At 70.4% G+C, this 55,419-nt stretch carries 58 protein-coding genes (2 of these 58 only partly in view); 23 read left to right on the forward strand and 35 right to left on the reverse strand.

The window, feature by feature from the left end; genetic code table 11:
• Window positions 1–207 carry the 3' end of a glycosyl hydrolase family 18 protein gene (locus DMC61_RS06940; RefSeq protein WP_125687704.1) on the forward strand. 2,172 nt of this gene lie to the left of the window's left edge, so only the last 207 of its 2,379 coding nucleotides appear in the window; its start codon lies off the left edge, out of view; its stop codon occupies window positions 205–207.
• Between the two features lie 116 nt (window positions 208–323).
• Here the strand turns inward: DMC61_RS06940 and DMC61_RS06945 are convergent, their stop codons facing one another.
• From DMC61_RS06945 to DMC61_RS06995, 11 genes are all read right to left on the reverse strand, one after another.
• Window positions 324–902 (reverse strand): acireductone dioxygenase, encoded by a 579-nt coding sequence (locus tag DMC61_RS06945; protein ID WP_125687706.1) that lies wholly within the window; start codon window positions 900–902, stop codon window positions 324–326.
• On the reverse strand, window positions 899–1,531 hold the full coding sequence (gene mtnB / locus DMC61_RS06950; protein ID WP_125687708.1) for a methylthioribulose 1-phosphate dehydratase: 633 nt from the start codon (window positions 1,529–1,531) through the stop codon (window positions 899–901). The genes DMC61_RS06945 and mtnB overlap by 4 nt, the downstream gene beginning before the upstream one ends.
• On the reverse strand, window positions 1,528–2,244 hold the full coding sequence (gene mtnC, locus DMC61_RS06955; protein WP_125687710.1) for an acireductone synthase: 717 nt from the start codon (window positions 2,242–2,244) through the stop codon (window positions 1,528–1,530). The genes mtnB and mtnC overlap by 4 nt, the downstream gene beginning before the upstream one ends.
• Window positions 2,241–3,251 carry a methylthioribose-1-phosphate isomerase gene (locus DMC61_RS06960; protein ID WP_125688133.1) on the reverse strand — a complete coding sequence of 337 codons (1,011 nt, stop codon included), beginning with the start codon at window positions 3,249–3,251 and terminating at the stop codon, window positions 2,241–2,243. Before DMC61_RS06960 ends, mtnC begins: the two co-directional genes overlap by 4 nt.
• Complete coding sequence (locus DMC61_RS06965; RefSeq protein WP_125687712.1) at window positions 3,251–4,381, reverse strand: acyl-CoA dehydrogenase family protein; 1,131 nt, start codon at window positions 4,379–4,381, stop codon at window positions 3,251–3,253. Before DMC61_RS06965 ends, DMC61_RS06960 begins: the two co-directional genes overlap by 1 nt.
• On the reverse strand, window positions 4,378–5,106 hold the full coding sequence (locus DMC61_RS06970) for a nucleoside phosphorylase (RefSeq protein ID WP_125687714.1): 729 nt from the start codon (window positions 5,104–5,106) through the stop codon (window positions 4,378–4,380). Before DMC61_RS06970 ends, DMC61_RS06965 begins: the two co-directional genes overlap by 4 nt.
• Entirely contained in the window at window positions 5,103–5,960 is an 858-nt protein-coding gene (locus DMC61_RS06975) for an ABC transporter permease (RefSeq protein ID WP_125687716.1), read from the reverse strand. The genes DMC61_RS06970 and DMC61_RS06975 overlap by 4 nt, the downstream gene beginning before the upstream one ends.
• On the reverse strand, window positions 5,957–6,955 hold the full coding sequence (locus DMC61_RS06980) for an ABC transporter permease (RefSeq protein ID WP_125687718.1): 999 nt from the start codon (window positions 6,953–6,955) through the stop codon (window positions 5,957–5,959). Before DMC61_RS06980 ends, DMC61_RS06975 begins: the two co-directional genes overlap by 4 nt.
• Window positions 6,952–8,469, reverse strand: a complete 1,518-nt coding sequence (locus DMC61_RS06985; RefSeq protein WP_233594722.1) for an ABC transporter ATP-binding protein — start codon at window positions 8,467–8,469, stop codon at window positions 6,952–6,954. The genes DMC61_RS06980 and DMC61_RS06985 overlap by 4 nt, the downstream gene beginning before the upstream one ends.
• Window positions 8,450–9,487, reverse strand: coding sequence for a BMP family ABC transporter substrate-binding protein (locus DMC61_RS06990; RefSeq protein WP_233594723.1), 1,038 nt, complete (start codon window positions 9,485–9,487; stop codon window positions 8,450–8,452). The genes DMC61_RS06985 and DMC61_RS06990 overlap by 20 nt, the downstream gene beginning before the upstream one ends.
• 68 nt (window positions 9,488–9,555) lie before the next feature.
• Window positions 9,556–11,124 (reverse strand): metallophosphoesterase family protein, encoded by a 1,569-nt coding sequence (locus DMC61_RS06995; RefSeq protein ID WP_125687720.1) that lies wholly within the window; start codon window positions 11,122–11,124, stop codon window positions 9,556–9,558.
• 286 nt (window positions 11,125–11,410) lie between these two features.
• Here DMC61_RS06995 and DMC61_RS07000 point away from each other — a divergent pair, with 286 nt between their 5' ends.
• On the forward strand, window positions 11,411–12,664 hold the full coding sequence (locus DMC61_RS07000) for an HNH endonuclease signature motif containing protein (protein WP_125687722.1): 1,254 nt from the start codon (window positions 11,411–11,413) through the stop codon (window positions 12,662–12,664).
• A 170-nt stretch (window positions 12,665–12,834) separates the two neighbouring features.
• A complete protein-coding gene (locus DMC61_RS07005) occupies window positions 12,835–13,431 on the forward strand; it encodes a hypothetical protein (RefSeq protein WP_370456391.1) in 597 nt (198 codons plus the stop codon).
• A gap of 44 nt (window positions 13,432–13,475) precedes the next feature.
• Here the strand turns inward: DMC61_RS07005 and DMC61_RS07010 are convergent, their stop codons facing one another.
• From DMC61_RS07010 to DMC61_RS41920, 10 genes are all read right to left on the reverse strand, one after another.
• Window positions 13,476–14,843, reverse strand: a complete 1,368-nt coding sequence (locus tag DMC61_RS07010; RefSeq protein ID WP_125687724.1) for a replication-associated recombination protein A — start codon at window positions 14,841–14,843, stop codon at window positions 13,476–13,478.
• Between the two features lie 43 nt (window positions 14,844–14,886).
• On the reverse strand, window positions 14,887–15,735 hold the full coding sequence (locus DMC61_RS07015; protein ID WP_125687726.1) for an SGNH/GDSL hydrolase family protein: 849 nt from the start codon (window positions 15,733–15,735) through the stop codon (window positions 14,887–14,889).
• Between the two features lie 75 nt (window positions 15,736–15,810).
• The gene (locus tag DMC61_RS07020; protein ID WP_043848017.1) at window positions 15,811–16,998 is read right to left on the reverse strand and encodes a phosphotransferase; all 1,188 of its coding nucleotides are present in this window, start codon (window positions 16,996–16,998) and stop codon (window positions 15,811–15,813) included.
• 79 nt (window positions 16,999–17,077) lie between these two features.
• Complete coding sequence (locus DMC61_RS07025) at window positions 17,078–18,019, reverse strand: DUF389 domain-containing protein (protein ID WP_125687728.1); 942 nt, start codon at window positions 18,017–18,019, stop codon at window positions 17,078–17,080.
• Window positions 18,019–19,791, reverse strand: coding sequence for an aspartate--tRNA ligase (gene aspS, locus DMC61_RS07030; RefSeq protein ID WP_125687730.1), 1,773 nt, complete (start codon window positions 19,789–19,791; stop codon window positions 18,019–18,021). Before aspS ends, DMC61_RS07025 begins: the two co-directional genes overlap by 1 nt.
• 101 nt (window positions 19,792–19,892) lie before the next feature.
• A complete protein-coding gene (merB, locus tag DMC61_RS07035; protein ID WP_063274234.1) occupies window positions 19,893–20,468 on the reverse strand; it encodes an organomercurial lyase in 576 nt (191 codons plus the stop codon).
• A gap of 124 nt (window positions 20,469–20,592) precedes the next feature.
• The gene (locus DMC61_RS07040; RefSeq protein WP_199749922.1) at window positions 20,593–22,500 is read right to left on the reverse strand and encodes an intein-containing Rv2578c family radical SAM protein; all 1,908 of its coding nucleotides are present in this window, start codon (window positions 22,498–22,500) and stop codon (window positions 20,593–20,595) included.
• Between the two features lie 131 nt (window positions 22,501–22,631).
• Window positions 22,632–23,579 carry a sucrase ferredoxin gene (locus DMC61_RS07045; RefSeq protein WP_125687732.1) on the reverse strand — a complete coding sequence of 316 codons (948 nt, stop codon included), beginning with the start codon at window positions 23,577–23,579 and terminating at the stop codon, window positions 22,632–22,634.
• A gap of 85 nt (window positions 23,580–23,664) precedes the next feature.
• Window positions 23,665–24,846, reverse strand: coding sequence for a cupin domain-containing protein (locus DMC61_RS07050; RefSeq protein WP_125687734.1), 1,182 nt, complete (start codon window positions 24,844–24,846; stop codon window positions 23,665–23,667).
• Window positions 24,847–24,978 carry a hypothetical protein gene (locus DMC61_RS41920; protein ID WP_005157133.1) on the reverse strand — a complete coding sequence of 44 codons (132 nt, stop codon included), beginning with the start codon at window positions 24,976–24,978 and terminating at the stop codon, window positions 24,847–24,849. It abuts the gene before it with no gap.
• 171 nt (window positions 24,979–25,149) lie between these two features.
• Here DMC61_RS41920 and crcB (DMC61_RS07055) point away from each other — a divergent pair, with 171 nt between their 5' ends.
• Together crcB (DMC61_RS07055) and crcB (DMC61_RS07060) are read left to right on the forward strand one after the other, a co-directional pair.
• Window positions 25,150–25,560 carry a fluoride efflux transporter CrcB gene (gene crcB / locus DMC61_RS07055; RefSeq protein WP_125687736.1) on the forward strand — a complete coding sequence of 137 codons (411 nt, stop codon included), beginning with the start codon at window positions 25,150–25,152 and terminating at the stop codon, window positions 25,558–25,560.
• Window positions 25,557–25,931, forward strand: a complete 375-nt coding sequence (crcB, locus tag DMC61_RS07060) for a fluoride efflux transporter CrcB (protein ID WP_125687738.1) — start codon at window positions 25,557–25,559, stop codon at window positions 25,929–25,931. Before crcB (DMC61_RS07055) ends, crcB (DMC61_RS07060) begins: the two co-directional genes overlap by 4 nt.
• A 1-nt stretch (window position 25,932) precedes the next feature.
• Here crcB (DMC61_RS07060) and DMC61_RS07065 read toward each other — a convergent pair whose 3' ends face one another.
• The gene (locus DMC61_RS07065; RefSeq protein WP_016333033.1) at window positions 25,933–26,358 is read right to left on the reverse strand and encodes a MarR family winged helix-turn-helix transcriptional regulator; all 426 of its coding nucleotides are present in this window, start codon (window positions 26,356–26,358) and stop codon (window positions 25,933–25,935) included.
• Window positions 26,359–26,444: 86 nt separating this feature from the next.
• On the opposite strand from DMC61_RS07065, the gene DMC61_RS07070 reads away from it, so the two are divergent.
• Window positions 26,445–27,521 (forward strand): NAD(P)/FAD-dependent oxidoreductase, encoded by a 1,077-nt coding sequence (locus tag DMC61_RS07070; protein WP_125687740.1) that lies wholly within the window; start codon window positions 26,445–26,447, stop codon window positions 27,519–27,521.
• A gap of 69 nt (window positions 27,522–27,590) precedes the next feature.
• Here the strand turns inward: DMC61_RS07070 and DMC61_RS07075 are convergent, their stop codons facing one another.
• From DMC61_RS07075 to DMC61_RS07085, 3 genes are read right to left on the reverse strand one after another with little or no spacing between them, the layout of a single operon-like run.
• Entirely contained in the window at window positions 27,591–28,541 is a 951-nt protein-coding gene (locus DMC61_RS07075) for an LLM class F420-dependent oxidoreductase (protein WP_125687742.1), read from the reverse strand.
• Window positions 28,538–30,652, reverse strand: a complete 2,115-nt coding sequence (locus DMC61_RS07080) for a prolyl oligopeptidase family serine peptidase (RefSeq protein WP_125687744.1) — start codon at window positions 30,650–30,652, stop codon at window positions 28,538–28,540. The genes DMC61_RS07075 and DMC61_RS07080 overlap by 4 nt, the downstream gene beginning before the upstream one ends.
• Before the next feature lie 20 nt (window positions 30,653–30,672).
• Window positions 30,673–31,527, reverse strand: a complete 855-nt coding sequence (locus tag DMC61_RS07085) for a PPK2 family polyphosphate kinase (RefSeq protein WP_125687746.1) — start codon at window positions 31,525–31,527, stop codon at window positions 30,673–30,675.
• 156 nt (window positions 31,528–31,683) lie between these two features.
• Here DMC61_RS07085 and rocD point away from each other — a divergent pair, with 156 nt between their 5' ends.
• Together rocD and DMC61_RS07095 are read left to right on the forward strand one after the other, a co-directional pair.
• On the forward strand, window positions 31,684–32,886 hold the full coding sequence (rocD, locus tag DMC61_RS07090; RefSeq protein WP_125687748.1) for an ornithine--oxo-acid transaminase: 1,203 nt from the start codon (window positions 31,684–31,686) through the stop codon (window positions 32,884–32,886).
• A gap of 31 nt (window positions 32,887–32,917) precedes the next feature.
• Window positions 32,918–34,279 (forward strand): DUF2252 domain-containing protein, encoded by a 1,362-nt coding sequence (locus DMC61_RS07095; protein ID WP_125687750.1) that lies wholly within the window; start codon window positions 32,918–32,920, stop codon window positions 34,277–34,279.
• Between the two features lie 326 nt (window positions 34,280–34,605).
• Here DMC61_RS07095 and DMC61_RS07105 read toward each other — a convergent pair whose 3' ends face one another.
• The gene (locus DMC61_RS07105; protein ID WP_125687754.1) at window positions 34,606–35,481 is read right to left on the reverse strand and encodes an FAD-dependent oxidoreductase; all 876 of its coding nucleotides are present in this window, start codon (window positions 35,479–35,481) and stop codon (window positions 34,606–34,608) included.
• 70 nt (window positions 35,482–35,551) lie between these two features.
• Between DMC61_RS07105 and DMC61_RS07110 the strand changes: the two genes are divergently transcribed.
• Window positions 35,552–36,160: a phosphatase PAP2 family protein gene (locus DMC61_RS07110; RefSeq protein WP_125687756.1), complete on the forward strand. Its 609-nt coding sequence runs from the start codon at window positions 35,552–35,554 to the stop codon at window positions 36,158–36,160.
• Here the strand turns inward: DMC61_RS07110 and zapE are convergent.
• Window positions 36,114–37,148, reverse strand: coding sequence for a cell division protein ZapE (gene zapE, locus DMC61_RS07115; RefSeq protein WP_016333024.1), 1,035 nt, complete (start codon window positions 37,146–37,148; stop codon window positions 36,114–36,116). The genes DMC61_RS07110 and zapE overlap by 47 nt on opposite strands.
• Before the next feature lie 98 nt (window positions 37,149–37,246).
• Between zapE and DMC61_RS07120 the strand changes: the two genes are divergently transcribed.
• From DMC61_RS07120 to DMC61_RS07165, 10 genes are all read left to right on the forward strand, one after another.
• Complete coding sequence (locus DMC61_RS07120; protein ID WP_125687758.1) at window positions 37,247–37,993, forward strand: pyrimidine reductase family protein; 747 nt, start codon at window positions 37,247–37,249, stop codon at window positions 37,991–37,993.
• Entirely contained in the window at window positions 37,990–38,547 is a 558-nt protein-coding gene (locus DMC61_RS07125; protein WP_125687760.1) for an RNA polymerase sigma factor, read from the forward strand. The genes DMC61_RS07120 and DMC61_RS07125 overlap by 4 nt, the downstream gene beginning before the upstream one ends.
• Complete coding sequence (locus DMC61_RS07130; protein ID WP_125687762.1) at window positions 38,547–38,972, forward strand: hypothetical protein; 426 nt, start codon at window positions 38,547–38,549, stop codon at window positions 38,970–38,972. The genes DMC61_RS07125 and DMC61_RS07130 overlap by 1 nt, the downstream gene beginning before the upstream one ends.
• A 135-nt stretch (window positions 38,973–39,107) precedes the next feature.
• Window positions 39,108–39,569, forward strand: a complete 462-nt coding sequence (locus tag DMC61_RS07135; protein ID WP_016333020.1) for an Asp23/Gls24 family envelope stress response protein — start codon at window positions 39,108–39,110, stop codon at window positions 39,567–39,569.
• Window positions 39,569–39,745, forward strand: coding sequence for a hypothetical protein (locus DMC61_RS07140; protein ID WP_005157087.1), 177 nt, complete (start codon window positions 39,569–39,571; stop codon window positions 39,743–39,745). Before DMC61_RS07135 ends, DMC61_RS07140 begins: the two co-directional genes overlap by 1 nt.
• The gene (locus DMC61_RS07145) at window positions 39,742–40,098 is read left to right on the forward strand and encodes an Asp23/Gls24 family envelope stress response protein (RefSeq protein ID WP_125687764.1); all 357 of its coding nucleotides are present in this window, start codon (window positions 39,742–39,744) and stop codon (window positions 40,096–40,098) included. Before DMC61_RS07140 ends, DMC61_RS07145 begins: the two co-directional genes overlap by 4 nt.
• Window positions 40,099–40,111: 13 nt before the next feature.
• The gene (locus tag DMC61_RS07150) at window positions 40,112–40,648 is read left to right on the forward strand and encodes a DUF6286 domain-containing protein (protein WP_125687766.1); all 537 of its coding nucleotides are present in this window, start codon (window positions 40,112–40,114) and stop codon (window positions 40,646–40,648) included.
• Window positions 40,645–41,232 carry an alkaline shock response membrane anchor protein AmaP gene (gene amaP, locus DMC61_RS07155; protein WP_125687768.1) on the forward strand — a complete coding sequence of 196 codons (588 nt, stop codon included), beginning with the start codon at window positions 40,645–40,647 and terminating at the stop codon, window positions 41,230–41,232. Before DMC61_RS07150 ends, amaP begins: the two co-directional genes overlap by 4 nt.
• Before the next feature lie 28 nt (window positions 41,233–41,260).
• Entirely contained in the window at window positions 41,261–42,340 is a 1,080-nt protein-coding gene (locus DMC61_RS07160) for an ATP-dependent DNA ligase (protein ID WP_125687770.1), read from the forward strand.
• Window positions 42,341–42,412: 72 nt separating this feature from the next.
• Window positions 42,413–43,969 (forward strand): alpha/beta hydrolase, encoded by a 1,557-nt coding sequence (locus DMC61_RS07165; RefSeq protein WP_233594724.1) that lies wholly within the window; start codon window positions 42,413–42,415, stop codon window positions 43,967–43,969.
• Window positions 43,970–44,164: 195 nt separating this feature from the next.
• On the opposite strand, the gene DMC61_RS07170 is transcribed toward DMC61_RS07165, so the two are convergent.
• On the reverse strand, window positions 44,165–44,407 hold the full coding sequence (locus tag DMC61_RS07170; RefSeq protein WP_016333014.1) for a DUF2630 family protein: 243 nt from the start codon (window positions 44,405–44,407) through the stop codon (window positions 44,165–44,167).
• A gap of 90 nt (window positions 44,408–44,497) precedes the next feature.
• Here DMC61_RS07170 and trxA point away from each other — a divergent pair, with 90 nt between their 5' ends.
• Window positions 44,498–44,854 (forward strand): thioredoxin, encoded by a 357-nt coding sequence (gene trxA / locus DMC61_RS07175; RefSeq protein ID WP_007033511.1) that lies wholly within the window; start codon window positions 44,498–44,500, stop codon window positions 44,852–44,854.
• Window positions 44,855–44,941: 87 nt separating this feature from the next.
• Here trxA and DMC61_RS07180 read toward each other — a convergent pair whose 3' ends face one another.
• Window positions 44,942–45,871 (reverse strand): proline dehydrogenase family protein, encoded by a 930-nt coding sequence (locus DMC61_RS07180; RefSeq protein WP_072027892.1) that lies wholly within the window; start codon window positions 45,869–45,871, stop codon window positions 44,942–44,944.
• A gap of 16 nt (window positions 45,872–45,887) precedes the next feature.
• On the reverse strand, window positions 45,888–47,516 hold the full coding sequence (pruA, locus tag DMC61_RS07185; protein ID WP_016333011.1) for an L-glutamate gamma-semialdehyde dehydrogenase: 1,629 nt from the start codon (window positions 47,514–47,516) through the stop codon (window positions 45,888–45,890).
• Between the two features lie 206 nt (window positions 47,517–47,722).
• Here pruA and DMC61_RS07190 point away from each other — a divergent pair, with 206 nt between their 5' ends.
• Window positions 47,723–49,237, forward strand: a complete 1,515-nt coding sequence (locus DMC61_RS07190) for a CdaR family transcriptional regulator (protein ID WP_016333010.1) — start codon at window positions 47,723–47,725, stop codon at window positions 49,235–49,237.
• 82 nt (window positions 49,238–49,319) lie between these two features.
• Here DMC61_RS07190 and DMC61_RS07195 read toward each other — a convergent pair whose 3' ends face one another.
• From DMC61_RS07195 to DMC61_RS07215, 5 genes are all read right to left on the reverse strand, one after another.
• On the reverse strand, window positions 49,320–49,556 hold the full coding sequence (locus DMC61_RS07195; protein ID WP_125687774.1) for a S1 RNA-binding domain-containing protein: 237 nt from the start codon (window positions 49,554–49,556) through the stop codon (window positions 49,320–49,322).
• Between the two features lie 152 nt (window positions 49,557–49,708).
• Complete coding sequence (locus tag DMC61_RS07200; protein ID WP_125687776.1) at window positions 49,709–50,749, reverse strand: LLM class flavin-dependent oxidoreductase; 1,041 nt, start codon at window positions 50,747–50,749, stop codon at window positions 49,709–49,711.
• A gap of 7 nt (window positions 50,750–50,756) precedes the next feature.
• Window positions 50,757–51,149 carry a DUF6221 family protein gene (locus DMC61_RS07205; protein ID WP_016333007.1) on the reverse strand — a complete coding sequence of 131 codons (393 nt, stop codon included), beginning with the start codon at window positions 51,147–51,149 and terminating at the stop codon, window positions 50,757–50,759.
• 224 nt (window positions 51,150–51,373) lie between these two features.
• Window positions 51,374–52,393, reverse strand: a complete 1,020-nt coding sequence (locus DMC61_RS07210) for a DNA polymerase domain-containing protein (protein WP_125687778.1) — start codon at window positions 52,391–52,393, stop codon at window positions 51,374–51,376.
• Between the two features lie 19 nt (window positions 52,394–52,412).
• Entirely contained in the window at window positions 52,413–52,970 is a 558-nt protein-coding gene (locus DMC61_RS07215) for a GNAT family N-acetyltransferase (protein ID WP_125687780.1), read from the reverse strand.
• A 24-nt stretch (window positions 52,971–52,994) separates the two neighbouring features.
• Here DMC61_RS07215 and DMC61_RS07220 point away from each other — a divergent pair, with 24 nt between their 5' ends.
• A complete protein-coding gene (locus DMC61_RS07220; RefSeq protein WP_125687782.1) occupies window positions 52,995–53,681 on the forward strand; it encodes a TVP38/TMEM64 family protein in 687 nt (228 codons plus the stop codon).
• 166 nt (window positions 53,682–53,847) lie between these two features.
• Window positions 53,848–55,419, forward strand: partial view of a serine/threonine-protein kinase gene (locus tag DMC61_RS07225; RefSeq protein WP_233594734.1) — the 5' portion only. 30 nt of this gene lie beyond the right edge of the window; the window shows 1,572 of its 1,602 coding nt (coding positions 1–1,572); the start codon lies at window positions 53,848–53,850; the stop codon falls past the right edge of the window.

Raw genomic sequence — 55,419 nt, forward strand, 5'->3', positions numbered from 1 at the left:
ACCAGCCCGACGACCACGACCCGGACGACCACCACCACGCCGACGACGACCACCTCGGTGCCGTCGGATGCCTGGAAGCCGGGTGTCGACTACGCCACCGGCGCCAGGGTGACCTACAACGGCACGGCGTACGTGTGCCGGCAGGGCCACCGGTCGCTGGCCGGCTGGGAGCCGCCGAACGTGCCCGCCCTCTGGGCACCGGCCTGATCGACCCCGGCGGCGCGCGCTAGGAACGGTCCTTTCCTTGCGAAATTTGCAAGGAAAGGACCGTTCCTGGCATGCGGCACGTCATGAAAGGGCCGTTCAGGACATCCGGGAAGCGCTCAGTAACGCCCGGCGGTCAACTCGTCGAACCCCGGGAAATCCCCCGCCAGCGTCGCGCCGGTGAAGTTGCCGACCCACCCGCCGTCGTCGTGGAAGAACCGGACGGACACGTAGTCGGGCCGCGTCCCCATGTCGAACCAGTGCGTGGTGTTCGCGGGCACGCTCAGCAGGTCCCCCGCCTCGCACAGCACCGCGTACACCTTGCTCCCGACGTGCAGATAGAACACGCCGGACCCCCGCGCGAAGAAGCGGTCTTCGTCGTCGTCGTGGGTGTGCTCGGCGAGAAACTTCTGCCGGGCTTCGGCGGCCGTGGCCGCCCAGCCGGGTTCGTCGGACGGGGTCATGCGGACGGCGTCCACGAACGTGTAGCCCTCGGCCGCCGAGACCTTGGCGATCGGCTCCTCGTAGGCGGCCAGCACCTGCTCGGGCGTCACTTCGCGCGGCAGGTCCTCGACGAGGTCCCATCGTTCGAACCGGACGCCGAGCCGCCCCAGTTCGCCGGTGATCACGGCCGGATCCTCGGTCCTGAGCGCGATCTCGCCGGGCCGGTCGTCCGGCCATACGGTCAGCAGGGTCATCGCACTCCCCTTTCCTCTCCCACGAGTCTTGTCTCTACCCGGAACCGGAGCAACCACTCCAAACATTCCAGGCGATGACGCGCGTGGCGCAGGTCATCGCCCCAGACGTAGATCCCGTGCCGCGCGACGATCACCGCCGGGGTGTCCGCCCGGAACCCCGCCTCGAACGCGTCACCGAGGACACGCATGTCCTGGCCGTTGGCGATCACCGGGATGGTCACCACGTCGTCGTGCGCGGCGCGGCCGAAACCCTTGAGCATCTCCAGGTCCCGCAGTTCCACGCCGTCCGGCCAGTGCTCGGCGGCCACCACCGGCGCGAGCGCGTGCACGTGGATCGCCGCGCCCGCGCCCGACACCGCCGCGATCCGGGCGTGCAGTCCCGCCTCGGCCGAGGGCACCTTGTCCGGATGCGGCTGGTCCGCGACGGCCAGCCCGTCCGCGCCGACAACGACGACGTCGTCGCTGGTCAGCTCGCCTTTGTCCCGGCCGCTGACGGTGACCGCGACCCGCAGCGGATCGCGCCCGAGCACCACCGAGAGGTTGCCGGACGTGCCCCGCATCCAGCCCAGCCCGGCGAACCGGGCGGACTCCTCGGCGAGCGCGCGTCCGGCCAGTTCCAGCACACTCATCGAGGGACTACCTTGATCTCGTCGAACGTCCGGATCGTCCGGTGCGTCCCGAAATCCGCGTCACCGAACGGTTCACCCTCGCGGGCGAGCCCGACGGTCTGCCAGCCGTCGGCCGCCGCGCCGTCGAGTTCGGCCGGGACGTCGGAGAAGAACACGATGTCGCCCGGCTCGGCCTTCAGCGCGGAGGCGATCGCGCGGTACGACGGCGCCTCGCGCTTCGGCCCGGCGTTGACGGTGTCGAAATGCTTCTCGAACAGGCCGGTGACGTCGCCGTCGGTGGTCCGCGAGAACGACGCGATCTGCCCCGCGACCGAACCGGACGAGAACACCGCGAGCCGCAGCCCGGACTCGTGCCACGACCGCAGGGCCGGGGCGACGTCGCCGAAGAACTCCGTCGTGAGGTCGCCCTCGGCGTACCCGCGCTGCCAGATGAGGCCCTGCAACGTCTTCAGCGGCGCGATCTTCTGGTCCGCGTCCATCCAGCCGTGCAGCACCCGCACGACGTCCACAGTGGACGCGTCCGCCGCGAGCCCGCCGAGTTCCTTGATCCTGGCGACGGCGTCGACGACCTCCGGGTCTTCCGGGTGCTCGTCGATCCACGGGCCCAGCCGCGGGCGTGCGTAGTCGTAGAGGGTCACATGCACGTAGCTGGTGGCGGTCAGCGTGCCCTCGATGTCGAGGACCACCCATCGGGCGGTCAGCGTTGCGGTCACTGGTTCGCTTCCCCTTCTGCGTAGTACTCGCGGAGCCGTCCGGGTTCGAAGGCCCCGCGGTCGGTCACCACCGTGGTCACGAAACGCGGTGGTGTCACGTCGAAAGCCGGATAGTGCCCACGGGCGCGCTCGCCGGCGACGCGGTGCCCGAGCGCGCTCAGCACCTCGTCTCCGTCGCGGTATTCGATCGGCACGTCGGCGCCGGTCGGCGCGGCTTGGTCGGGCGCCTGGACCATGGCGTGGAACGGCACGCCGAACGCGTCCGCCGCCACCGCGAGTCCCAGCGTACCGATCTTGTTGACGACGTGACCGTCCATGGTGACGCGGTCGGCCGCGGTCACCAGCGCGCCGACCTCACCCGAGGCCAGCACCGCGGCACCCATGCCGTCGGTGATCAGCCGGGTGTCGGCACCCATCTCGGCGAGCGTCTCGGCGGTCAGCCGCGCGCCCTGCAGGTACGGCCGGGTTTCCGTGCAGAAGAAGGAGAACTCCTTGCCGTGGCGTCGCGCGGCGAGCACGAATTCGACGAGGTACAGATCCGCCCAGCAGTGCGTCAGCACGGTCGCCCCGGCCGGCACCAACGCGGCGGTGTGTTCGCCGAGCGCGCGGCTCCGCGACCGGTACAGCTCGTCACCCGCTCGCGCCCCGGCCGTCGCGGCCTCGACGAGGTCGCCCGCCGCTTTGTCCACTTCGGACAGCACGGCGGCGACGGCCTTGCGCAGATGGTTGTTCGTCTTGCGGGTCGCGACGATCCGCTCCCCCGCCCGCCGCAGGTACGCCCGCGGGTCCGCGTGCCCGGACGCCTCACGGGCGGCGAGCACCATCGCGCCCAACGCGGCGAAATACGGCCCAGAAGACTGTGTGACCATGTCTTCGATGGCGACCGCGACCTCTTCCGAGGTCCGGCAGAGCACCCATTCCCGCTCGAACGGGAAGACCCGGCGGTCGAGGATGTGCACGCCTTCGTCGTCGAGGCGGACGCTTTCGGCGAGGATCGGCGGCGTCATCAGCTGTACCCCGAGAGGCACGGCGGGATCCCGTTGAGGAAGTGGTCGCCGACCTCGCGTGCCTTGTACGTCACCGGATCGTGCAGGGTCAGCGTGCGGGCGTTGCGCCAGAAGCGGTCGAAGCCGTACTTCGTCGCCGTGGCCCGCGCGCCGGTGAACTCGAAGACCTTGCTCGTGGTTTCGACGGCCGCCCGGCTCGCCACGATCTTCGCCGACGAGATGGCGATCGCCGCTTCGGCACGCTCGGCGGGGGTCAGGTCGAAGCCGCGTTCGTCGGCCTCGCCGAGCGCGGAAACCGCCGCGTCGACGGCGAATCCGGCCGCTCGCGCCGTCGCGACCAGCTCGCCGTAGCCCGCCAGCGTGTACGGATCCTGGGCCGCTTTGTCCACATCGGACAGTGTCCATGGCCGGGCGGACTCCCGCGTGTAGACCGCCGCCGCGTCGAGCGCGCCGAACGCGAGGCCGACGTACACCTGCGCCAACATGAGCTGGAACCCGATCGCGGCCAGGGAGATCCGGGGCACCTTCGGATCGGACTGGTCCTCCGGCTGGGCGCCGAGCACGTCGTCGTGTGCGACGCGGACGGCCTCGAACCGCACCGCGCCGCTCGCGGTGAGCCGCTGACCGATGTTGTCCCAGTCACCGGGGAAGGTGATCCCCTCGGCCCGCGCGTCGACGACGAAGGTCAGCTTCTCGCCGTTGTCGGTCCTGGTCGCGCTGACCACCAGGCGGTCGGCGACGGCCGCGCCGGTCGCGAAGGTCTTGGTGCCCTCGACGGTGAACCCGCCGTCCGCCGGGGTCAGGAGCAGGGCGGCGTCGAGCGGGTTGCTCACGCCGGCCCAGAACCAGCCCGGTTCGCTCGCCGCGCGCGGCCCGAACAGGCCGGTACGCCACAGCTGCAGGTAGTGGTAGCCGAGCAGATGGCCGACCGACGCGTCCGCGGCGGAGACGATGCGGGTGGCCTCGTTCGCGGCCGCCCAGCCCGCGGTGTCGAGCAAGGGCAGCAGCCCGGACTCGCGCAGCAACGCGACCTCGGCGACGGGGAGCCGTCCGGCCAGATCACGCTCGGCGGCGTCCGCCGCCAAGGTGCCCGCCAGCTCGTGAGCCGCCTTGCGCCACACTTCGGTCATTCCGCCCCTTCCACGTCGATGAGAGCGTCGAGGGCCACGCGCGTAGCCCTCGCCACCCCCTCGGCCACGACGTCGCGATGCGGGTCGTAGGCCGACGGGTCGGGGTGCTCGGGCCGCGCGTCGCCGTCGATCACGAGCACACCACCGGCCCGCAGGCCGCGCAATGCCGCGAACACCAGCAACGTGGAGAGTTCCATCTCAATGGCGATCACCCGCGCGGCCAGGTACTCGGCCATCGGGAGGGTGAGCACCAGCGGGCTGAACGCGGCCCGCGTCCACACCACGCCCCGGTGCGCCTCCGGTGCCACGCGGCTCAGCGCCACGACGAGCTCCGGGGTGGCGAACGCCGGGTACTCCGGATGGATGAGCTGCTGGGTGACGCCGTCGTCGCGGACCGCCGCCTCCGCGATGACGAGGTCGCCATCGGTGATCCCCTCGGCCAGCGAACCGGCGGTACCGAGCCGCAGGAACGTGCGGACGCCCGCTTCGGCCAGCTCGCCGAACTGGCACAACGCGCCGGGACCGCCGACGCCGTGCGACGACACGGCGACCGGGACGCCCTTCCACGTGCCGGTGTAGCTGCGGTACTCACGGTTCTGGCCGACGAGGACGGCATCCGTCAGCGACCCGGCCACCGCGGTCGCGCGGTCGGGATCGCCCACGACGAGGGCGCGTGGCGGCAGTCCGTGCCGGGGGATCTTGGTGATGGGCAGGACGTCGCTCACGCGGGCTGTCCCTTCTTGCGCTTGAAATTGGACAGGAACAGCGCCACGAGCGTGACGACATACGGAGCGGCGTCGGTGGCCTGCTGCGGCAACCCGATGCCCTGGAGCCGGAAACCGAACGCCTCGGCCAGGCCGAACAACAGCGCCGCGAGCAGCACGCCGAACGGATGCGCGCGGCCCAGCATCACCGCCACGACGGCGATCCAGCCGCGGCCGGCGGTCATGTTCTCGGCGAAGAGCGTCACCGAGCCCAGCGCCAGTTGCGCGCCGCCGAGACCGCACAGTGCTCCCCCGGCGAGGATCACGCCATAGCGGTACTTGGTGACGTTGACGCCGAGGCTGGACGCCGCCTCCGGGCGCTCCCCGACCCCGCGCAGCCGCAGCCCCCACGGATGCCGGTAGAGCAGCACCGCGAGCGCGGGCACGGCCAGCCAGGAGAGGTAGACCAGCAGCGACTGCCCCGGGATCGGGCCGAACTCGCCCAGCCCTTGCAGCGACGGGTCGCTGAAGGAGCCTTCGGTGCCGAAGACGGTGCGGATGAGGAAGCTCGTCAGGCCGACCGCGAGCAGATTGCTCGCGACGCCCAGCACGATCGGGTCACCGTCGAAGGTGATCGAGCCGATCGCGAGGATCAGCGAGTAGGCCGTCGCCGCGAGCACCGCCACGACGACGCCGATCCACGCGCTGCCGGTGTACCAGCTGCCGGCGACCGCGCCGAAGCAGCCGACCAGCAGCGAGCCTTCGAGGGAGATGTTGAAGACCCCGGCCCGCTGGCACAGCGCGCCCGCGAGCGCGGCGAACAGGATCGGTGTCAGCGCGGTGAGCGCCGAGGAGAACAGGCTCGCGTCGATCATGCCCGCCTCGCCTTCCGCTTGAAGACGCCCGAGGTCGCCGCCAGGAAGATGATGAGCACCGCCTGCAGGACCGCGGTGAGTTCGCGCGGGACCTGGGTGGCGCGTTCCATCGCGAACCCGCCGCTGGTCAGCGCCGCGAAGAAGACCGCCGCGAGCAGCGTGCCGAGTGGGCTCGCCCCGGCGAGCAGCGCCGCGAGCAGGCCGATCCAGGTGTACTGCGGCGTGATCAGCGCGCCGTCGATGAACCGGTACGGGAAACCGAGGACGGCGATCGCGCCGACCAATCCGGCCGTCCCTCCCGAAGCGGCCAGCAGCCGAAGCGTGAGTTTCGGCCGGTCGATGCCGGCGTAGGCGGCGAACCGCGGCGCCCAGCCGGTCACCTTGGTCTCGAAACCGGCGGGCGTGCGGGCGTCGATCACCGCGTAGAGCGCGATCACCGCCACCACCAGGAAGATCCCGGTCGTCACGCCGTCGATTTCGGGCAACCGCGCGGACATCTGCGGGCTCTGCGGCAGGCTGGAACCGGCGTCCTTCATCGGGAACCGCACCAGATACCCGGCGAGCGACATCGCCGGGTAGCTCAGCAGCAGCGTGCTGATGAGCAATGGGACGCCGAGCCGGTTCTCGCAGACCGCGGCCAGCGCGGCGTACGCGGCTCCGGCGGCGATGCCCGCGAGCAGCGCGAGGATCACCTTCACCGGCCCGGGCCCGGGCACGTACAGGCCGACGGCGAGCGCGCTGATCGCGCCGAGCACCAGCTGGCCCTCGCCACCGAGGTTCACCATGCCCGCGCGCAGCGGGATCGCGAGCGCCGTGGCCATCCCCGCGACGGGGACGGCGTAGGCGAGGGTGTCGCCGATGCCGTCGGGCCCGAACGCGCCGGAGACGATCGCGCCGTACGCCGCCAGCGGGTCGGTTCCGGTGGCCAGCAGCAGGATCGCGCCGAGGACGAGCGCCGCGGCGACCGGGACGGCGATGAGACGGACGCGGGTCATCCGGCACCTCCGGCCATCGCGAGCCCGACCGTGTGCTGATCGGCCTCGTCCTTGGTGAACTCCGCGACGATCCGGCCTTCGAACAGCACCAGCACCCGGTCCGACAACGCGAGGATCTCGCTGAGCTCGGCGGAGATCAGCAGGACGGCGTGCCCGGCGTCGCGATGGGCGACGAGCCTCGCGTGGATGTTCTCGATCGCGCCGACGTCGACGCCGCGAGTGGGCTGTTCGACCAGCAGGAACGGCGCGTCGTGGGTGAGTTCACGGCCGAAGATCGCCTTCTGCTGGTTGCCACCGGACAGCGTGCCCATCGCGGCGGCGGGGCCGGACGCGCGGACGTCGTAGTCTTCGATGATCGCCGAGGCGTGGTCGTCGATCGCCTTGCGGCGCAGGAAGCCCTTGCGCACCAACGGCCGCTTGCGATGGAAGCCGACGGCCAGGTTCTCCCGGAGTCCCGCCGTGGGGGCCGAGCCGACCTCGGCGCGGTCTTCCGGGACATGGGCGAGCCCGGCGTCCCGCCGTGCACGGACCGACAGGCCGTCCAGGTTCTGTCCATTGAGGACTATGGATCCGCCGGTCTTCAGGAGACCGGTGATGGCGCCGGAGAGCTCGGCCTGCCCGTTGCCCGCGACCCCGGCGACGCCGACGATCTCCCCGGCGCGCACGGTCAGGGACACGTTGTCCAGCAACGGTTTTCCTTCCACACCGGGAACGGTCAGGGAACGGGCTTCGAGGACGGTCTCGCCAGGTGTCCCGGCCGGGTGGACGCGATCGAGGTCGACCTCGCGCCCGGTCATCGCCGCGGCGAGCCCGGCGGCGGTCTGGTCCGCCGTGCGCCCACGGGCGCTGACGCGGCCGTCGCGCAGCGCCGTGACGTGGTCGCTGACGGCGAGGACCTCCTGGAGTTTGTGCGACACCAGCAGGATCGTGCGGTCCTCGGCGGCGAGTGCGCGCAGCACGCCGAACAGCCGCTCGGTCTCGGGCGGGGTCAGCACGGCGGTGGGTTCGTCGAGGATCAGCACTCCGGCGTCGCGGTACAGCAGTTTGAGGATCTCGACGCGCTGCCGCAGCCCGACCGGCAGGTCGCGGACCCGGTCACCGGGCCGCAGCCGCAGTTCGTGCCGTTCGATCAGTTCGGTGACGCGGGCCGTCGCCGCCTTGCGGTCCAGCAGGCCGCGGCGGGTCGGTTCGCTGCCGAACACGACGTTCTCGGTGACGGTGAGTTCGCCGAACAACGCGAACCCCTGCTGCACCATGCCGACACCGGCGTCGATGGCCTGTGCTGGCGAGCCGAAGGAGACTTCCTCGCCGTGCAAGGAGATCGTACCCTCGTCGGGCCGATGCAGACCGTAGAGCACGGACATGAGCGTCGATTTGCCCGCGCCGTTCTCCCCCATCAGGGCGTGGATCTCGCCCCTGCCGACGTCGAGGTCGACGTGGTCGTTCGCGAGCACTCCGGGGAACCGCTTGACGATCCCCCGGAGTGAGACGGCGTCAGGACTTGGCGGGGTCATCGACGACGATCGCGCCCGAGATGATCTGGTCCCGCAGTTCGCCCACCTTGGCCAGCACGTCGGGGTGGCTCGCGACGACGCACTGCGAGGTCGCGGCGTCCGGCTCCAGCCCGGTCAGGGAGATGCCTTTCTCCTTGACACCATAGGACTTCGTCTCGCCGGTCTTGCCGCCGAGGATCGCGTCGACCCCGTCGCCGACGACGACGTTGGTGCGTTTGATGACGTTGTCCACGACCTGGCCGGGGCTGGCCGGGCACTGGTTGGCGTCGACGCCGAACGCGAAGAAACCGCCCTGTTTGGCCGCCTCGAACACGCCGAGGTTGCCCGCCGCGGAGGCCGCGCCCATGACGTGGTCGACGCCCTGACCGGCGAGCGTGGCGGCCAGCGCCTTCGCCCGGGCGGGGTCGTTGAACGGGTTCGCACCACCGATGAACAGCGGGGCGAGGGTGGTGCCGGGCTTGGCCTTCTCGGCGCCCTGCCCGAACGGGATCGAGTACCGGCGGAACTGGGGCGCGTCGAGCACGACGACCGCGCCGACCTTGCCGCTCTTGCTCAGCAGCCCGGCTTCGGCGCCGGCGAGGTAGCTGCCCTCGTGCTCGCGGAAGGTCGCGCAGGTGACGTTCGGGAACGGCTTGGTGGTGCAGGAGTCCACGAACAGGAACTTCTGCTCGGGATTGCGCTCGGCCTCGGCGGCGATCGCGTCGGCGAAGTTGAAGCCGACGGCGACGATCACGGCGGGCTTCTCGCGCACCGCGGCCGCGAGGTTCTGCTGGATCGAGGCGGGATCGGTGCTCTGGTAGACCTTTTGTGTTCCGTTGTGCTTCTTGGCCGAGTCCTCGATGCCCTGGACGGCGAGCTTGAGGAAGTCGTTGACACCGACCGGGCTCGGCGTGATCAGGACCAGCGCGGGCCCGGCGGCGTTCCGCGCGGCCGGATCCTTGGCCGAGGCGTTGCACGCGGCGAGGAGCGTGACGGCGGAAACGGCCATGACGGCCCGCAGGAGGGTTCTCGGCGACATGTCCCGGACTGTATGTCTCCAGTCCACGATATGGCACCGAGTCCCACCATGCGGAACCGTGTAGGGCGTTATACGTCGCCTGGGTCGGCGCCCAGGACAGCGGGCCGCGACCGATGGAGACCGGCGGTGCGGCGCAGGGTGAACCGGTCGATCTCGGCGCCGTCGTTGCGGAGGGTCCGCACGGTCAGCGTCGTCCGGCGGCCGGCCCAGGCCGGCTCGACGTCGATCGCGAGGAACGAGTAACCGGTGTAGCGCACCCGCGACCAGGACACGGTCTCCGTCACCTTCTCGCCACCCTTGACCCAGTGGTACGACTGGAACTCGCCCGCGAACGTATCGGGCACCGGGAAGCTGTAGAGACTCTTCCCGCCGCCACCACAGGTCGCGTACACAGTGCCGTCGCGGTCCGGCTCGACGGTGTCGCCGATCTTGACCTCGCGGGTCACCTTGCCGCCGCGCAGGGCGTCGGTGCGTTCGTAGATGTGGTTGTGCCCGTTGATCACGAGGTCGACCCGGTACTCGTCGAACAACGGGACCCACTGCTCGCGGACGCCGCCCTCGGACGCGTGCTGGTTGGTCGTCGAATAGGCGCAATGATGGAAGAACACCACGATGAAATCGACGTCCGGCTGCGACCGCAGATACCGCAGGCGGCGTTTGAGCCAGGCCGTCTGGGAGCCGTGCGAGTAGCCGAGGTTGGCGGGGATCTCGTAGGAGACGTCGTTGGCGTCGAGCGAGATCACGCCGACGTTGCCGTAGATGAAGGAGTAGACGCTGGGGCAGTCGTGCGGGCCCGTGCCGGGGAAATCCCAGCGTTTGACCTGGCCGCCGTAGCCGTCGGGCGAGTAGAGGGCCTCCATGTCGTGGTTGCCGGTGGTGACCATCCACGGCACCGACGCCGCGACACCCTCGATCTGGCGGTAGTAGGCGTCCCAGACCTTGGGGTCGAAGAGATCGTGGTCGGCGTCGGGCTTGGAGCCGGGCGGTTTGCCCGCACCACTCGGATCGGCGTACGCGATGTCTCCCGCCAGCAGGTGGAAACGCGGGTTCTGGCGCGCGACGGCGCCGTCCTGCGCGAGCGCCGTCGTCGAGACCCCTTGGTCGCCGAAAGCGGTGAAGGTGAACTTGCCCGCCGGGATCCCCCGCGCCGGCGCGGTGGTGAACGTCGAGATCGCGGCGGGCCCGCCGTCCCCCGAAGCCGGGTCGAAACCCTCGTGCCCGACGGCGTACCGGTAAGTGTGGCCGGGCCAAAGATGGTCGGCCTCGGCATGCAGGTAGTACTGGTCGTACGGCGCGATGACCCCGGCGACTTCGGAATGCAGCGCGCGAACCTCGGCCGGGATGCGATGACTCCAGCCGCCGTGCCCGTCGGCGATCCGCAGGAACGGCTTCCGCACCGGCGCCGGCACCTGCCACGCGACCCGCATCGACGTCCGCGGATTCCGGCCGAACGCGAGATGCCGCCCCGCCGGGACGACCTTGTCGCCGTCGGCGTACGCGGTGCCCTGCAACAGAAGCGGACCGGCCGCGAGGACGGCGCCCTTCAGAATGGTGCGTCGGCTGAGGAATTCGTGTTGTTCGGCCATCGTGAGGCGCGAGGCCAGAGCGTCGGGAACACCGACCCTGGGGATTTCCATGCGCGGCATCGTCGCCGACGGACATGTTCGGCTCGCGACGGTGAGACCAACGGGAGTGGTCGAACTGTCCAGGGTGGGATCAAGGGGTTCTCAAGCGGGCTTTACCTTTGTCCCGCATTTAGTCGACTAACTGCGGCGTGCCCTTCGCATTTAGCCGACTAAATGCGAGTCGCTTAGGGTGATTCGGCGTTGGCGCCTGTTTCATCCTTCGGTGTTGTTCGCACAGTTTGGCTTGTTGCTTAAAATTACGAACACATGTTCGACGAATTTGCGGTATTATTGAGGGGTGTCCGAGACCTTCCTCCCCGAACTGCCGCAGGAGCTGTGGCGCGCCGGCAAGCTGGAGCTTGCCCATGGCGTGCAGCAGTCCTTGCAGGTGATTCGCATGGCGACCGCTTGTTTGGGGCGGTTCCTGGCGGAGATCGAGTCTCGTGGCGTCAAAGACTTATACGGGCACGGCAGCACGGCCAGCTGGTTCGCGGAGATGGCGGGGTTGTCGCGCGGCGAAGCGGGCGCGGTGGTGAAGCGGGCTCTCGCCCTGAACCCCACGCGGGCTCTGGACGGGAGCGAGGTTCCGCCTGTCGCGCCCGCCACCGCTGCTGTCGCCGCTCAGGGGTTGGTCGGGGATGAGCGGATCGATCAGATCCTGGAGATCTTGAAGAAGCTCCCCGCCGACACCTCGGCTGAGGATCGGGAGACTGCGGAGAAGATCCTCGCGGACCTGGCCCCGAACGCCGGACCCCGGCAACTCTCCAAGGCCGAGACGAAACTGATGGGTTGGCTCAACCCCGACGGCAACGAGCCGAAGGATCCCGAGCCCAAGGAACCCCGTCGCGAGATCACCCTGGAACGCCGCAGGGACGGCTTCTGGAAACTCACCGGCCTCCTGGACGACGAGACCGGTGCCCGCACCGCCGCCGCTTTGGAAGCACACTCCCAGCCGCGGCCGGTGGACGAGTTCGGCCAGGCGGATTTGCGGATGAAGTGCGAACGCATGGGGGACGCCTGGGCCGAACTCCTCGACCTGGCCATCGCCTGCCCGGACCAGCCCGGCACCAGCGGTTACCGGACCCTCGTCCACGTCACCATCGGGCTTGAGGAACTGAAGTCCGGTCTCGGCACCGCGTGTCTCGACTTCGTCGGCACGATAACCGCCCGCGAAGCCCGACTCGCCGCCTGCGACTGCCTCATGCTGCCGGTCGTCATGGGCACCTCGGGCGAGCCACTGGACATGGGACGGCTGCGAAGATTCGTCACACCCGGCCAGAGACGCGCGTTGAACATCCGCGACGGCGGCTGCGCCTTCCCAGGCTGCCACCGAAAACCCAAGAACTGCCACGCCCACCATATCGAGCACTGGGCAGACGGCGGACCCACCGACCTCCGGAACCTGGTCCTGCTCTGCGGTTTCCATCACCGCCTGATCCACCACGGCGACTGGGAAGTACACGTGGCAGCCGACGGACTACCAGAGTTCATCCCACCCCAATACCGAGATCCGCTCCGACAACCCCGGCGTAACACGCTGCATCACGTCTAGGCCCCGAGGAGCCCGCCAGCCAACCACGCGACGGGCCCCTCGGCATGCCCAGCGCCGGCCACGACCGGTGACCGTGCGGATTTCGGGACATCTGACGCCCGAAAGCCATCCTCATCCGTTCCTAACGGACGACCACCCTGGTCCGCGCGGCGGCCCGGGGCGAGGGCGGGGTGCTCGTCCTGCGCGGTGAGCCAGGGATCGGCAAGAGCGCGCTGCTGGACCACGTCGGGGAGGCGACCGCGGGGGAATTCCAGCTCATCCGCGCCTCCGGGTCGGAATTCGAGGGCGAACTGCCGTTCGCGGCGCTGCACCAGCTGTGCGTTCCGGCGCTGGCGCACCTCGACACGCTGTCGGGTCCGTACCGCGAGTCCCTCCTCGTCGCCTTCGGGCTGGCCGACGACGCGCATTGGCTCGACACCGCCTCGGCGAGGGCGTTGACGTTCCTGGCGAGGCGGATCGCGGCCGAGCCGATCGCGATGGTGTTCGCCGCCCGCGACCGGGATCCGGTCCGCGGGCTGGACGAACTGCCCGGGCTCACGATCGGCGGCCTGAGCGACGCGCACGCGCGTGCCGTGCTGGCCGGCGAGAAGACCGTGACCGGACCGATCACGCACGACTGTGTGGATTTCAGGTCATCCAACGCCCCGAAATCCACACAGTCCGTCGTCACCGAACCGATCACGACCCGTCACCGTCTCAGCGGCAAAACCCCGTCTCCAGGTACGCCCGCCACTGCGCAAGAGATCGCTCCGCAGGACACACCCTGATCAACGACCGTTACCGATCACGGCGACAGTGCGCCGAACGCGGGCTACCGCTCCCCCCGAATGGTCCTCCGCAGCTTCGGCACCCGCTCGTACAACGTCCGCTCCGCCCCGCGCTGCGTCGGCTCGTAGTAGTCCCGCCCCACCAGCTCGTCCGGCGGATACTGTTGCGCCAGAACACCTTCCGGCACTTTCTGCGGATGCCGGTAGCCCTTCGCGTTGCCGAGTTTCTCCGCCCCCGCGTAATGCCCGTCGCGCAGATGCGGCGGCACCGTCCCGATCCGCCCGGACCGGACGTCACTGAGCGCGGCGTCGATACCGGTGATGATGGCGTTCGACTTCGGCGCGGTCGCCAGGTGCACGGTCGCCTGCGCCAGCGCGAGACGGCCTTCCGGCATGCCGATGAACTGCACCGCGTGCGCCGCCGCGATGGCCGACTGCAACGCCGTCGGGTCGGCCATGCCGATGTCCTCGCTCGCGTGCACGACCAGGCGCCGGGCCAGGAACCGCGGGTCCTCCCCCGCCTCGATCATCCGCGCCAGATAGTGCAACGCGGCGTCCACGTCCGATCCCCGGATCGATTTGATGAACGCGCTGATGACGTCGTAGTGCTGGTCGCCGTCGCGGTCGTACCGCACCGCCGCCTTGTCCACTGTGGACTCGACGATGGCGAGATCGATCGTCTTGGCCTCGGTCGCGCTCGCCGCGTCGGCGGCCGCTTCCAGTGCGGTGAGCGCTCGCCGCGCGTCGCCGGACGCCAGCCGCACCAGATGTGCCCGCGCGTCCTCGGTCAGGGTGAGTTCGCCGCCGAGACCGCGCTCATCCACCAGCGCGCGCTCGATCAGCGCGACGATGTCGGCGTCGGTCAGCGGCCGCAGCTGCAGCACCAGTGACCGCGAGAGCAGCGGCGAGACCACCGAGAACGACGGGTTCTCCGTGGTGGCGGCCACCAGCAGCACCGTCCGGTCCTCCACCGCGCCGAGCAGGGCGTCCTGCTGGGTCTTGGAGAACCGATGGACCTCGTCGATGAACAGCACCGTGTTCTCGGCGTTGTAGTTCCGGCGGCGGCGGGCCTCCTCGATGACCCCGCGTACCTCCTTCACCCCGGCCGACAGCGCCGACATCGCCACGAACCGGCGGCCGGTCGCGGCCGAGACGAGGTTCGCCAGCGTGGTCTTGCCGGTACCCGGCGGGCCGTAGAGCAGCACGGAAGCGGGGGCCGCGCCTTCAACGAGCCGTCGCAGCGGCGCGCCCTCACGCAGCAGGTGCTGCTGGCCGACGACCTCGTCGAGCGTCCGCGGCCGCATCCGCACCGCCAGCGGCGACCCCGCCGGTACGGCGACCTCCCTCGGCTCGGCCGGCTCCGGCGGCGGACCGAGGTCGGGGTTCACGGTGAAGAGTTCGTCCTGTGCCACGGTGTCGACGGTAGCCGTACCCACCGACGGTTCCGGCCACAGGTCAGCGCAGCCGCTCCCGGAACGAATGCCACATGATCACGGCCGCGTACGGCACGAACTCACGCCCCCGCCGCCACACCCACGGGATGCCCTTGAGCACCAGCCAGCCGACGTGCCCGGCGGTACTCGGCTCCACGCCTCCCGAGCAGGTCAGGCTGACCGGCTCCGGCACCGCGAACCCGGCCTCGGCGAGCCGTTCGGTGAACCCGGTCGCCAGCATCCGGTGCCCGAGTTCCGACGGGTGCAGCCGGTCGACGCTCCACGCGGTGAGGTCGTAGGCGCCGGGCAGCAGTTCGAGGTCGAGGCACGGTACGCCCTCGCGTTCGACGACCCCGTCGATGGCGGCGTTCAGCTCGGCCACCCGCTGGCTCAGCGCGCGCCGCAGCGACTGCGGGAGGCGGAACACCTTGCCGTGGTCGTGATAGCGCACCGGGACCACGACGGTGCCGACGGCGGCCAGCGAACGGATCACCTCGGTGAGGTCCGCGGCGATCTTCTCGGCGCTGAAATCGGGGCGCAGCGTGTCGTTCATGCCCGCCACCACCAGCGCGACGTCCGGCCGGTGCGCCACGGCCGCCGGAAGCTGCTTCGTCAGCACGCAGCCCATGCGCGCTCCGGTGAACGACGGGTTCAGGTAGCCGTCCGGCTCGACGCCGAGCGCGGCGGCGACGAGCGGGCCGACCCCGCGCCAGCCGCCCCGGCCCGGAAGGGGGTCGCCGAGGCCCACGGCCGTGGAATCGCCGAGCACGACCAGTCTGCGGGCGGACCGCGGGACGGCCGGTGCGGGAGGAAGGAGGGGTTCGGGACTCGGAGTGACTTCGACACTGATCACGGTCACGGTAGCCACCATCGGCCACGCAGACTCACCCGCGGTGATGCCTGGGTAACGCGGCGAGGACGGCCGAGCGAAAAGTCCGTGCGGCGGTTACCGGAACGCCGGATAGAAGGCGAGATCGGCGTGCGGACCGAGCCGGGCACCGAGCGCCGCGGCGACCCTGGTGGCGTGCTCGGAGATATGCGTCAGACGGGCACGCAGCGAATGTTTGGCCAGCTCCCGCCACCAGGTGACCAGCGCGGCCTCCCGGCTGATCGGCGTCGCGTGCCGGTCAAGGTCCAGTTCCGGGAGGATCTCCCAGGTCAGCACCCACAGCAGGAGCAGCTGACCGTCCATCAGGTGCTCGGCCAGCGCGTCCTCGTCCGCGAGCCCCGGCCAGACCGAGACGACCTCGGACCGCCAGGCCGCGATCATCGCCTCGCTCATCCCCGGCGGCAGGGCCAGCGCGTCCGCGCTCGACGCGAACGGGAGCCGCAGGTACGCCACGTCCATCAGGGTGCTGCGCACCCGCCCGCGTTCGAAATCGAGGAACCGCACTCCGCCGCTGGTCACGAGGTTGTTGTCCGGGCTGAGATCGACGGGGCTGAACGCGCGGTACGACGGCGCGCCCGCCCGCTCGGCGACCTCCATCACCCGCCGTTGCACCGGCTCCGGCGTCTCGACGTCGAGCAGTTCCTCCAGCACACCCGGCAGCTGCGCGCAGACCGCGGGCAGCGGCGCGTCCTCGTTCTTGACCGGGCCGCCGAGGCGGCGCAGCAGCGCGTTGAAATCGGGCTCGCGGCTCGCGGTGGTCGCGTGCAGCCTGCCCAGCGACCGGGCCCAGGACAGCAACGCGCGTTCGGCGCCGCGGGCGTCACGGGCGTGGAGTTTGTCGTGCAGTGTCGGGACGCCGCCGAGATCCTCGATCACCAGGACCCGGTCCCGGCCGTCGTGCGCCAGCAGCTCCGGGCACATCCGGTCCTCCGGCGCGAGCGCGGTGAACAGCTGGTAGCTGACCGCCTCCTGCGCGAACGGATCGGGCCGTCCCGGTTCGGGTGGATCGGGGTAGTGCTTGATCACCAGGGTGCGCGGCAGCGCGAACGGCGACGACGCCACCCGCGCCCGCACGACCGTGGCCGGGCCGCTGCCGGCGAGGTCCTCGGGGGCGACAAGGGTGATCGCGCTGCCGAATCGGCGCGTGAGGACCGACTCGCCGGCGGCGACCGCGGCCGCCACGGCGAGGGTTTCGGCTCCAGCTCCGACGGTCGAATCGTCGGCAGAGGAGGTATCGACTGTCATTGCCACCGACCCTACTCGTGACTGAGCAACCATGACCACTGAGATCCGGGCAATCGCGCGCACTGGCGCGATCGAGGACTCATCCGCGTGAAAGCGGACGTTCCGTCACCCTCGATCGTTGCCCACGACGGCGCAATGTCAGCACAATGGCCGCAGCTGCAACGATTCCGATGAGATTGACCAGCAGCTGTCCGGCCGAATAAAGGCACCGTTCCCACTGACCGGCAACCGCCGCGACCACCGCGTAACCGGCCGCGGGCACCGTCGTCACCGAGATGAAGACGCCCACGAGCGCGGCGGATTTGGCCGACGTCATGGAAAGCATGCCCGCGGCGCCGGCGAGGAGCGCGACGATCAGCGACGCGATTCCCACCTGGTAAACGAAATCCACCTCGTGGTTGTCGGCGAGCTTGCTGACCTCGAGCACGCCGGTGGCGTTGCCCACCAGCACCACGCCGAGCGTGATCACCATGGCGATCGGGAAGCCGCCCAGCAACGCGAGGGCACCCTGCTTCACGAGATCGCCGCGGCGCAGCACCAGGCCGACCGCCATCGCCGCCAGCGGCCCGAATTCCGGCCCCACGACCATGGCGCCGACGATGGTGACGGCCGAGTTCGTGATGACGCCGACCGCCGCCAGCAGGCAGGCAATGGTCAGGAATGCCTGAAATGTCCAGGTGAGCCGGGACTCCTCGCCGGAGCGGCCGACGAGTTCCTGCCACACCACCGCGTCCGCGCCTTCACCCGGCGCGGCCTCCTCGGCCTTGTCGGCGGCGTCGGACACCGCGGTGTCCAGTGCTTCCAGCGTGATGCCGCCGGTGTGGTCGAGGTCGAGCCCGCACAGCGACTCGATGATGTCGTCGGCCGCCTCACGGGCGATGTCCGCCTCGATCAGGTCGCCCTCGGGCTCGACCGCCACCCCGTGATGCACGACGAGGTGCGCGGTCCCGGTGTGCGCCCGCAGGATCCGGATCGCTTCGCCGGTCCGGTCCGGCGGGCACACGGCCCTGAGGTGGAGCATCAGTTCTTGACGGGCGGCGCGGGCTTGGCGTCGATGCCCGCCTCCTTGCGCTGCTCCGCCGTGATCGGGGCGGGAGCGGCGGTCAGCGGGTCGAACCCGCCACCGGTCTTCGGGAACGCGATCACGTCACGCAGCGACTCGGCCTTGGCCAGCAGCATGACGATCCGGTCCCAGCCGAACGCGATCCCGCCGTGCGGCGGCGGGCCGAAGGCGAAGGCGTCGAGCAGGAAGCCGAACTTCTCCTGCGCCTCCTCCTCCGACAGGCCCATCAGCTCGAAGACCTGCTTCTGCAGCTCCTGCTGGTGGATACGGATCGAGCCGCCGCCGATCTCGTTGCCGTTGCAGACGATGTCGTAGGCGTAGGCCAGCGCGTTGCCGGGGTCGTCGGCGAGTTTGCCGATCCACTCCGGGGTCGGCGAGGTGAAGGCGTGGTGCAGGGCCTTCCACTTGCCGCCGCCGACGGCGACGGCGTCGGACTCCTCGGCCGAGATGAACATCGGGAAGTCGACGACCCAGACGAACGACCAGGCGTTCTCGTCGATCAGGCCGAGACGGCTGCCGATCTCGAGCCGGGTGGCGCCCAGCAGCGCCCGCGCGTCGGCGGGCTTGCCGGCGGCGAAGAAGACGCAGTCGCCGGGCTTGGCGCCGACGGCTTCGGCGACCGTCTCGCGCTCCTTCTCCGACAGGTTCTTCGCGACCGGCCCGCCGAGCGTGCCGTCCTCGTTGACCAGGATGTACGCGAGCCCGCGGTGGCCGCGCTGCTTGGCGAAGTCCTGCCAGGCGTCGAGGGTGCGGCGCGGCTGGTCGGCCCCGCCCGCCATCACGACGGCGCCGACGTACGGCGCCTGGAACACGCGGAACGGGGTGTCGGCGAAGAACGCCGTCATGTCGGTGAGTTCGAGGTCGAAGCGCAGGTCCGGCTTGTCCGAGCCGTACTTCTCCATCGCCTCGGCGTAGCTGATGCGGCGGAAGGGCTTCGGGATCTCGGCGCCGATCAGCTTCCACAGCGCAGTCACGATGTCCTCGCCGAGCGCGATGACGTCGTCCTGCTCGACGAAGCTCATCTCGATGTCGAGCTGGGTGAACTCCGGCTGCCGGTCGGCGCGGAAGTCCTCGTCCCGGTAGCAGCGCGCGATCTGGTAGTACCGCTCGAGGCCGCCGACCATGAGCAGCTGCTTGAACAGCTGCGGCGACTGCGGGAGCGCGTACCACGAGCCGGGCTTGAGCCGGGCCGGGACCACGAAGTCGCGGGCGCCTTCGGGGGTGGAGCGGGTCATGGTCGGGGTCTCGACCTCGACGAACTCCTGGGCGTGCAGCACCTCGCGGGCGGCGCGGTTGACCTCGCTGCGCAGGCGCATCGCGGCCGCGGGGCCGCTGCGGCGCAGGTCGAGGTAGCGGTGCTTGAGGCGCACCTCTTCGCCGACGTCGACGCGGTCGTCGATCGGGAACGGCAGTACGGCGGCCTCGGAGAGCACCTCGAGCTCGGTGACCAGCACCTCGATCTCGCCGGTGGGGATCTCGGCGTTGGCGTTGCCCTCCGGCCGCTTCGAGACCTCGCCGACGATGCGGACGCAGTACTCGGAGCGCAGCTGGTGGGCGCGCTCGGCCATCTCGCCCTCGCGGAAGACGACCTGGCTCACGCCGCTGGCGTCGCGCAGATCGATGAAGATGACGCCGCCGTGATCGCGCCGCCGGGCCACCCATCCGGTGAGGGTGACCGTCTGACCGGCGTGCTCGGCACGCAAGGTGCCGGCTTTGTGGGTGCGAAGCACTGCGGGTGCTCTCCTTCGGCATCACGATTCTGCGATTCGACGGCTTCTCGCCGACGTCAAAGGCTAACGAATCGCCCGTGATGCCTCGCGACCAGGTGTTCTCAGATCGTCGGCCAGGCCTCCAGCGCGGCGACCATCCGCCGCGTGTGCGCCAGATAGTCCGGCACGGACAGGACCCGGCCGTCGATGTTCTCCAGCAGCCAGCCCGAGGCCGCCTCTTTGGAGGCGAAGAACCCCGTGCAGACCAGCGCCTCGACGTAGTCCTGGCCGAGGGCGAGGTCGATCCCGGACAGCCGTGACGCGGCGACCACGGCGTGCGGCGGGTCGACGCTCAACACCCTCTCGCGGGTGAAGTGGACGCGGACGCGTGCCCCGGTCGCCGGGCAGACCGCGTCCGCGTGCACGGGTTCGCCGGTCGCGACGGCCAGGAGGAACAGGTCGACCCGGTACCGGTCGGAGCCCGGCCGGTCGGCCGGGCGCGAGCCGCGGTCCATCACGACCAGGCCGTCGCGGATGACGAAGCCCATCAGGTCCATCAGACGGTGCGCTTCGGCCGGGTCCATGCCGACAGTGGCGGCGAGTCTTCCGATGGCGATGGGGTGTCTGCCCGCTCTGGTCAGCTTGGTCGCGGCCCAGGCGATGCGGACAGCGGCGGTGCGATCCGTACGGGTGGTCAACAGGCACCTCCTCGCCTTCGTCCCCTTGAGATTAGGCACGAAAAGGTTTTCCGCCAAGCCACTGCGCCGAACGGCCGAACCCGTTGTGCGGTAAGACTTTCGGACACTCCGGGCGAAAGTGCGCCTACAGCAGTTTGAGCTGCTCGGCCGGCGGTACCACCGCCTCCCCGGAACGCTGCACGGGCATCGTCACCTGCATTCGTTCCCCGTCGTCCGCACGGGAACCGAAGCCGTGACGACGCAACAGCGGGCCGACCCTGGCACCGAGCCGCTCCCGATAGGACTTCGGGAGATACGCGCCGCGCGAGTACAGCTCGCGGTATTTCGGCACCAGCTCCGGATGTTCCCGGCCGAGCCAGCGCGCGAACCATTCCCGCGCACCCGGCCGCAGATGCAGCGGCAGGACGGTGACCCGGGTGGCACCGGCTTCGGCGAGCCGTGAGAACAGGGCGTCGAGCGCGGCCACCGAATCGGTCAGGTACGGGAGCACGGGGGCGACCAGCACCGAACACGGCAGCCCGGCGTCGCGCGCCTTGCGGATCAGGTCGAGCCTCGCCCGCGGGCTCGGCGTCCCCGGCTCCAACCGGTGTTGCAAATCCTCGTCCAGCAGCGCGAGCGAGATCGCCAGCCCGGCGGGCACATCCTTCGACACCGTTCCCAGTAACGGGAGATCCCTCGCCAGCACGGTTCCCTTGGTCAGGATCGACAGCGGCGTGCCCGAATCGGCCAGTGCGGTGATGATGCGCGGCATCAGCTTGTACCGGCCTTCGGCGCGTTGGTAGGGGTCGGTGTTCGTGCCCATCGCGACGTGCTCGCGTGTCCAACTCGGCCGCCGCAGCTGCGCGGTCAGCACCTCGGGCGCGTTGACCTTCACGATCACCTGCGTGTCGAAATCGCGTCCGGCGTCGAAATCCAGGTACGTGTGGGTGTTCCTGGCGAAACAGTTGTGCGTGACCATGCCGTCGGCGATGAAGTCGCCCGTGCCGGTGGTGATGTCGAACAACGGCAGCTCGATGCCCAGCGGCTCGATGGACGTCACCTTCCGTCTCGTCCGGCCGATGGGGAGGCCGTCGAGCGACCGTTTCCAGCCGACGGCGGGGTCGGCGAGCTGGAAGAACCGCACCTCCTCCGCCGGGCCGCCGAGGATCTGCACCGTCCACAGCGGACGAAACTTGGCGTTTTCGCTTCTGACGTAACGGAAGCCGAAGTTCCCCAGCGCGGAACAGAAGGTGGAGACGATGTCCTGCTCGTCGTGGGTGACGCGCAGCGCGCCGTGCCGGTAGCTCCCCGCCAGGTCGAACAACCCGGCCAGGAATCCGCGCAGCCAATGGGAATCCGGCGACGGCGGCACCTGCACGAAACCGACCGACGCACCGAAATCCGGCAGGTAGCGCAGCGCACGGTCGGCGGCGTCCTTCTCGGCCGAGAACCCGCCGGAGCGCAACATCCCGCACAGATACCCGGCGCGGTAGCCGAGGGTGTCGTCCGGAGTGCGCGCGAGCCTCCCGACGCCGACGAGTTCGGTGCCGCCGACCAGGTGCGGCCGTTGCGCCGCGCCGAACCGGGTGCCGGTGACGTGTTTCCAGCCGCGGCCGGTCAGGAACCGGTGATCGCCGCTGGCCACGATGGACGTTCCGTCGTCGAGGGACAGGCGGTACGCCGGTTTCAGCGTCGACCAGTGCGCGAGGACCTTCGTCGGCACCAGGCGGCGCCCCGCGCCACGCCCGCGCGTCCCGTAGATCGCGTCGCCGGGCGCCAGCTCAGCCAAGGGCTTCGTCCGGCCGTCGGCCATCAGGACCGGCGTCCCGCCTTCGAGGCAGTACGTACACGCGTGAGAGCAACCGCGGTACGGGTTCACCGTCCATCCGAAGGGGACACCCGAGCCCTCGGGCACCTTGTTCAGCACGGATTTGGCGTGCACCTCGTGAAAGGTGACGCCGTCGAACTCGGGCGTGCGCACCGAACGCAGCAGCCCGTCCAATCCGGGCAGTACCGGCTCGCCGCCGTCCGCCCGCTGTCGATCCCATCGCACCCGGCCAGTCGAACACACGTTCTAGACAGGTGTCAAACATATGTTCGAACGAGGGTGATCTTCGCAGCATTTAGTCCTCTGGATGCGGTGGTTGCGCGTGCAAGGACCGCATCCAGAGGACTAAACGCGAGCTAGAGCTTCGTGATCTCGTCGGCCACGTATCCGGCGGGTTGGATCAGCCCCGCGCACCGGCTTTCCCCGCGCGGCGCGGCCGAACGCCGCCGCACCGTCACCGAGTAGAAGTCCTCGCCGCCGCGCACGGTGACGACCCGCGCGTCGGATTCGAGCAGCGGCTCCTCCTGCACGGCGAGCACGTCGTCCAGACCGGGGAGGTCCAGCCGCCGCCGGAGCGCGATCTCCGCGAACTGCGCCCACGCCGTCCGCGCGGATGTCCGGCCGCGAAGCTGCTCCGGCTCGACCTGACCACGCAGCGCGGCCTTGGCGACCAGTGCCGCCTCGGCCGGGTTCAGCTGGCCGTGCAGGAAACCGTCCGGGACCACCAGCAGGTTGCCCGCCCAGCGATCGCCGCCGACGTGGCTGACCTCCCAGGCCCGGCCGGGGTGGTTGGTGTTCAGCGTCGAAGCCAGCGGGCGGCCGAGGACCGCGCAGCACATGTCCTTGGTGCCGTGGGTGCAGACCAGGAACAGCGGCCCGTCGACCCGGGTACCGAGCCCACCGGTGCCCTCGGCGACGGCTTCGAGGTCCAGCTCGGCCAATTCACCCAGGTCGTGGATCTCGAGGCGTTCCAGCCAGCGGTTGCCCGGTTCACCCCCGCCGACGTACACGGAACGGGGACGGTCCGGGTCTCGCTGGTGTTTGCCGGGACGACGGATGAGCAGCGGACGGAGCCCGTGCGACCGTCTCAAGTTTTCGAGCAGCTCACGGCGCTCGGCGGGGAAGGCCTCGTCGAGGACGTTCTCCAGCGCGTCCGCGGGCCAGGGGCCCGGCTGCTCGATGAGCAGCCAGCACCGCATGTCCGCCGCGGTGCCGGCGGGGCTCGCCCCGAGCATGCGCGCGACGGTGGCGCAGCCCGGCAACGCGGCGGGCGGCGCTTGCGTGTCCGAGAGCTGAGCGGTCATCGGCTGACCCCTCCGGACCTCACCTTAGGCATGCCTTAGCTTACCCCGTCCGGGCTCCCTCCACACTTCTCGCCTCCTGTGACTTTCAGCCGATCGAGAGCAATCCCTGCGTGGTGAGCTCGCCGAGGAACGCCCGCACCGTCCCCCGATCGAGTTCGGACAGCTCGGCGAGTCGCTTGACCGCCTGCGGCGTGCCGTCGAGCAGCGCCTTCAGCAGCGGGGCCGCGGCTCCCGCGAAAACGAACCGTTTCCCGTCCGCGAGCAGAGTCACCCGGCCGTCACCCTCTTCGAGCATCGCCCTCGGGACGAGGAACCGGACCTCGGTCTCGTCCCCGTCCGGCAGCAGGCCGGGGGTCGCCGCCCAGGGCAGGCCGACGCGCGGATGCGCCGGGGCCGCCGAGTCGCGTTCGGCGAGGAACCTGTCGACGACGTCGGTGGTCAGCGTGGCTTCCAGTTCCGCGCGCAGTGCCGCCGCGCGGGCCGCGCGCTCCTCCGTCGTCCCGAACCTCGGGAGGTCCTGCCGGAAAGCGGTGCTCGCCCGCAGCTTGTCGGCGAGCCACGAGACGAGGTCGATCCCCGTCGCGGGGCTGAAGCCGAGCGTGAGATGCAGCGACATCTCCCCCACCGCGGTGACGTCGTGCCAGTGCCCGCGCGGGACGTAGAGGACTTCGCCGTCTTCGAGGACGAAGTCGTCGATCGGCTCACCGGGCCGCTCGGGCTGCTCGACGTCGCGATGCAGCGGGGCGGGCCTGGTCGGGCCGTGCATCCGCCAGCGTTTGCGGCCGGCGACCTGGATGATGAACGCGTCGTGGTCGTCCCAGTGCACGTCGAAGCCGTGGGTCACGCCCCAGCCTGCGTACAGGTTGACCTGGACGCTCTCGCGGAGGTCGTGTTCGAGACTCCTGGCGAGATCGCCGATCGGGTCGCTGAGTTCCTGGATGGCGTCGAGCACCATCGTCGCGCCGCCGCGCAGGTGCTCGGTGAACGGAGCGGCCTGGAGGCGGGGGACGGTGCCACTGCGGCGGGTGGGGACGAGATCGGTGTAGCTCTCCATGGGCACCGGGGTGCCGTCGAGCGCGAGGCGCAGTCGCGGGAACTCCAGGCGGTGCTGCCGGAGGATCGCGTTCAGCGCCGGCCACGGCAGCAGGTCGGCGAACCGGCCCGCGCGGCCTTCGAAACGGCGGTAGGTCTCGCCCTGGACGTCTTGGAAGAACTGGCTGACCCCGAGCGGAGCCACGAGGTCAGCCAGCGTCGGCGTTCCGGGCACTCAGCCGTCGTTGCCGTCGTTGTCGGCGGCCGCGCCGTTCGCCTTCCCGCGGTCGACCGCGGTCGGGATCTTCTCGACCTCCAGCAGCAAACCGCTGTCGGGAGCCTGCGTACCTGACTGTTCCTGTGCCATCCTGCCACCTTTTTCTAGACGAGCGGACGGACCGAAAATCGGCCTGGAGCGCCGCCAAGCCTACGACACGTTTCCGGAAAATTCACTGCCCAGCAGGGAAAAACGGCCTTGTGAGCGATCTTCGACACCGTGGCGCCAGTTCACCCGGACAGCGGTTCTAAGCTGCCATTCATGGCTGAACCGGCATCCGTCCCCCGCCCGCGCTGGGACGCGTTCGCGGCCATCGGGGCGGGTGGCGCGCTGGGCAGTCTCGCCCGCTACGGCCTCTCCGTCGCGGTCCCCCACTCCCCCGGCCGGTTCCCGCTTTCCACCTTTGCCACCAACGTTTCCGGGTGCCTGCTGATCGGTGTCCTGATGGCGCTGCTGACCGCGGCGAAGAAACCGCACAGACTGCTGCGGCCGTTCCTCGGGGTCGGGATCCTGGGCGGCTACACCACGTTCTCGACCTATGCGACGGACACACTCGATCTTGTGACGGCGGGACGTCCGTTCACCGGGTTGGCGTACGCGTTCGCCACGGTGGCCGCCGCACTGGTAGCCGTCTACGCCGGACACGAGATCACCCGCGCGGTGAGGAAATGACCGTTCTGTTCGTCGCGCTCGGCGGCGGCCTCGGCGCGATCCTGCGGTTCCTGACCGACCGGCGCGTCCAGGCCTGGCGGAAATCCGCGTTCCCGTGGGGCACGCTCACGGTGAACGTCGCCGGCTCGGTGATCCTCGGCGTGCTGACCGGCTGGGCCCTGCACGGCGGTCAGCCGGACGCGGTCCGCGCGCTGCTGGCCGTCGGTTTCTGCGGCGGGCTCACGACGTTCTCGACGTTCGGGTACGAAACCCTGCTGCTGTTCACCGGAAAGACGCGAGCGCGCGCCGTGCTGTACGTCGGCGTCACGATGGCCGCCGGGATCGGCGCCGCGGCGATCGGACTGCTGATCGCGTCCGCGATCTGGCCCTGACTCAGTCTTCGGGCGCCATCCGCCACGCGGCCGCCGCGATCGCCTCGCGCTGCTCCGCCGGGAGGTCGGCCGCCATCTCCTCCAGCTTCTCGACGACGCCTTCGTGGGCGGCGTTCGCGAGCCGGAGCCCTTCTTCGGTCAGCGTGATCTTGAGCGCGCGGCGATCACAGGAATCCGCGACCCGCTCGACGAGCGCGCGCCTCTGCACACGGTCCACCAGCCCGGTGACGCTGGACTTCTCGAGGTTCAGCATCTTGCCGAGGTCGGTCATCCCGACGCCCGTCTCCCCCTGGGCCAGCACGCAGAGCAGCTGCGCCTGCTGCGGCGTGAGGTCGTGGGACCGGCCGACGTCGATGAAAGCCCGCTGCACGAGATGCGAAAGCCGCACTAGCGCCGTCGCGAATCCGAGATCTTCGGCCGTGGTCATGACCGGAGTCTACTTGACGATCGTTCGGAGTACGAACTACTGTAGTTCGCAGTACCAACATTACGCACTACGAACTAGGGGATCTCATGACCACGACCGTGGCCGTCATCGGCGGGGGATACGGCGGCACCACCGTCGCCAAGGAGCTGGACTCGTTCGCCGACGTCGTGCTCGTCGAGCCGCGCGAGGACTTCGTCCACCACGTCGCCGCCTTGCGGGGGCTCGTCGATCCCGAGTGGACGGATCGGCTCTTCTACCCGTACGCCGGGCTTCTCGAACGGGGACGGGTGCTGCGCGACCGCGCGGTGAGCGTGGACCAGGGCGGCGTCACGCTCGCGTCGGGCGAGCGGCTCGCGCCGGACTACGTCGTGCTGGCGACCGGTTCGGCGTACCCGTTCCCGGCGAAGATCGATTTCCACGACAGCGCTTCGGCGAAGGCGAAGATCCGCGCCACCCGGGAGGAACTCGCGGGTGCGGAGAAGGTGCTGCTGCTCGGCGCGGGCCCGGTGGGGCTCGAACTGGCGGGCGAGATCAAGGCGGTCTGGCCGGAGAAGACCGTGACGATCATCGACCCGGCGCGGGAGATCCTGGCCGGTTTCCCGGACGAGTTCCGCGCGGAGATCCGCCGCCAGCTCGACGACCTGGGCGTCGAACTCCTGCTCGGCACTTCGCTGACCGAGGCTCCGGTCTCCGAGCCGGGACAGGCCAAGACGTTCACCTCGGGCCTCACCGGCGGCGGTGAAGTGACCGCCGACCTGTGGTTCCAGTGCTACGGCGGCGCGCCGCACACCGCGTACCTCGACGGCGAACTGGCCGCCGCGCGGCAGGCGAACGGGCGGGTCGAGGTGACGCCCGAACTGCGCCTTCCGGGGCAGCCCCGCGTGTTCGCGCTCGGCGACATCACGGCACTGCCGGAGGGGAAGCTCGCGAAGGTGGCCGGTGACCACGCGGAGGTCGTCGTGGCCAACATCCGGGCGCTGATCGAAGGCGGCGAACTGCGCACGCACACGCCGGGCGGGCCGATGATCTCGTTGCCGCTCGGGCCTTCCGGGGGCGCGACCTATGCCGAGGAGGTCGGCGTCCTGGACGCGGCGACGACCTCGGAGATCAAGGGGTCGCACATGATGGCGTCGCGGTACGACGAGCTGTTCAACGTCGCCTGAGCGCCTCGGATGTCATGAAAGGGTCGTTCAGGACAAAAGATGTCCTGAACGACCCTTTCATGACACGCGTCAGCGCGGAGCGAGACCCCGCACGTGCGCGAACGGGTCCTCCCCCGTCGGCAACAACGCGATGATCGGCGTCGTCAGCCCGTTGTCCACATAGGACTGCACCTGTTCGCGGCAGGATTCGAGGCTGCCGTGCACGATCAGGTCGTCGACGACCTCGTCCGGGATGACCTGGTTCGCCTTCTGCCGGTCGCCCGCCGCCCACGCCTCGTGCATCGGCGCGAGCGCGTCGCCCCGGCCGAGCCACTCGTGGAACGCTGCGTACACCGGCACGGTCAGGTAGCTCGAAATGAGCATCCGGCCGAGCCCGCGCGCGGCGTTCTCGTCCTCGGTGGGGCACACGAAGATCCGCGCCGCCAGTTCGACGTCCGGCCCGATCTCCGCCCGCACCTTCGGCACGTCGGAGGCGGCGAGCCAGTTCGTGATGGCGCCGTCGGCCTCCTTCGCGGCCAGCCGCAGCATCCCCGGCCGCAGCGCGGCGAGCATGATCGACGGCGGCGGATCGGTGGGCCGCTCCAGCCGGAACTTGCTGACGGAGAACGACTCGTACTCCTCGGTGACCTTCTCCCCCGCCAGCGCCGAACGCAGGAAGCGCAGGGTGTCCCGCGAACGCGCGAACGGCGCTTCGAACTCGGCGGCGTTCCAGTTCCGCACGATCACCGGCGACGACGCGCCGATGCCGAGGACGAACCGGCCGGGCGCGAGTTCCGCGACGGTCGCCGCGCTCATCGCCAGCAACCCGGGCCCGCGCGTGTACACCGGCACGATCGCGGTGCCCAGCCGCAGCTGCGGCGCCCACTGCGAAGCCAGCACCAGCGGGGTGAAGGCGTCGTGGCCCGCGGTCTCGGCCGACCACGCGTCGGTGTAGCCGAGATCCGGCAGTTCCCGCACCATCTCCTCGTGCGCCGCGAGCGGCACCCCGGTCAGCGGAATGGTGATGCCCCACCGTTTCATGCGTTCTCCTCGCTCTTGACCGCGGCACCGGACAGCTCACGCACGATCCAGTCCACCTGCGTGCGCATCAGGTTCTCCGCGACCTCTTCGGCCTGCGGCGTCATATGCGTCGCGCCGGCCAGCGGCAGGAACACGTGCGCGCGTCCCTTGGCCAGCAAGGCCGACGACAGGCGCAACGAGTGGGCGACGAAAACGTTGTCGTCGGCCAGTCCGTGCACGATCAGCAGCGCCCGCGAGAGGTCACCGGCGCCGGCGATCAGCGAGTTGTGCTCGTACGAAGCCGTTTCTTCCTGCGGCAGCCCGAGGTAGCGCTCGGTGTAGTGCGTGTCGTACAGCGACCAGTCGGTCACCGGGGCGCCCGCGACACCGGCGTGGAAGACGTCGGGACGCCGCAGCACGGCCAGCGCGGACAGGTAACCGCCGTAGGACCAGCCACGGATCGCGACCCGCTCCAGATCCAGTTCCGGATGGAGCGCGGCCGCCGCGTGCAGGGCATCGACCTGGTCGGCGAGGGTGACGTCGGCGAGCTTGCCCGCGATCTCCTTCTCCCAGGCCGAACCCCGGCCGGGTGTCCCGCGCCCGTCGGCGACCAGCACCGCGAAACCCTGGTCCGCCAGCCACTGCGGCGTCAGGAAAGCGTTGCGGGTCTGCAAGACACGCTGGGCGTGCGGGCCGCCGTACGGGTCGAGCAGCACCGGGAGCTTGCCCTCGCTCTCCTCGTACCCGGTCGGCAGCACCAGCGCGGCACGCAGGCCCCGCTCCCCCAGCGTCAGCCAGGTCAGGTTCGGCACGACGTCGGGGTCGACGGTGTAGGAACCGATGCGCGCCACCGTCTTCTCGCCGGACACGACGGTCACCACCGGGCCGCTGCGCTCCAGGCTCCACGACGAGAGCACGGTCAGCGAAGCGTTGCCGGAGCCGACGTGCACACCGTCCTCAGTGGACAGACGACGCAGCTCGCCGCCCTCGGTGCGGAAGACGTGGATCTGCGTCGGATCGGCCTCCGACGCGCTGAACAGCACCTCGTCGCCGACGTGCAGGACCGAGCGCACCTGCAGTCCCGGCGGGGTGACGGCCACGCCGTCGACGACCAGCCGGTGGTCGCCGTCGGCGGCGCTCTCACGCACCAGGCGGCCGTCGGAGGTCCACGCCGGGACACCCGCGGCGAGCTCGACCCACTGCTCGTCGGTCTCGGTGTGCAGCACCTCGACCGCACCCGTCGCCGGGTCGACCGCCTGGATCTCCAGCTTCCGCTGGTCACGCGACTGGACCGACAGCAGCGGCTTGCCCGCGGCGGACCAGTGCACCGCGGCCAGGTACTCCCAATCGGTCTTCTCGACGTCGACGCGGGAGCCGTCGAGGCCGAGGACGGCCAGCGTCACGTCCGCGTTCGTGGTGCCCGCGGCCGGATACGCGACGACGTTGGCGGCCGACTGCGGGTTGGCCGGGTCGGCGATCGTCCAGCGCGGCACCGCCGCCCGGTCGGAGCGCTCGGCGAGCAGGCTCTTCCCGTCCGGCGACCACCAGTACCCGCGGGTGCGGCCCATCTCCTCGGCCGCGATGAACTCCGCGAGCCCCCAGGCGATGTCGTCGCCCGCTTCGTCGACGAGCACGCGGTCCTCGCCGGTCGCCCGGTCGATCACCCGCAGGCGGCGGTCGCGGACATAGGCGACGTGGGTGCCGTCCGGGCTGGGCCGGGGGTCGACGACTGAACCGTCGACCAGCACCGCGACCTCGCCGGTGGCCAGGTCGAGGGTGTGGAGCTTGCCCGAGAGCGAGAACGCGGCGACGGTGAAGGCATCGTCGACCGCGTAGCCGACCACGCCGCCGCCGGTCTCCCGGCTGCGCTCGCGGCGGGCACGCTCCTCCGGCGGCAGGTCCTCTTCACCGGGCAGCAGCTCGGCCGCGTCGACCAGCTTCGTCTCCTCGCCCGACGCGACGTCGAACGACCACAGGCTGTGCCGCGGGTCCGTCCCGGACTCGGACCGCAGGAACAGGATGCGGGAGCCGTCCGGGGAGACCTTGAACTCTTTGGGCGCGCCGAGAGTGAAGCGCTGGGTGCGGGCCTGGCGGCGGAGGAACGGGAGATCTTCGAGGCTGTTGTCGGTCACGACCGCACTCTCTCAGACGATCAACCGGGGACGCCAACGCCTTCCAGCTTCTTCAGCTCCGTCTCGGGATCGAAGTCGGCGGGCGGGAACTTCGGGTCCATCCCCTCGATCGTCTCGATCAGCAGCCGCGCGACCAGCCAGTTGCGGTACCACTTGCGGTCGGCCGGGACGGCGTACCAGGGCGCGGCCGCCGTGGAGGTCTTGGCGAAGATGTCGGCGTAGGCCTTCTCGTAGTCGTTCCACTGTGCCCGCGCGTCGAGGTCGGCGGGGTTGTACTTCCACCATTTCGCCGGGGTCTCCAGCCTCGCCTTGAGCCGCTTCAGCTGCTCCTCCGGCGAGATGTCGAGGAAGACCTTCACGATGGTCGTGCCCGCCTCGGTCAGCTCCTTCTCGAACGCGTTGATCTCGGCGTAGCGCTTGCGCCATTCCGCCGCGGGCACCAGCTTCTGGACGCGCGGCACCAGGATGTCCTCGTAGTGGGAGCGGTCGAAGACACCGATCTGCCCCGGTCCGGGGAGCTGTTTGCGGATCCGCCACAGGTAGTGGTGGCGCGCCTCGGCCGCGGTCGGCTTCTTGAACCCGGCGTACCGCACGCCCATCGGGTTGACGAGGCCGAGGACGTGGCCCACGGTGCCGCCCTTGCCGGAGGTGTCCATCCCCTGCAGGACCAGCAGGAGGCTGCGGTTGCCGCCGCCGACGCCCTCCGCGTACAACGCCTCCTGCAGCTCGGCGAGCCTGCCCCCGGCGTCGGCGAGGTCTTTGAGCCCCTTGGGCTTCTTGGTCGGCCCGATCGGGAACGAGCCCGGATGGTGCCGCTCGACGCCCTTGCCGATCCGCAGCGTGTCCCGGACGGAGACGGTGTCCTTTTTCGCCATCCGGCGACGATAACCGCGGTCCGGGACCGGCGCCTCCGGTGATCGAGTACGCCGCTGCACGATTTCGCCACTCGATGGAGTCGATACGCAACGAATAACGGGTCAAAGCAACGTTTCCCGGATGAAAGCAGCCGGATGGACATCTAACCTGAACGCATGACGACCGCCGACTTCATCGCGCTCGACGAGCAGTGGAGCACGCACAACTACCACCCCCTGCCCGTGGTGATCGCCACCGCCGAAGGCGCCTCGGTCACCGACGTCGAGGGCAAGACCTACCTCGACTTCCTCTCCGGCTACTCGGCGCTGAACTTCGGGCATCGCCACCCCGGGCTCATCGCCGCCGCGGTCGAGCAGTTCGGCCGGGTGACGCTGACCTCGCGCGCCTTCCACCACGACCAGCTCGGGCTGTTCTGCAAGGAGCTCGCCGAGCTGACCGGTACCGAGATGACCCTGCCGATGAACTCCGGCGCCGAAGCCGTCGAGTCCGCGGTGAAGATCGCCCGGAAGTGGGCGTACCGGGTCAAGGGCGTCCCCGACGGGACGGCGGAGATCATCGTCGCGGGCTCCAACTTCCACGGCCGGACGACGACCATCGTGTCCTTCTCCACCGACGAGACCGCGCGCGCCGACTTCGGCCCGTTCACGCCGGGCTTCGTCACGGTGAAGTACGGCGACGCCGAAGCGCTGCGCGACGCCATCACCGAGCGCACCGCCGCGATCCTGCTGGAGCCGGTGCAGGGCGAGGCGGGCGTCATCGTGCCGCCCGCCGGCTACTTCGCCGAGGCGCGGCGGCTGTGCGACGAGCACAACGTCCTGCTGATCGCCGACGAGATCCAGTCCGGTCTCGCCCGCACCGGCACCGTCCTCGCGCTCGACCACGAGGGCGTCCGTGCCGACGTCTACACACTGGGCAAGGCACTCGGCGGGGGCATCATGCCGGTGTCCGCGGTCGTCGGCGGCAAGGACGTGCTCGGCGTGCTGCGACCGGGTGAGCACGGCTCCACCTTCGGCGGGAACCCGGTCGCGTGCGCGATCGGCCGCGCCGTGGTCGGCCTGCTGAAGACCGGCGAGTTCCAGGAGCGGTCGCGGGAACTGGGTGCCCACCTGCACTCGCGGCTCGGCGAACTGGTCGGGAACGGGCTCGCCGAGGTCCGTGGGCGCGGGCTGTGGGCGGGCATCGACATCGCCCCTGGCGGGCCGACCGGGCGCGAGGCGTCGACGGCGCTGGCCGAACGCGGCGTGCTGTGCAAGGAGACGCACGACCACACGCTGCGGATCGCGCCGCCGCTGGTGATCAGCCGCGAGGAGCTCGACCGCGGTATCGACGCCATCACGGAGGTCGTCAAGACGCGGTGAACCTTTCGGACGGGTTGTACGTTGCCTGTCCATGGGAGAAGAGCGGGAGTGGGTGGAGCGGCCGCTGGTCGGCACCGAGACGGTGTCGCCGGAGGACTGGTCCGCCAGGGGCAAGGCGCTGCGGGCCGAGGCGCCGACGTCCGCGCACGATCACGCGGCGGCGGGCGAAGGACGGCCGAGCGTGGCGGAGTTCTTCACGCGCACGAACGAAGGCCGTCTGCCGGAGCTGGTGGAACTGCGGCGCGAGCGCATGCTCGCGTCGCCGTTCACCTTCTATCGCGGGGCCGCCGGGCTGATGGCCGCCGATCTGGCCGGCTCTCCGTCGTCCGGGCTGACGGCGCAGCTCTGCGGCGACGCGCACGCCGCGAACTTCGGGCTGTACGGCACGCCCGAAGGCCAGATCGTCATGGACATCAACGATTTCGACGAATCGGTGCCCGGCCCGTGGGAGTGGGATCTCAAACGGCTCGCCGCGAGCCTCGTCCTGGCCGGGCGTGAGGGCGGCATCGGCGAATCGGGCTGCCGCGAAGCCGCCGAAGACGCGGTGAAGTCGTACCGGCGCACCATCCGGGGGCTGGCGGAGCTGCCGTTCCTGCGGTCGTGGAACGCGTTGCCGGACGCGTCGGTGCTGAGCAAGGTCAAGGCGCACGACCTGATCGACGACTTCGAGGAAGCGGCCGAAAAGGCACGGAAGAACACCAGCGCCAAGGTCACCGCGAAGTGGACCAGGCGGATCGACGACCACGAGACCGGCCTCGAACGGCACCGTTTCGTCGAAGACCCGCCCGTGCTCACGCACGTCGACGACGCGACCGCCGAAGCCGTCGTGACTGGGCTGGTGTCCTATGTGGACACGCTACGCGAATCGCGGCGGACTCTGCTCTCGCGGTACCGGGTGTCCGATGTGGCCTTCCGGGTGGTCGGCACCGGAAGTGTCGGGCTGCGCAGTTACGTGGCACTGTTGCACGGGAACTCCGGCGAAGACCTTGTCCTGCAAGTGAAGCAGGCGAACCCGTCGGCGCTCGCGCCGTTCCTCGGCCTGCCCGCCCCGGAGCACGAGGGCCGCCGGATCGTCGAAGGCGCGCGGCTCGTGCAGGCCGAGACGGACATCCTGCTCGGCTGGACGACCATCGACGGCGTGCCGTACATCGTGCGGCAGTTCCGGAACCTCAAGGGCGACATCGATCCGGCGGAGCTCAAGAAGGACCACCTCGACGACTACGGTCGCCTGGCCGGCGCGTTGCTGGCGCGGGCGCACGCGCGGTCACTGCATCCGCGGATGCTGGCGGGCTACTTCGAGGACGACGAAGACCTCGATGAGGCCATCGGCGCCTACGCCGTGCGCTACGCGGACCAGACCGAAGCGGACTTCGAGGCCTTCGCCCGCATTTAGTCCTCTAAATGCGGCAGGTTGGCGGCCGGGGAACGAACCGATCCGGCACCTTCGCGCGGCTCCTCACGACCACCTGGACCGATCGGCCGCCCTCGCGTGATCGAAGGCGGAACTCGCGTGATCAGAGGCGGAACACACGAGTGCGGCCGCCAATCACGCGAGTCACGTCCCTGATCACGCGAGTTACGTCTTCGCTCACGCCGCGCCTGTGCCCAGTCCGTGAAGGCCTCCTTGAGGGAACCAGAGTCCCTCAAGGAGGCCTTCACGGACTTCGAACCGGTTGGGTACTGGACCGAGTCGCCCGCATTTAGTCCTCTGAATGCGGGTTAAACCAGGGCCAGGACGTCGTCGGCGCAGCCCCAGGCGACGGTGATCCCCGCGCCCCCGTGCCCGTAGCAGTGCACGACGTGGCCGTCCCGCTCCAGCCGCACCTCGGGCCGGAACGGCCGCAAGCCGACCTTCGCGCCCAGCACGGGCGCGTCGGCCAGCGCGGGTACGAGCTCCCGGCACCGCCGCACGATGTCGGCGGTCACGCCGGGGTCCGGTTCGATCGAATCGCGGCCGGGCTCCTGCGTGCCGCCGCAGACCACGTGCCGTCCGTGCGGGATCACGTGCCGCAGCACCGGCGTCGAGCCGTCGACGATCCATTCGGTCAGCCCCGGATCGGCGAGGTGGACGACCTGGCCGCCGACCGGCACCACGGTCCCGTCCCCCGCCAGCCGTCCCCCGCCGAGCCCGGCGGCGTTCACCACGAGGTCCGCGTCGAGGTCGTCCAACCGCGACACGGTGCGGTACTCGGTCCGCACGCCCAGCGCGGCGACCTCGCCGGCGAGCCAGGGGAGGTACACCGGGGTGTCGACCAGCGCGGTGGTGAAGGTGAGCCGTCCGGGTTCGTGGTCGAGGCCGGGCATGGACAGCGCCCACGACGGCAGCGCCGCCTCGCGCGGCACGACGTAGGTCCCCCGGAGCATGCGGACCCCGGGGGCACCGAGGGTGCGGTACTCCTCGACGCTCGTCGCGGTCCAGCGGTCGACCCGGTCGGAGTTCGCCGCCAGCGGCGGGAACAGCACGCCGCCCGCGACCGCCGAGGTCGTCTCCCCCGGCCCGGCTTCGGTGAGCACCGTGACGTCGTGCCCGGCGGCCGCCAGCCGGTGCGCGCAGCTCAGCCCGATCACCCCGCCGCCGACCACGCTGATCCGCATCGAAAGCCCCCTTCGTCCTCGCGAGCCGTCCCTGCATGGTGACTGATCGCCCGTCACGTAATCTCCCCGGATGAGCGGAAGAGCGCCGTACGGGCTGGTCGCGGTGACCTGTGCCGTGATCATGGTCGTGCTCGGGGTGCTGGTGTCCGGCGAAGGTGTCTCCGGTCCGGACGAGCTCGCCGTGCGTTGGGTGGAGCGCGCCTTCGGCCCCGACACCGACCTGCTGCGGCTACTGGTGCTGCCGACCGAGGCCTACGTCCTGATCCCGGTCGCGGTGCTGGCCGCCGTCCTGTGCCTGATCGGCGGGCGCAGGCTCGAAGCGGTGCTGACCATCGTGGGCCCGCTCGTCGCGATCCTCGCGAACAGCTGGGTGCTCAAGCCGCTCTTCGGCCGCTGGAAGTACACCTACCTCGCCTACCCCAGCGGGCACACCGTCGCGCTGGTCGCGGTGCTGACCGTGCTCGTCCTGCTCGCCGGCCCCGGCGTCGCCAAGGCGGTCATCGCGACGGTGGGCGCGGTGGCGCTGTGCGGCGTGACGATCGGCATGATCGGCCTCGGCTACCACTACCTGACCGACGTCGTGGGCGGCACGCTGTTCGCCGTCGCGACCGTATGCGCCACGTGGGTGCTGCTCACCTGGGCTGCACGGCGTCGCGCGCCAGTGCCGTCAGACGGCTGACCGCGCGCAGGTACTTCTTGCGGTAGCCGCCGTTCACCATCTCCTCGGTGAACAGTTCGGGCACCGGCTCGCCCGAGACCACCAGCGGGATCGCGCGGTCGTAGAGCCGGTCGGCGAAGGCGACCAGCCGCAGCCCGACGTTCTGGTCGGGCACCGGGTGGATGTCGCGCAGGTGCACCCGGGTCACGCCGTCGAGAAGCCTTCCGTAGCGCGAAGGGTGCAGCTTGCCGAGGTGCTCGCACAGCGCGTCGAAATCGTCCACAGTGGACTCGGGATGCGCGGCGGCGGAGGCTTCCAGCTCTTCGGCGCTCGCGGGCGGCGGCGCGTCCGGCAGGCCGCGGTGGCGGTAGTCCGGACCGTCCACGCGGCAGACGCCGAACCGGGCGGACAGCGACTGGATCTCGCGCAGGAAGTCCGCGGCGGCGAACCGGCCCTCGCCGAGTTTGTCCGGCAGCGTGTTGGAGGTCGCCGCGACGAACACCCCCGCCGAGATCAGCTCCTGCAGCAGCCGCGTGACGAGCATGGTGTCGCCGGGGTCGTCGAGTTCGAACTCGTCGATCGCCAGGAACCGGTGCTCCGACAGCCGCCGCACCGCCTCGGCGAACCCCAGCGCGCCGACGAGGTGCGTCAGCTCCACGAAGGTCCCGTACGCCTTGGGCGACGGCGTCTCGTGCCACGTCGAGGCGAGCAGGTGCGTCTTGCCGACGCCGAAACCGCCGTCGAGATAGAGCCCCATCGGCCCGGACGGCGCCTCGTCCCCGCCGCCGAACAACGCGCGCAGCTTCGACTTCGGCTTCCGGTTCGAGGCCTCCGCCACGCGCTTCGCGAACGCGCCGCAGTCGACGACGGCCTGCGCCTGGCTCGGCTCGTCCGGATTGGGCACGTAGGTGGAGAACCGGACCGCGTCGAACCTCGGCGGCGGGACGAGCGCGGTGATCAGCTCGTCGGCGGACAGCTCCGGACGGCGATCGATCAGGCGGGCGGGCATTCGCCGAGCGTAACGGCACCGTCGTCGCGGGTTCACTCTCCCTGACCGGGCGTATCCCCCGCTCAGCGGTGCCGTCGGGCGCGTGCTGGGATGGCGGTGTGCAGCTTTTGTGGCCAACGACACCGGCGGAACCCGTCTCCGACGGCGACCTCGAACGGCTCTACGGGTATCCGGAAGGCCTGACCCGGCCCTGGGTCCAGGTCAACTTCGTCAGCTCCGCGGACGGCGCGGTGGCGGTCGACGAGCTGTCCGAGGGGCTGTCCTCCCCCGCCGACAAGCGGATCTTCCTGATGGGGCGGCTGCTTTCCGACGTGATCCTGGTCGGCGCCGGCACGGCGCGCGCCGAGGGCTACCGCGGCGCGAGGGTCAGTCCCGAACGCGCCGCCCGCCGCGTCGCGCTCGGGCTGTCCGAGGTGCCGCCGATCGCGGTGGTGACCCGTTCCGGTGAACTCGACCCCGAAGGCCCGTTGTTCACCGACACCAAGGTGCCGCCGATCGTCATCACCACCGAGAAGGCGCCCCGGACGGCGCTGGAACGCGCGGGCGCGGAGGTGCTCGTCGCGGGGACCGAAGACGTCGACCTGCACCGCGCGCTCGCGCTGCTGGACGAACGCGGGCTGCGCCGGATCGACTGCGAGGGCGGGCCGGCGCTGTTCGCCGACCTGATCGCGGCCGACCTCGTCGACCAGCTGTGCCTGACCGTCGCCCCGCTGCTGGCCGGCGCGGGCGAACGCCGGATCGCCGACGGCCGCCCATCCCCGGAACCACGGCGGATGGACCTCGCGTCCGTGCTCTTCGAAGACGGTTTCACCATGCTGCGCTACCGCCGCCGGGAGGGCGGGTGAGCGAGGCCGCGCCGGTTCCGGACGAGGAGCTGGCGGCCCGGGCCGCCGCCGGGGACCACGGTGCCTTCGACATCCTGGTCCGGCGGCACACGGCCAGGATGTACCGGGTGGCGCTGCGGATCACCGGCAGTTCGTCGGAGGCCGAGGACGTCGTCCAGGAGGCCTGGCTCTCCGCGTGGCGCGCGCTGCCCGGCTTCCGGTTCGAATCCGCGGTGTCGACCTGGCTCTACCGGGTGACGACGAACGGCGCGCTCGGCGTGGTCCGTCGCCGGAAACCGACGGTGCCGCTCGACGAGGGCGACGCGGGTGTCGTGCCTGGTCCGGAGGGGTATGTGGTGAGCGCCGAACAGGTCGGCACGGTGCTGCGCGCGATCGCCGAACTCGACGTCGGCCAGCGGATCCCGCTGATTCTGCGAGAATTCGAAGGGTTGACCTACGACGAGGTGGCCGAGGTGCTGGAAGTCAGCGTGCCCGCCCTGCGCGCCCGTCTGCACCGCGCGCGGGTGGCGCTGCTGGCGAAACTCGGCGACAACTTCCGACCCGGGGAACGGTGATGAGCGAGGATCCGCGCGACGACCCCCGGTGGCAGCAGGTACGCGCCGCCGCGAGCCGTCCGGTACCGACGCCGCCGGGACTCGTCGAACGGGTGCTCCGCTCGGTCAGCGGCGTCCGCGGCGGGCACACCACCGCACCGCTCGATCTGCCGTCCTCGGGCGGGAAGACCCAGGTGTCGGAGCGGGCACTGGTGCTGATGACCAGGAACCTCGCCGCCGAGATCGGCCGCGAGCTCGGCGGCGTCCACGTCTCGGCCGTCGCGCTCGAAGAAGACGTGCTCCAGGTGCTGGTGACGATCCGGTTCGGCGTCGAGGCGGCCGTCGCGGAGCTGTTGCGGCACCGGGTCAGCGCGGCGCTGTCCGGGCAGCTCGGTTCGGCCCCGCCCACGATCAACGTCCACGTCGTCGACGTCCACCCGGACTGATCATCCCGGAATTGATTACTCCATCCGGGGGATGAACCGTGACGGCTCGGCATGCGCGTGTGTCCTGGTCGGTGAGAGCGTAGGGACCGCCGCGCGCGCAGGTCGCGCGGCACAGGCCGAGAAGGAGCGAACTTCATGGCGCAGCCGAGCGCGAGCAAGCCCGACACCCCCTCGGTGGGGGCTGGGTCGGGGTCGTCCCTCAACGAGGAAGGAGCCGCCGGCAAGACCACGATCTCGTCGGTGGTGGTGCAGAAGGTGGCCGGGCTCGCCACCCGCGAGGTGACCGGGATCCACGCGCTGGGCGGCGGTGTCTCGCGGGCCTTCGGCGCGATCCGCGAGCGCATCCCCGGCTCCGGCACCGTCACCACGTCGGGTGTCTCGGTCGAGGTCGGCGAGAAGCAGGCCGCGATCGACCTCGACGTGGTCGTCGAGTACGGCGCCCGCATCGTCGACGTCGCGCGCGCGGTGCGCCGCAACGTGATCGGCCAGGTCGAGCAGATCACCGGCCTCGAGGTGATCGAGGTCAACATCGCGGTCAACGACATCCACCTGCCGGACGAGAACGGCGGCGAGACCGAGACCTCGCGGGTGGAGTGATGAACGGGACCCAGACCGGCCTGCTGGCCGGCCTCATCCTCGGCCTCGCCGCGACCCAGGGCTTCACCGCGTTCCTGGTGACACTGGCCGTCGGCGTCATCGGCCTCGTCCTCGGCCGCGTGCTCGACGGCGAACTCGACCTCGGCGACCTGTTCGGCCGGGGCCGCGACAAATGACCCTCCCGGCCGAACCGGAGGACCGCGGCACCCTCACCATCGCGCCGTCCGTGGTCCGCAAGATCGCGCAGCACGCCGCGGACCAGGTCGACGGGACCACGCGGGCCGAGCGGCGGATCGCCGGACTCGGGCTGGGGACACACGGCGCGAGCGCGAAGGTCGGCGGCGAGGGCAACGACGTCGATCTCGTGCTCGACGTCGCGCTGAACTACCCGGCGCCGGTGCGGCGGATCGTCGGCGACCTGCGCGCCAAGGTCACCGAGGAGGTCGAACGGATCACCTCGTACCAGGTGCGGGACATCTCGGTGACGGTCTCCGCGCTCCTGCCCGACATCCCGCCCCGCGTCCGCTAGAAGGAGCACCCGCATGCGTTTGATCGTCCGCCTGCTGTCGGCCCTGCTCGGGCTGGCGCTGGCCGCCGCCGGGGTCCTGCTGGCGCTGGAGGTCGGCTGGGGCTGGTGGCGGCCGGGACGCGGGCCGCTGATCGTCGGCTGGGACGACTGGCGCGACAGGCTCGCGGAACTGTCCTGGAACACCGCCGAGGTCCGGTATCTCTCCATCGCCGTCGCGGTCGCCGGGCTGCTGCTGATCCTGGCGGCCGCCTCGGCCGGGCGGCGCGCCATCCGGCTGACCGATCCGGCGAACGAGGTCAGCGTGACGACGTCGCCGCGTTCGCTGGCCAGGCTCGTCGGCGTCACGGTGCGCGCGCAGGACAACGTCGCGGGCGCGAAGGTCACGGCCACCGCCAAGAAGATCCGCGTCCGCGCGACGAGCAGGCTGGAAACCGAAGGCGAGCTGCGACCGCGGCTGCTGGAAACGGTGTCCGGTCTGCTCGACGACGTCCCGCTGGCACGGCGGCCGAAGGTGTCGGTCGTCGTCGACTCCCCGAAGGACCGCCGATGACCCGTTCGGTCTCCGCCAAGGCACTCGCCCGGTCCACCGGCACGGAACGGACGCTGACCGTCCTCATCGGACTCCTCGCGCTGCTCGGCGGGGCCGCGGCGCTGGTGGTCGGCGCGGGCTGGCTCGGCACGTACCGCGCGGGCAGGCCGCTCGTGGACCCGATCGCCCTCGATTGGCTGTCGGGACACGCGCTCGCCGCCCGCATCGGCGCGCTCGTGCTCGGCGTCGTCCTGCTGTGGCTGGGCCTGTGGTGGTTCTTCCGGTCACTGCGCCCGGAAGGCCGCCCGGACCTCGAACTCGACGACGATCTCGTGGTGACCTCCTCGGCCATCTCCGAGGCCGTCCGCCTCGACGCCGAAACGGTCGACGGCGTCGGGCGCGCCCGGGTCCGCGCGGTCGGCGACAAGGAGAACCCGGCGCTGCGCATCACCCTCTGGCTCGTCGAGGGCACCGACCTGAAACGGGTCTGGGAGCAGCTCGACCACACCGTGCTGGCCCGTGCGCGGGAATCGCTCGGGGTGGACGTCCTGCCGACCGCCGTCCGGATCGAACTCGACACGACGGCACCGCAACGGGTGCGCTGACCGCGCCGGTGCGGCAAGAATGGCCGTCATGTCGCTTCCCTTGACGCCGCCGGTCAAACCGATGCTCGCCAAACCGGCGAAGGCGATCCCCGATTCCGGCGGGCTGCTGTTCGAGCCCAAATGGGACGGCTACCGCTGCCTGGTGTTCCGCGACGGCGACGAGCTGACCCTGCAGTCGCGGTCGGAGAAGCCGCTGAACCGGTACTTCCCCGAGGTCGTCGAGCGCTTGAAGGCGACGCTGCCCGAGCGGATCGTGCTGGACGGCGAACTGGTGGTCGCCCGGGGCGGGAAGCTGGACTTCGACGCGCTCACCGACCGGGTCCACCCCGCCGAAAGCCGCATCAAGCTGCTGGCGGAACAGACGCCGGCGGAGTTCGTCGCGTTCGACCTGCTGGCGCTCGGCGACGAGTCCTTTCTGGACGAACCCACGTCGAAGCGGCGGGAACGGCTGGAGAAGCTCGCCTCCGACGGCATCCACCTGACCCCGGCCACCGCGGATCCGGCGATCGCGCGGCACTGGTTCGAGCTGTTCGAGGGCGCCGGGCTCGACGGCGTCATCGGCAAACCGCTCGACGAGCCCTACACGCCAGGCAAACGGGTGCTGCTGAAGTACAAGCATTCGCGCACCGCCGACTGCGTGCTCGCGGGGCTGCGGTGGCACGTCGACGGCGAACCGGGCGAGCTGGTCGGCTCGTTCCTGCTCGGGCTCTACGACGAGAACGGCGTGCTGCACCATCCCGGTGTCGTCGGCTCGTTCCCGGTCACCCGGCGGCGTGAACTGGCCGAGGAGCTGGCGCCGCTGATCACCGACGGGGCCGATCACCCCTGGCTGGGTGACAACGTGCGGGAGCACCAGCGGATCCCCGGCGGGATCACCCGATGGAAGGCCAAGGAAGCCCCGTGGGTGCCGCTGAAGCTGGAGAAGGTGGTCGAGGTCGGCTACGAACACACGGAAGGCGGATATCCGTCGCGGTTCCGCCACACCGCCCAGTTCAAACGCTGGCGCCCCGACCGCGAGCCGGACTCCTGCACCTACGCCCAGCTCGACGAGGTGGCCCGCTACGACCTGGACGCGGTCTTCCGCGGCGAGGTGAAACGCACCCGCTAACCGTGTCCTGACATCCGACCTGCGAAGCTCTGTCCCGAGCTTTTGTCATGCCTTGGAAGTGAGGACCAGCCCGTGAGCACCGCCCGCCGCACGCCACGGCTGATCCTGACGACCACCGTGGTGGCGGCCGTGCTCGCGGGCTGCACCGCCGGCCCGTCGGTCCGGCCCGCGGTGATCGACAACGACGGCAAGCCGGATCCCGGGGGCCAGACAGCGGCGCAGCAGGTACCGCTGCCGCCGCTGGCCGAACCCCGATCGCCGTCGATCAAATGGGAGGACTGCGACGAAGCGACCCGGCAGCGGCTGGGTCAGCCGTCCGTGCCGGACACGCTGAAGTTCTCCTGCGCCAGGGTGGCCACCACGCTCGACGCGCCGGATCTGCCCGGCCGCGGGCTCTCACGGCTGTCGGTGGTCAAGACCGGCGGCGGGCCGATCCCGCTCGTCGTGGTCAACGACGTCGACGGTGAGCCGGGTTCGCTGTACGCCGCGCGGCTGGCCGCGACGCTGCCGCCCGAGTTCCTGCAGAAGTTCTCCCTGATCGGGGTGGACCGGCGCGGGACCGGATCGTCCGCGCCGGTGCAGTGCATCCCGGCGGAGATCCGCACCGACCTGCTGGGCGGCGACCCGGCGGCCGCCGACCTCGAAAGCGTCGTCGACGCGGCGCGCAAGGCTGGCCAGCAGTGCGCCATCGAACTGGACGACTCGCAGGTCGCGATGGACAGCTGGCGGGCCGCGGGCGACCTCGAAGAACTCCGAGAACAGCTGGGCATGGACAAGCTGCACGCGCTGGGCCGCGGCGACGGTTCGAAGGTCCTCGCCGAGTACGCCGTGCGCTACCCGGCCCAGGTCGGCCGGGTGATGCTCGACGGGCTACCCGACCCCGCCCCCGACGCGACGGCCGTGCAGGAATCGGTCGCCGCGAGCGCGCAGGCCACCCTCGACGCCTTCGGCGCCGACTGCATCGCGAGGGGCTGCCCGATCGGCGACGCACGCTCCGCCGTGACCGCCGTCGCGGACCGGCTCCGTTCCGCCTCCGCGACGACCACCGACGGTGCGGAGATCACGCCGGGGATCGCGCTGTACGCCATCTACTCCGGGCTCGCCCAGCGCTCGCGCTGGGTGGAACTCGCCGAAGCGCTCAAGACCGCGCAGACCGGCGACGTCACCCCGCTGGCCGCGTTCGCCGAACCGGTGCTGAAGGACTCCCGGGCGCGGCCTTCGCGGCTGGACGGCACGCTCGCGACCAAGTGCAACGACAGCGCGACGCGGCTCTCGGCCGAGGAGCTCACGCGCGCGGCCACGACACTGCGCGACAAGTACCCGCAGTTCGGCGTCTTCGCCGCGCAGCAACTGGCCTGGTGCAGCCCGTGGCCCGTGCGCCGCGAACCGCTCCCGCCCGCCGGCGCGCCGGGTGCGCCGCCGATGCTGGTCGCGGGCACGGCGACCGACCCGGTCACCCCGGAACAGGGCACCGGCCGGGCCGCCGACCAGATGCCGAGCGCGGTCACGATCACCTGGCAGGGTGCCGGGCACGGCGCGCTGAGCCTCTCGCCGTGCGTCGCGGACGCGACGCGGGCCTTCCTGATCGACGGGAAGGTGCCCGTCGACGGGACCCTGTGCCCGGCCTGATCCCCCGCCGCCCGCGTCGCCTCGTGAAGTGTCATGAAAGGGTCGTTCAGGACGTTTTTCGTCCTGAACGACCCTTTCATGACACTTCTGGTGCGACTCCAGCGAGCATCCCGCGCCCAGCTCCACCACGCGCCATGAACGGTCCGTTCCTTGCAAATTTTGCAAGGAACGGACCGTTCATGGCATCGGCCTGGGCTACTGCCGGTAGGACTCCACCTCGGAAACCGGCCGTGCCGTGGCCTGATCCGGGTCGTCGTCGAACTCCACCCGCGCCCGCCGCTGCCGCAGCAGGTCCCAGCACTGGTCCAGCTGCTGCTCCACACTCGCGAGCCGGGACCGGTCGTCCGAGCTGAGCCCGGTGCCGATCGCCCGCGAACGGAGCTCGTGCTCCTCGCTGACCAGCTCGTCGATCCGGCTGAGGATGTCCCCGTCGGCCATACGCACCTCCCGCGAAACGTGGGTTGCTCCATCCGAGACGCTACGCGCACTCGCGGGAATGCGCGTACCGCCCGATTCGTTACGCCGGGCATGAGCACTGTGGAGCTGACCGCCGCCAACTTCGACCAGGTCGTGTCCGAGAACGACTTCGTCATCATCGACTTCTGGGCGGGCTGGTGCATGCCGTGCCGTCAGTTCGCGCCGACCTACGAGAAGGTGTCGGAGAACCACGACGACATCGTGTTCGCGAGCGTCGACACCGAGGCCGAGCAGCAGCTGGCCGCCGCCTTCGACGTGCGCTCGATCCCCACCCTCGCGGTCATCCGCGACAAGACGGTGATCTACGCCCAGCCGGGCGCGCTGCCGGAGAAGACGCTCGAAGACCTCATCCAGCAGGCGCGCGACATCGACATGGACAAGCTCAAGGAAGAGGCCCAGGAGGCCTGACGAGCATGAAGAAGGGGCCCTGCCCGGCGGATTTCGCCGGGCAGGGCCCCTTTGTACTTCAGCGGAACGACGCCACTCGGGACCGGGTCAGCCCTTGGTGGCGAGTCCGCGCAGGAAGAACGCCAGGTTCGCCGGGCGTTCCGCCAGCCTGCGCATGAAATAGCCGTACCATTCGTCGCCGTAGGGGACGTAGACGCGCATCGTCTTGCCGTCGCCCGCGATCCGGCGCTGCTCTTCGGGACGGATCCCGTACAGCATCTGGAATTCGTGGTCGTCCGCCTTGCGGCCCGCGTCCGCCGCGAGCTTCTCGGCGATCGCGATCATCCTCGGGTCGTGCGAGGCGACCATCGGATAACCCTTGCCCTGCATGAGGATCTTCAGGCAGCGAACGTAGGACTTGTCCACTTCGGACTTGTCCTGGAACGCGACCTCCTCGGGTTCGGCGTAGGCGCCCTTGCACAGCCGGACGCGCGACCCCTCGACCGCCAGGTCGCGGCAGTCCTGCTCGGTGCGCCGCAGGTAGGCCTGCAGCACCGCGCCGACCCACGGGTACTCGGTGCGCAGTTCCTTGAGGATGCCCAGCGTCGAGTCGGTGGTGGTGTGGTCCTCCATGTCGAGGGTCACCGTGGCACCGACCGCCTCGGCCGCCGCGCAGATCTTGCGGGCGTTCTCCAGCGCGACCTTCTCGCCGTCGGCGGGCAGGAACTGGCCCACCGCGGACAGCTTCACCGACACGTCCGCGCCGAACGCGAGGCCGTCGGCCGCCAGCGCGGTCAGCAGTTCCTCGTAGGCGCGGACGGTCGTCGCGGCCTGCTCGGCGTCGGTGGTGTCCTCGCCGAGGTGGTCGAGGGTGACCCGGAGGCCGTCGTCGGCCAGTTCGCGGACCACCCTGGCGGCGTCGGGCGTCTTCGCGCCGGCGACGAACCGGCTGACCACCGATCGGGTGGCGGGGACGACCTCGACCAGCTTGCGCATCCGCTGGGATCGAGCGGCGGCGAGCAACGGGGCACGCAACATCACGAACTCCTGGTTCTCAGCCCTGGTGGGGGTAACGGACGCTGGTGGGCGGAACGAAGGTCTCCTTGACCGAGCGCGGGCTCGTCCAGCGGAGCAGGTTGAACACCGAACCGGCCTTGTCGTTGGTGCCGGACGCGCGACCGCCGCCGAAGGGCTGCTGGCCGACGACCGCACCGGTCGGCTTGTCGTTGACGTAGAAGTTGCCGGCGGCGAAGCGCAGCGCCTCGGACGCCTTCGCCACGGCGGTGCGGTCGTTCGCGATGACCGCACCGGTGAGCGCGTAGTCGGCGGTCTCGTCGACCAACTTCAGCACCTTGTCGAAGTCCTCGTCCTCGTACACGTGCAGCGCGAGGATGGGGCCGAAGTACTCGGTGCGGAAGATCTCGTGGTTCGGGTTGTCAGACACCAGGATCGTCGGGCGCACGAAGTAGCCGACGCTGTCGTCGGCGGTGCCACCGGCGATGACCTCGATCTCGGCGTCCTCGGCCGCGCTGGCCAGCACGGCGGCGTGCTTGTCGAAGGCGCGGCGGTCGATCACGGCGCCACCGAAGTTGTCCAGGTCGTTGACGTCGCCGTAGGTGATGGCCTCGGTCTCGGAGACCAGCTCGTCCTTCAGGCTCGCCCAGAGCGAACGCGGGACGTAGGCGCGGGACGCGGCCGAGCACTTCTGGCCCTGGTACTCGAAGGCGCCGCGGATCAGCGCGGTGCGCAGGACGTCGACGTCGGCGGAGGCGTGCGCGAGCACGAAGTCCTTGCCGCCGGTCTCGCCGACCAGGCGCGGGTACGTGCGGTAGCCGGAGATGTTGGCGCCGACGGTGGCCCACAGGTGCTGGAACGTCGCGGTGGAGCCGGTGAAGTGGATCCCGGCCAGGTCGCGGTGGGTCAGGGCGACCTCGGAGACGGCCTTGCCGTCACCCGGGAGCAGGTTGATGACGCCCGGCGGCATGCCCGCCTCTTCGAGCAGCCGCATCAGCATGTGCGCGGCGTAGCTCTGCGTCGGCGACGGCTTCCACAGCACCACGTTGCCCATCAGCGCGGGCGCGGTCGGCAGGTTGCCGGAGATCGCGGTGAAGTTGAACGGCGTGATGGCGTACACGAAGCCCTCGAGCGGGCGGTGCTCCATCCGGTTCCAGATACCGGGCGAGCTGACCGGCTGCTCGGCGAGGATCTGACGGCCGAACGCGACGTTGAAGCGCCAGAAGTCGATGAGCTCGCAGGCGGAGTCGATCTCGGCCTGGAAGGCGGTCTTCGACTGGCCGAGCATGGTGGCGGCGTTCAGCTTGGCGCGCCACGGGCCGGCGAGCAGGTCGGCGGCGCGCAGGATGATGGCCGCGCGGTCGTCGAAGGACAGCGCGCGCCAGCCGGGAGCGGCGGCCTTGGCGGCGGCGATCGCGTCGTGGGTGTCCTGCGCGGTCGCGCTGTGGATGACGCCCAGCACCGCCTTGTGGTTGTGCGGCTGGACGACCTCGATCTTCTCGCCGCCGCCCTTGCGCTGCTCACCACCGATCGTCGCGGTGATGTCGATGGGGTCGGCGTTGCCCAGCAACTTGAGCGCGCCCTCGAGTTCAGCGCGCTCAGCGCTGCCCGGCGCGTAGTTCAGCACCGGCTCGTTCTTCGGGGCGGGGGTCTGGGTCACGGCGTCCACTGACTGCTCCTGACTTCACTTCGCCGGATAGAGGTCTCACCCCGAACGGTAGACCGGACGGCCTCGTCACGGCTTGTTCGACTGGCTAGAATCGGGGTGACCATCTTGTCCGATCGGCTTAATCCGGTGATGATCTGACCACGGATACGACCACAGGCGCCTCGCTCCGGCATGTCCTCGCCACGCTCGGGGAACCGCTGGTCAGGATGCTCGCGGCCCCCGGCGGGCTCGGCGTGCAGGTGGAGGACGTCGTCATCCACGATCCGGAGGATCCGCCCGACGCCCATCCGGGTGACCTCGTCCTGGTGATCGGCGCTCGCGGGCGCTCGGCCTCCGGCGCGATCCGGGCGGCGGGGCGGTCCGGCGCGGCCGCCGTCGCGGTCAAGAACGGCTCGGCCGTCGTGAACGTCGCCGCCGACGCGGGGATCGCACTGATCGAGGTCGGCCACGAGGCACGCTGGGAGCAGGTCGAAGCCCTGGCCAGGGGCGTGGTCGACGCGGCGCGCGCGGGTGGCGAGGCGGACAGCGGCGAGGTGCTGGGCGATCTGTTCTCGCTCGCGCAGACCATCGCGACGCTGACCGGCGGCCTGGTCAGCATCGAGGACACCGCGAGCCGCGTGCTGGCCTATTCGCGGGCGGGCGACGAGGTGGACGAACTGCGCCGGCTCTCGATCCTCGGCCGCGAAGGCCCGGAACGGTATCTCGCGATGCTGCGCGAATGGGGCGTCTACCAGCGGCTTCGCGCCGGTGAAGGCATCGTCCGCATCGACGAGCGGCCCGATCTCGGCATCCGGCGGCGGATCGCGGCCGGGATCCACGCCGGATCGCAGCCGCTGGGCACGATCTGGGTCCAGGAGGGCGCGCATCCGCTCACCGAAAGCGCGGAGGTCGCGCTGCTCGGCGCGAGCCGGGCGCTGGCGCCGCAGCTGATCCGCCACCGGACACTGCCCAGCCCCGAGCTCCGGCTGCGCGAGGATCTGCTGGCGGGCCTGCTCGACGGGCGCGTCGACGCCGAGTCCGTCGCCGACGACATCGGCGCGGATCCCGGGAAACCCGCCATGGTGCTGGCGTTCTCGCTCCCCCGCGACCGGGCCGCGACCGACCGGCAGCTGCGGCGCGCCGAGCTGGTGCACCTGATCACCGTGCACACCGCCGCGTACCGGCGGAGCGCGCTGGTGAGCGTGATCGGCGGCCGGGTCTACGCGCTCCTTCCCGACCTCCCCGAGCACGCCGAAGCGCGGATCCTGGCGCTGGCCAAGGAAATCGTCGGTACCGCGCAACGGCATCTCGACGTCCGCGTGCGCGCGGCTCTGGGCGGTGTCGTGCCCCGGCTCTCGGACGCGGCGGCCTCACGCGGCGACGCGGACCGCGTGCTGGCGACGATGGCGCGCGGGCACGAGACCGCGGACGTCGCTTCGCTGGCCGACGTCCGCGCCGAAGTCCTGCTCTCGGAGGTACTCGCGTTCCTCGGCGAGCAGCCGAGGATCCGCGATCCGCGGCTGACCGGACTGATCGCGCACGACGCCGAGCACGGCGGCATCCTGGTGCCCGCCGTGCTCGCGTACCTCGACGCGTTCGGCGACGTCCGGCGCGCGGCACGCGAGCTGAACATCCATCCGAACACGGTCCGCTACCGGGTGCGCCGCGCCGGCGAGGTGTCCGGGATCGACCTGGACGACCCCGCCCAGCGCATGCTCACCCAACTTCTTTTGCGCCTCTAGGGTTTCCCCTGCCCGCATTTAGTCCTCTGGACGCGGTCCTTGCGCGTGCAAGTACCGCATTCAGAGGACTAAACGCGTGAGGTCAGGCCAGGGTCAGACTGAACCGGCGGTTCTGGACGTCCAGTTTGTCCAGTCGCACCGCGACGGCCGCCCCGGCGGCGAACGGGCCGGTTCCGCCGACGGTCGGCAGCAACCCCTCCATCCCGGGGGCCACTTCGACGAACGCGCCGAACGGGAGCACCCGGGTGACGATTCCGTCCAGAACGCCGCCATCGGCGTGCGCGACGACGAACTCGCGCCAATTCTCGGTGGGAGACATGCGATTCACCTCCTTTCCGCGCATGGTCCACAGGAGGACACCTACGCGGAGGCGGGCTGCGGGCCCGCACGGAGATCAAGCGGCGGCCGGGGAACCCGTCCGCTCACGGCACGAGGCCGACCCGGCAGTCATGACCGTGACCCTAGCAAACGTCACGACACCGCTGCGAGACTCCGCAGCCCGGCGACCGCGGCCAGCGCGCGATAGGACTCCAGCCGCTCCGCCTGGTCGAAAGTGCTGGTGGTCACCAGGATCTCGTCGGCACCGGTCTTGGCGACGAGGTCGGCCAGCCGGTCGCCCACCTCGTCCGGGGTGCCGGCGAGCTGACCGTCGAGCGCCCGGTCCAGCCGGTCCCGGTCGCGGTCCGACATCGGCCCGGCGAGGATCTCCTCCACCGGCGACAACGGCGGGAAGACACCGTGCGTGCGCGAGTAGACGGTCGACCACGCTTCGGGGATCAGCAACCGCCGGGCCCGTTCGGCCGTCTCGGCGACCGCGATGGCCGTGGACACCACGACATACGGCCGCGAAGCCCGCGCGGAAGGGCGGAACCCGGAGCGATACCCCTCGATGGCCTCCAGCAGCGGTCCCTCGCCCCGGACCGGCGCGATCACCAGCGGCAGCCCCAATTCCGCGGCCAGCCGCGCCCCGGCACCGGTGGCCAGCAGGAACGCGGGCACGCGCAGGCCCTCCGCGGGAATGGCGTGCACGCCCGGATACGTCGTCTGATCGCCCGCGAGGAAGCCCAGCAGCTCGCGGACCTGCTCGCCGAAGCGATCCGCGTCGTCCTTCTCGTGCCCGAGCGCCTGCCGGACCCCGCCGGTGAATCCGACCGAACGCCCCAGCCCCATGTCGATCCGGCCGGGGAAGAGCGATTCGAGCACGCCGAACTGTTCCGCGACCACGAGCGGCTGGTGGTTGGGCAGCATAACGCCGCCGGTGCCGACCCGGATCCGCTCGGTCGCCGAGGCGACGGCCGCCGCCAGGACGGTGGGCGCCGAACCGGCGACCCCGGGCACGCTGTGGTGTTCGGAAACCCAGAACCGGTGATAGCCCAAGGCTTCGATGTCCCGCGCGAAGGCGACGGTGTCCCGCAACGCGCGGGGCGCGTCGCCGCCGCGGCGGGTCGGGGACCGGTCCAGTACCGAAAGCGTGATCACACTCAGGTCAACACGTCCGGGCCCGGCGGGCATTCCCCGCTCAGGGGCGCCAGCGCTCGCTGTAGTCCGGGTGATCGGCGTGCGGCAGGGCCAGCAGCCGCAGGGTCAGGCACCAGTTCGTGCCTGCCTCGTCGGCGGGCACATGGCACGTCTCGCACCAGTACTCGTTGCCGTACAAGGGGAATCCCGGGACCTTCTCCGAAACCGTGGTGCGATGCGCCTGCAGGAGCCGCCGGGTCGCCTCGATCTCGTTGATCATCTGATTGACCGCGTCGAGTTCGATGTCGTTGAGCGAGCGGATCTTCTTTTCGATGACGACCTTGGTCTCACCACGATTGAGCGATTCGTTGATCTCGGTTTTCTTGACCGCCTGCATGATCAACGCCTGGCGTTGCCCCACACGCGCGGCGAGAAAGGCGATCAGGTCGTCCACGGGTACTCCTTCGTCTCCCCCAGGCTAGTGTTCGGAGGGAACCGTCGCTGGCAGGAAGCCCGGCGTTACGACTGAGTCCCACGCGTCACACAGTCTTGTATCGGTTCCCGGCGGACCGGTAACCGGTTTCTGGATCGACACGAAAGCGCAATCACTCCGCGAGCAAAACGAAGGAAAAACGTGAATTCGTCACCGACGCCGCACGCGTCGTCACTTGACGCGTGCTACGTGTCGTCCCGCGCCTTGCTCGGCTGGACGCGCTTCGGCTCACCCGGCATCTTCGGATAGTCCGGCGGATACGGCATCTCGCCGAGGCCGTGGTCGCGCTCGTCCCGCGCGTACCACTCCAGCAGCGTCTCGATGCCGAACGCCTGCTCGTCCATCGGCGCGTGCAGGTCGCCACGTTCGGCGTAGAAGGCGCCCGCGGTGAGGACGTCGAAGTCGTCCGGATCGACCTCGGTCAGCAGATCCCAGCTCAGCGGCGTCGACACCGTCGCCCGCGGGGTGCCGCGGACCGACCAGGACGACGCCACCGTGCGATCACGGGCGGCCTGGTTGTAGTCGATGAAGACCCGGCCGCCGCGTTCTTCCTTCCACCACGCGATGGTCGCCTTGTCCGGGACGCGGCGCTCGACCTCGCGGCCCAGCGCGATCACCGCGTGTCGGACGTCGATGAAGTCCCAGTCCGGCCGGATCCGCACCAGGACGTGCACCCCGCGCCCGCCCGACGTCTTCGGGTAGCCGGTCAGGCCCGCCGCGTCGAGGACCTCGCGCACCACGCCCGCGACCTCGACCGCGTCGGAGAAGCCCGCCTCGTCCGGCGGGTCGACGTCGATGCGGAGTTCGTCGGGATGGTCGACGTCGGGCCGCCGCACCGGCCACGGGTGGAAGTCGAAGGTGCCCAGGTTCGCCGCCCACGCGAACACGGCGGGCTCGGTCGGGCAGACCTCTTCGGCGGTCCGGCCCGACGGGAAGGTGATCTTCGCGGTCTCCACCCAGTCCGGGGCGCCCTTCGGCACTCGCTTGGCGTAGAACCACTCGCCCTCGACGCCGTCGACGTAGCGCTTCAGCGTCGTCGGCCGCTCCCCGATCGCGCGCAGCAACGGCTCGCCGACCGCGACGTAGTGCTCCACGACCTGGCGCTTCGTGATCCCGCGGGCCGGGAAGTACACCTTGTCCGGGCTGGACACCCGGACCTTGCGCTCGCCTGCCTCGACCTCGATCGGCTCACCGTTCTTGGGCATGCGCCCACCGTATCGCCGATCAGGGCCGGGGATCGGTCTTCAGCACCGCCATCGTGACGACGTCATGCCATTCGCCGTCCCACCACAGCGCTTCCCGCTGGAGCCCCTCACGGACGAACCCGGCCTTCTCGTAGGCGCGCCGGGCACGCGGGTTGTAGTCGAAGACCTCCAGCGAGACCCGGTGCAGGCCGACGACGTCGAACGCGTAGTCCAGGACCAGCCTGGTCGCCTCGGTGCCATAGCCCTTGCCGAAGAACTCCGGCCCGTTCAGCGCGATGCGGAACGCGGCGGAACGGTTGTCCTTGTCGATGTCGGTGAGCGCGAGGTCGCCGACATGCGCGCGATCGGATTTGCGCACGATCGCGTAGTCCGCGCGGTCGTCGAGCTCGGTCCGCCCGGCCAGCCAGGTCCGGATCTGCTCGGGCGTGAACTTGGTGTGCGTCCCGGTCAGCCGGGTGGTTTCGGGCTCCTGCAGAGCTTTCCACGCGGTCTCGAAGTAGGTCTCGTCGAGCTGGGTGAGCACGACGCTCTCGCCGGTGAGTTCGGGCTGTGCCCGCAGCGCCTCGGTGTCGATCACGGCGGACACGGTACGGTGGACGCGGTGTCCGGGCGTACCAAATTAATCCTCGCGCTCACCGTGCTCGCCCTGTTCGTGGCGGCGGCGGTGCTGCTGCCGATCCCGAGTCCGGCCGGGCTGCGGGCCTGGGCCGCCGAGACCGGCCCGGCCACTCCCCTGGTGTTCTTCCTGGTCTATTCGGTGCTGACGGTGGCGCCCATCCCGCGCACCGTGTTCAACCTGGCGGGCGGGCTGCTGCTCGGCGCCACGACGGGCATCCTCGTCGGCATCCTGGCGACCACGGTCGCGTCCGCGCTCTCGTTCGCTCTTTCGAGGGCACTCGGCCGCGATCTGGTCACCCGGCACCTGCACCGGGCGAAGGTCCGCGCGGTCAACGACCGGCTTTCGGACGGCGGGGTACTGGCGGTCACCTCCTTACGGCTGATCCCGATGGTGCCGTTCGCTCCGTTCAGTTACCTGTGCGGAGTGTCATCCGTCCGTTTCGCCCCGTATCTGATCGGGACCGCGCTCGGCAGCCTGCCGGGTACGGTCGCGGTCGTCGTCCTCGGCGACGCGCTGACCGGGGAAACCCCTCCCGCCCTGCTGATCTGTTACACCGTGTTCGCCGCGGCGGGGGCCATCGGGCTGGTCAAGGTCTTCCGGCGCAAGGCCCGTCCGATACCCGAACCCAGCGGCGAGGAAGAATTGCCCGCCTCCGCACCGGCGAGCTGACGGGGAGCCGAAACCGCCGCCCGCTACACTCGATCGGGTGCGCGGGACCTGTCAGGCCGCGTAGCGCCACCATCACCCGGAGAATGTGTCAGGAGCAGTCGCCATCGACACCGGTCAGCTGATCGCTGGGCACTATCGCCTGGTCGAGCAAATTGGTAGCGGTGCCATGGGGGTGGTCTGGCGTGCCATCGATGTCCGCCTCGAGCGCTCGGTGGCGGTCAAGCAGATCCTCCCGCAGCCAGGTGTCTCCGAGGCCGAACGCGACAACATGCGCCAGCGCGCCATGCGCGAGGCGAAGAACGCGGCCCGGTTCCAGCATCCGAACGCGATCGTGGTGTTCGACATCGCCGAGCACGGCGGCGACCCCTGCCTGGTGATGGAGTACCTGAACGGCCCGAGCCTCTCGGCGATCATCTCCGACGAGGGCACGCTGCCGCTGGGGCGCGTCGCGAAGATCGGCGAGCAGGTCGCGTCGGCGCTGGTCGCCGCACACCGCGCCGGGATCGTGCACCGCGACGTCAAACCGGGCAACATCCTGATCGACGAGGCCGGCACGGCGAAGATCACCGACTTCGGCATCTCGCGCGCGGCCGGCGACATGACGCTCACCCAGACCGGCCTGATCGGCGGCACCCCGGCGTACCTCGCGCCCGAGCTGGCGCGCGGCTCGGATCCGGTGCCCAGCTCCGACGTCTTCGCGCTCGGCGCGACGCTCTACCAGGCGATCGAGGGCCAGACCCCGTACGGGAACAGCTCCAACCAGCTCGCGCTGCTGTACGCGGCCGCGAACGGCCAGATCAACCCGCCGCAGCAGGCGGGCGCCGCGACGGCGCTGCTGATGAGCCTGCTGCGCACCGAGCCGACCGAGCGCCCGACCATGGCCGAGGCCAGGGAGCGCCTCGCCGCGCTGGCGGCGAACGAATCCGGTGCGGGCACGACCGCCTCGCCGCGGCTGTTCGGAGCGGGCGGCGGTAGACAGCCCGCCGTGCCCGAAACCCCCGGACACGGCCTCCCCGGCGGAGACCGCCCGCCGTGGCAGCGGACCGACAAGCCGGTCCCCTCCGCGGCGGCTCCTCCGCAACCCACCAAGACGCACACGCCGACGGCCGCGTTCATCCCGATGCGCTCGCCGTCCGCCCCGCCGAACACCCCGCCGCGCCCGGTCGCCGCGATGAGCCCGCCGCCGTCGGCGGCCGCCCCGATGCGGCCGTCGCCCGCCAAGCCGACCGACGCCAAGCGCAAGGCCGTCCTGTTCGCGGGCGCCGGTGCCGCGGTCGTGGTGATCGCCGTGATCGTGTTCCTGATCCTGAACTCGAGCAACGGGGCCAACACGCAGGCCGGGGGCAACACCGGGGTGAACCCGCCGCCGGGCACCTCGGCGCCCAAGACGAGCGCCCCGTCTTCGTCGCGCCCCTCGCCCGCGGGACTGGGCAAGACGCCCAGCGAAAAGATCACGAGCTACTCCAGCGTGGGCAGCTTCGTCCTCGACTTCTTCGACACGGGCAAGATCGGCACGTCCGCGAGCTGGAACATGCTCACGGACGCCGCGAAAGAGGTCTACGGTTCGGAGCAGGCTTTCGCCGAGTACTGGAGCACCCACAAGGTCACCAGCGCCGACACCGCCCGGGCGGACAAGGGCGGCGGCAACGCCGACGGCTCGATCGACATGAACATCACGCTCAACAAGGGAACACGCCCGGCGCTGCGCGTGGTCCAGATCGGCGGGCAGTACTACATC

Source organism: Amycolatopsis sp. WAC 04169, assembly GCF_003947535.1.
Lineage (GTDB): Bacteria > Actinomycetota > Actinomycetes > Mycobacteriales > Pseudonocardiaceae > Amycolatopsis > Amycolatopsis keratiniphila.

Excerpts from the sequence above, each read along its gene's own strand:
- DMC61_RS07210 (WP_125687778.1), bottom strand. The coding sequence starts at position 52,393 with ATGCCCAAGAACGGTGAGCCGATCGAGGTCGAGGCAGGCGAGCGCAAG.
- crcB (WP_125687736.1), top strand. The coding sequence starts at position 25,150 with ATGGCTGAACCGGCATCCGTCCCCCGCCCGCGCTGGGACGCGTTCGCG.
- DMC61_RS06990 (WP_233594723.1), bottom strand. The coding sequence starts at position 9,487 with ATGTCGCCGAGAACCCTCCTGCGGGCCGTCATGGCCGTTTCCGCCGTC.
- DMC61_RS06965 (WP_125687712.1), bottom strand. The coding sequence starts at position 4,381 with ATGACCGAAGTGTGGCGCAAGGCGGCTCACGAGCTGGCGGGCACCTTG.
- DMC61_RS07045 (WP_125687732.1), bottom strand. The coding sequence starts at position 23,579 with ATGACCGCTCAGCTCTCGGACACGCAAGCGCCGCCCGCCGCGTTGCCG.
- DMC61_RS07130 (WP_125687762.1), top strand. The coding sequence starts at position 38,547 with ATGAGCGAGGATCCGCGCGACGACCCCCGGTGGCAGCAGGTACGCGCC.
- mtnB (WP_125687708.1), bottom strand. The coding sequence starts at position 1,531 with ATGAGTGTGCTGGAACTGGCCGGACGCGCGCTCGCCGAGGAGTCCGCC.
- DMC61_RS07095 (WP_125687750.1), top strand. The coding sequence starts at position 32,918 with ATGGGAGAAGAGCGGGAGTGGGTGGAGCGGCCGCTGGTCGGCACCGAG.
- DMC61_RS07135 (WP_016333020.1), top strand. The coding sequence starts at position 39,108 with ATGGCGCAGCCGAGCGCGAGCAAGCCCGACACCCCCTCGGTGGGGGCT.
- DMC61_RS07105 (WP_125687754.1), bottom strand. The coding sequence starts at position 35,481 with ATGCGGATCAGCGTGGTCGGCGGCGGGGTGATCGGGCTGAGCTGCGCG.
- DMC61_RS07085 (WP_125687746.1), bottom strand. The coding sequence starts at position 31,527 with ATGGCGAAAAAGGACACCGTCTCCGTCCGGGACACGCTGCGGATCGGC.
- DMC61_RS07200 (WP_125687776.1), bottom strand. The coding sequence starts at position 50,749 with ATGCCCGCCGGGCCCGGACGTGTTGACCTGAGTGTGATCACGCTTTCG.
- rocD (WP_125687748.1), top strand. The coding sequence starts at position 31,684 with ATGACGACCGCCGACTTCATCGCGCTCGACGAGCAGTGGAGCACGCAC.
- zapE (WP_016333024.1), bottom strand. The coding sequence starts at position 37,148 with ATGCCCGCCCGCCTGATCGATCGCCGTCCGGAGCTGTCCGCCGACGAG.
- DMC61_RS06975 (WP_125687716.1), bottom strand. The coding sequence starts at position 5,960 with ATGATCGACGCGAGCCTGTTCTCCTCGGCGCTCACCGCGCTGACACCG.
- DMC61_RS41920 (WP_005157133.1), bottom strand. The coding sequence starts at position 24,978 with ATGGCACAGGAACAGTCAGGTACGCAGGCTCCCGACAGCGGTTTGCTG.
- DMC61_RS07015 (WP_125687726.1), bottom strand. The coding sequence starts at position 15,735 with ATGGTGGCTACCGTGACCGTGATCAGTGTCGAAGTCACTCCGAGTCCC.
- DMC61_RS06985 (WP_233594722.1), bottom strand. The coding sequence starts at position 8,469 with ATGACCCCGCCAAGTCCTGACGCCGTCTCACTCCGGGGGATCGTCAAG.
- DMC61_RS07140 (WP_005157087.1), top strand. The coding sequence starts at position 39,569 with ATGAACGGGACCCAGACCGGCCTGCTGGCCGGCCTCATCCTCGGCCTC.
- DMC61_RS07075 (WP_125687742.1), bottom strand. The coding sequence starts at position 28,541 with ATGAAACGGTGGGGCATCACCATTCCGCTGACCGGGGTGCCGCTCGCG.
- DMC61_RS06980 (WP_125687718.1), bottom strand. The coding sequence starts at position 6,955 with ATGACCCGCGTCCGTCTCATCGCCGTCCCGGTCGCCGCGGCGCTCGTC.
- DMC61_RS07160 (WP_125687770.1), top strand. The coding sequence starts at position 41,261 with ATGTCGCTTCCCTTGACGCCGCCGGTCAAACCGATGCTCGCCAAACCG.
- DMC61_RS06995 (WP_125687720.1), bottom strand. The coding sequence starts at position 11,124 with ATGGAAATCCCCAGGGTCGGTGTTCCCGACGCTCTGGCCTCGCGCCTC.
- DMC61_RS07180 (WP_072027892.1), bottom strand. The coding sequence starts at position 45,871 with ATGTTGCGTGCCCCGTTGCTCGCCGCCGCTCGATCCCAGCGGATGCGC.
- DMC61_RS07110 (WP_125687756.1), top strand. The coding sequence starts at position 35,552 with ATGAGCGGAAGAGCGCCGTACGGGCTGGTCGCGGTGACCTGTGCCGTG.
- DMC61_RS07065 (WP_016333033.1), bottom strand. The coding sequence starts at position 26,358 with ATGACCACGGCCGAAGATCTCGGATTCGCGACGGCGCTAGTGCGGCTT.
- crcB (WP_125687738.1), top strand. The coding sequence starts at position 25,557 with ATGACCGTTCTGTTCGTCGCGCTCGGCGGCGGCCTCGGCGCGATCCTG.
- DMC61_RS06945 (WP_125687706.1), bottom strand. The coding sequence starts at position 902 with ATGACCCTGCTGACCGTATGGCCGGACGACCGGCCCGGCGAGATCGCG.
- DMC61_RS07020 (WP_043848017.1), bottom strand. The coding sequence starts at position 16,998 with ATGACAGTCGATACCTCCTCTGCCGACGATTCGACCGTCGGAGCTGGA.
- trxA (WP_007033511.1), top strand. The coding sequence starts at position 44,498 with ATGAGCACTGTGGAGCTGACCGCCGCCAACTTCGACCAGGTCGTGTCC.
- DMC61_RS07190 (WP_016333010.1), top strand. The coding sequence starts at position 47,723 with ATGCTCGCGGCCCCCGGCGGGCTCGGCGTGCAGGTGGAGGACGTCGTC.
- DMC61_RS07195 (WP_125687774.1), bottom strand. The coding sequence starts at position 49,556 with ATGTCTCCCACCGAGAATTGGCGCGAGTTCGTCGTCGCGCACGCCGAT.
- amaP (WP_125687768.1), top strand. The coding sequence starts at position 40,645 with ATGACCCGTTCGGTCTCCGCCAAGGCACTCGCCCGGTCCACCGGCACG.
- DMC61_RS07150 (WP_125687766.1), top strand. The coding sequence starts at position 40,112 with ATGCGTTTGATCGTCCGCCTGCTGTCGGCCCTGCTCGGGCTGGCGCTG.
- DMC61_RS07025 (WP_125687728.1), bottom strand. The coding sequence starts at position 18,019 with ATGCTCCACCTCAGGGCCGTGTGCCCGCCGGACCGGACCGGCGAAGCG.
- DMC61_RS07145 (WP_125687764.1), top strand. The coding sequence starts at position 39,742 with ATGACCCTCCCGGCCGAACCGGAGGACCGCGGCACCCTCACCATCGCG.
- DMC61_RS07170 (WP_016333014.1), bottom strand. The coding sequence starts at position 44,407 with ATGGCCGACGGGGACATCCTCAGCCGGATCGACGAGCTGGTCAGCGAG.
- DMC61_RS06960 (WP_125688133.1), bottom strand. The coding sequence starts at position 3,251 with ATGACGCCGCCGATCCTCGCCGAAAGCGTCCGCCTCGACGACGAAGGC.
- DMC61_RS07070 (WP_125687740.1), top strand. The coding sequence starts at position 26,445 with ATGACCACGACCGTGGCCGTCATCGGCGGGGGATACGGCGGCACCACC.